42 protein-coding genes (1 of these 42 running past the window's edge) are annotated in these 57,671 nt (G+C 67.8%); 22 read left to right on the forward strand and 20 right to left on the reverse strand.

The genetic code is table 11. From position 1 onward, the window contains the following. Positions 1-640: 640 nt before the first annotated feature. The 4 genes from AC50X6_RS16645 to lipB all read right to left on the reverse strand — a co-directional run bounded on the left by AC50X6_RS16645 (position 641) and on the right by lipB (position 3,735). A complete protein-coding gene (locus AC50X6_RS16645; RefSeq protein ID WP_494967277.1) occupies positions 641-1,006 on the reverse strand; it encodes a DUF3817 domain-containing protein in 366 nt (121 codons plus the stop codon). Positions 1,007-1,155: 149 nt separating this feature from the next. After that, positions 1,156-1,917 carry a DUF4191 domain-containing protein gene (locus tag AC50X6_RS16650; protein WP_494967278.1) on the reverse strand — a complete coding sequence of 254 codons (762 nt, stop codon included), beginning with the start codon at positions 1,915-1,917 and terminating at the stop codon, positions 1,156-1,158. 88 nt (positions 1,918-2,005) lie between these two features. Next, a complete protein-coding gene (gene lipA / locus AC50X6_RS16655) occupies positions 2,006-3,013 on the reverse strand; it encodes a lipoyl synthase (RefSeq protein ID WP_494967279.1) in 1,008 nt (335 codons plus the stop codon). Beyond that, positions 3,010-3,735, reverse strand: coding sequence for a lipoyl(octanoyl) transferase LipB (gene lipB / locus AC50X6_RS16660; protein WP_494967280.1), 726 nt, complete (start codon positions 3,733-3,735; stop codon positions 3,010-3,012). The genes lipA and lipB overlap by 4 nt, the downstream gene beginning before the upstream one ends. 50 nt (positions 3,736-3,785) lie before the next feature. Here lipB and AC50X6_RS16665 point away from each other — a divergent pair, with 50 nt between their 5' ends. Then, positions 3,786-5,684, forward strand: a complete 1,899-nt coding sequence (locus AC50X6_RS16665) for a serine/threonine-protein kinase (protein ID WP_494967281.1) — start codon at positions 3,786-3,788, stop codon at positions 5,682-5,684. A 398-nt stretch (positions 5,685-6,082) separates the two neighbouring features. Here AC50X6_RS16665 and AC50X6_RS16670 read toward each other — a convergent pair whose 3' ends face one another. Beyond that, on the reverse strand, positions 6,083-6,976 hold the full coding sequence (locus AC50X6_RS16670; protein ID WP_494967282.1) for a TIGR01777 family oxidoreductase: 894 nt from the start codon (positions 6,974-6,976) through the stop codon (positions 6,083-6,085). Positions 6,977-7,050: 74 nt separating this feature from the next. On the opposite strand from AC50X6_RS16670, the gene AC50X6_RS16675 reads away from it, so the two are divergent. Further along, positions 7,051-10,722 (forward strand): S41 family peptidase, encoded by a 3,672-nt coding sequence (locus tag AC50X6_RS16675; protein WP_494967283.1) that lies wholly within the window; start codon positions 7,051-7,053, stop codon positions 10,720-10,722. Positions 10,723-10,810: 88 nt separating this feature from the next. Here the strand turns inward: AC50X6_RS16675 and AC50X6_RS16680 are convergent, their stop codons facing one another. The 5 genes from AC50X6_RS16680 to AC50X6_RS16700 all read right to left on the reverse strand — a co-directional run bounded on the left by AC50X6_RS16680 (position 10,811) and on the right by AC50X6_RS16700 (position 17,076). Continuing rightward, positions 10,811-11,239, reverse strand: coding sequence for an OsmC family protein (locus AC50X6_RS16680; protein ID WP_494967284.1), 429 nt, complete (start codon positions 11,237-11,239; stop codon positions 10,811-10,813). Between the two features lie 224 nt (positions 11,240-11,463). Beyond that, positions 11,464-11,832: a hypothetical protein gene (locus AC50X6_RS16685; RefSeq protein ID WP_494967285.1), complete on the reverse strand. Its 369-nt coding sequence runs from the start codon at positions 11,830-11,832 to the stop codon at positions 11,464-11,466. 169 nt (positions 11,833-12,001) lie between these two features. Continuing rightward, positions 12,002-13,792 (reverse strand): 2-oxoglutarate dehydrogenase, E2 component, dihydrolipoamide succinyltransferase, encoded by a 1,791-nt coding sequence (sucB, locus tag AC50X6_RS16690; RefSeq protein WP_494967286.1) that lies wholly within the window; start codon positions 13,790-13,792, stop codon positions 12,002-12,004. Between the two features lie 125 nt (positions 13,793-13,917). Then, on the reverse strand, positions 13,918-15,303 hold the full coding sequence (lpdA, locus tag AC50X6_RS16695; RefSeq protein ID WP_494967287.1) for a dihydrolipoyl dehydrogenase: 1,386 nt from the start codon (positions 15,301-15,303) through the stop codon (positions 13,918-13,920). A 246-nt stretch (positions 15,304-15,549) separates the two neighbouring features. Beyond that, positions 15,550-17,076: a leucyl aminopeptidase gene (locus tag AC50X6_RS16700; protein WP_494967288.1), complete on the reverse strand. Its 1,527-nt coding sequence runs from the start codon at positions 17,074-17,076 to the stop codon at positions 15,550-15,552. 369 nt (positions 17,077-17,445) lie between these two features. Between AC50X6_RS16700 and AC50X6_RS16705 the strand changes: the two genes are divergently transcribed. The 4 genes from AC50X6_RS16705 to AC50X6_RS16720 all read left to right on the forward strand — a co-directional run bounded on the left by AC50X6_RS16705 (position 17,446) and on the right by AC50X6_RS16720 (position 22,754). Then, on the forward strand, positions 17,446-18,384 hold the full coding sequence (locus AC50X6_RS16705) for a proteasome assembly chaperone family protein (RefSeq protein ID WP_494967289.1): 939 nt from the start codon (positions 17,446-17,448) through the stop codon (positions 18,382-18,384). A 35-nt stretch (positions 18,385-18,419) separates the two neighbouring features. Further along, positions 18,420-19,751, forward strand: coding sequence for an MFS transporter (locus AC50X6_RS16710; RefSeq protein ID WP_494967290.1), 1,332 nt, complete (start codon positions 18,420-18,422; stop codon positions 19,749-19,751). A 105-nt stretch (positions 19,752-19,856) separates the two neighbouring features. Further along, a complete protein-coding gene (locus tag AC50X6_RS16715) occupies positions 19,857-21,149 on the forward strand; it encodes a DUF4192 family protein (protein ID WP_494967291.1) in 1,293 nt (430 codons plus the stop codon). 282 nt (positions 21,150-21,431) lie between these two features. Further along, complete coding sequence (locus AC50X6_RS16720; protein WP_494967292.1) at positions 21,432-22,754, forward strand: RNA polymerase sigma factor; 1,323 nt, start codon at positions 21,432-21,434, stop codon at positions 22,752-22,754. A gap of 188 nt (positions 22,755-22,942) precedes the next feature. Here the strand turns inward: AC50X6_RS16720 and AC50X6_RS16725 are convergent, their stop codons facing one another. Next, a complete protein-coding gene (locus AC50X6_RS16725) occupies positions 22,943-23,164 on the reverse strand; it encodes a DUF7455 domain-containing protein (RefSeq protein WP_326966645.1) in 222 nt (73 codons plus the stop codon). Between the two features lie 237 nt (positions 23,165-23,401). On the opposite strand from AC50X6_RS16725, the gene AC50X6_RS16730 reads away from it, so the two are divergent. Next, positions 23,402-25,510, forward strand: a complete 2,109-nt coding sequence (locus AC50X6_RS16730) for a DNA gyrase/topoisomerase IV subunit B (protein WP_494967293.1) — start codon at positions 23,402-23,404, stop codon at positions 25,508-25,510. A 30-nt stretch (positions 25,511-25,540) separates the two neighbouring features. On the opposite strand, the gene AC50X6_RS16735 is transcribed toward AC50X6_RS16730, so the two are convergent. After that, a complete protein-coding gene (locus AC50X6_RS16735) occupies positions 25,541-26,530 on the reverse strand; it encodes a M56 family metallopeptidase (RefSeq protein WP_494967294.1) in 990 nt (329 codons plus the stop codon). 6 nt (positions 26,531-26,536) lie between these two features. Then, positions 26,537-26,923, reverse strand: a complete 387-nt coding sequence (locus AC50X6_RS16740) for a BlaI/MecI/CopY family transcriptional regulator (RefSeq protein ID WP_494967295.1) — start codon at positions 26,921-26,923, stop codon at positions 26,537-26,539. A 288-nt stretch (positions 26,924-27,211) separates the two neighbouring features. Between AC50X6_RS16740 and AC50X6_RS16745 the strand changes: the two genes are divergently transcribed. The 4 genes from AC50X6_RS16745 (at position 27,212) to AC50X6_RS16760 (ending at position 34,451) form a co-directional block, all read left to right on the forward strand. After that, positions 27,212-28,810, forward strand: coding sequence for a cytochrome ubiquinol oxidase subunit I (locus tag AC50X6_RS16745; protein WP_494967296.1), 1,599 nt, complete (start codon positions 27,212-27,214; stop codon positions 28,808-28,810). Positions 28,811-28,889: 79 nt separating this feature from the next. Continuing rightward, positions 28,890-29,939: a cytochrome d ubiquinol oxidase subunit II gene (gene cydB / locus AC50X6_RS16750; protein WP_494967297.1), complete on the forward strand. Its 1,050-nt coding sequence runs from the start codon at positions 28,890-28,892 to the stop codon at positions 29,937-29,939. 6 nt (positions 29,940-29,945) lie between these two features. Beyond that, the gene (gene cydD / locus AC50X6_RS16755; protein WP_494967298.1) at positions 29,946-33,431 is read left to right on the forward strand and encodes a thiol reductant ABC exporter subunit CydD; all 3,486 of its coding nucleotides are present in this window, start codon (positions 29,946-29,948) and stop codon (positions 33,429-33,431) included. Between the two features lie 9 nt (positions 33,432-33,440). Next, complete coding sequence (locus tag AC50X6_RS16760; protein ID WP_494967299.1) at positions 33,441-34,451, forward strand: GNAT family N-acetyltransferase; 1,011 nt, start codon at positions 33,441-33,443, stop codon at positions 34,449-34,451. A gap of 30 nt (positions 34,452-34,481) precedes the next feature. Here the strand turns inward: AC50X6_RS16760 and AC50X6_RS16765 are convergent, their stop codons facing one another. The 3 genes from AC50X6_RS16765 to AC50X6_RS16775 all read right to left on the reverse strand — a co-directional run bounded on the left by AC50X6_RS16765 (position 34,482) and on the right by AC50X6_RS16775 (position 39,018). Beyond that, entirely contained in the window at positions 34,482-35,000 is a 519-nt protein-coding gene (locus tag AC50X6_RS16765) for a DinB family protein (RefSeq protein ID WP_494967300.1), read from the reverse strand. A 239-nt stretch (positions 35,001-35,239) separates the two neighbouring features. Beyond that, positions 35,240-36,124 carry a hypothetical protein gene (locus tag AC50X6_RS16770; protein ID WP_494967301.1) on the reverse strand — a complete coding sequence of 295 codons (885 nt, stop codon included), beginning with the start codon at positions 36,122-36,124 and terminating at the stop codon, positions 35,240-35,242. A 359-nt stretch (positions 36,125-36,483) separates the two neighbouring features. Beyond that, positions 36,484-39,018, reverse strand: a complete 2,535-nt coding sequence (locus tag AC50X6_RS16775) for a DNA gyrase/topoisomerase IV subunit A (protein ID WP_494967302.1) — start codon at positions 39,016-39,018, stop codon at positions 36,484-36,486. A gap of 65 nt (positions 39,019-39,083) precedes the next feature. On the opposite strand from AC50X6_RS16775, the gene AC50X6_RS16780 reads away from it, so the two are divergent. From AC50X6_RS16780 to AC50X6_RS16790, 3 genes are all read left to right on the forward strand, one after another. Then, a complete protein-coding gene (locus AC50X6_RS16780; RefSeq protein WP_494967303.1) occupies positions 39,084-41,774 on the forward strand; it encodes a bifunctional acetate--CoA ligase family protein/GNAT family N-acetyltransferase in 2,691 nt (896 codons plus the stop codon). Positions 41,775-41,895: 121 nt separating this feature from the next. Next, a complete protein-coding gene (locus tag AC50X6_RS16785; protein WP_494967304.1) occupies positions 41,896-42,636 on the forward strand; it encodes a DUF5998 family protein in 741 nt (246 codons plus the stop codon). 16 nt (positions 42,637-42,652) lie between these two features. Next, positions 42,653-43,870, forward strand: a complete 1,218-nt coding sequence (locus AC50X6_RS16790; protein WP_494967305.1) for an alkaline phosphatase family protein — start codon at positions 42,653-42,655, stop codon at positions 43,868-43,870. Positions 43,871-43,981: 111 nt separating this feature from the next. On the opposite strand, the gene sepH is transcribed toward AC50X6_RS16790, so the two are convergent. Continuing rightward, positions 43,982-45,331 (reverse strand): septation protein SepH, encoded by a 1,350-nt coding sequence (sepH, locus tag AC50X6_RS16795; protein WP_494967306.1) that lies wholly within the window; start codon positions 45,329-45,331, stop codon positions 43,982-43,984. A gap of 359 nt (positions 45,332-45,690) precedes the next feature. Here sepH and AC50X6_RS16800 point away from each other — a divergent pair, with 359 nt between their 5' ends. Then, positions 45,691-45,990, forward strand: a complete 300-nt coding sequence (locus tag AC50X6_RS16800) for a DUF4193 domain-containing protein (RefSeq protein WP_494967307.1) — start codon at positions 45,691-45,693, stop codon at positions 45,988-45,990. 101 nt (positions 45,991-46,091) lie between these two features. Here the strand turns inward: AC50X6_RS16800 and AC50X6_RS16805 are convergent, their stop codons facing one another. Further along, positions 46,092-46,577: a DUF3093 domain-containing protein gene (locus AC50X6_RS16805; protein ID WP_494967308.1), complete on the reverse strand. Its 486-nt coding sequence runs from the start codon at positions 46,575-46,577 to the stop codon at positions 46,092-46,094. A gap of 511 nt (positions 46,578-47,088) precedes the next feature. Between AC50X6_RS16805 and dut the strand changes: the two genes are divergently transcribed. The 4 genes from dut to AC50X6_RS16825 all read left to right on the forward strand — a co-directional run bounded on the left by dut (position 47,089) and on the right by AC50X6_RS16825 (position 49,796). Then, positions 47,089-47,619, forward strand: a complete 531-nt coding sequence (gene dut, locus AC50X6_RS16810) for a dUTP diphosphatase (RefSeq protein ID WP_494967309.1) — start codon at positions 47,089-47,091, stop codon at positions 47,617-47,619. A 170-nt stretch (positions 47,620-47,789) separates the two neighbouring features. Continuing rightward, positions 47,790-48,539, forward strand: a complete 750-nt coding sequence (locus tag AC50X6_RS16815; RefSeq protein ID WP_494967310.1) for a DUF3710 domain-containing protein — start codon at positions 47,790-47,792, stop codon at positions 48,537-48,539. Next, positions 48,532-48,993, forward strand: a complete 462-nt coding sequence (locus AC50X6_RS16820) for a hypothetical protein (protein ID WP_494967311.1) — start codon at positions 48,532-48,534, stop codon at positions 48,991-48,993. Before AC50X6_RS16815 ends, AC50X6_RS16820 begins: the two co-directional genes overlap by 8 nt. Beyond that, positions 48,990-49,796 carry a DUF3159 domain-containing protein gene (locus AC50X6_RS16825; protein ID WP_494967312.1) on the forward strand — a complete coding sequence of 269 codons (807 nt, stop codon included), beginning with the start codon at positions 48,990-48,992 and terminating at the stop codon, positions 49,794-49,796. The genes AC50X6_RS16820 and AC50X6_RS16825 overlap by 4 nt, the downstream gene beginning before the upstream one ends. A gap of 111 nt (positions 49,797-49,907) precedes the next feature. Here AC50X6_RS16825 and AC50X6_RS16830 read toward each other — a convergent pair whose 3' ends face one another. Together AC50X6_RS16830 and AC50X6_RS16835 are read right to left on the reverse strand one after the other, a co-directional pair. Further along, positions 49,908-50,666 carry a potassium channel family protein gene (locus AC50X6_RS16830; RefSeq protein WP_494967313.1) on the reverse strand — a complete coding sequence of 253 codons (759 nt, stop codon included), beginning with the start codon at positions 50,664-50,666 and terminating at the stop codon, positions 49,908-49,910. Then, the gene (locus tag AC50X6_RS16835; RefSeq protein ID WP_326966624.1) at positions 50,667-51,338 is read right to left on the reverse strand and encodes a potassium channel family protein; all 672 of its coding nucleotides are present in this window, start codon (positions 51,336-51,338) and stop codon (positions 50,667-50,669) included. A 121-nt stretch (positions 51,339-51,459) separates the two neighbouring features. On the opposite strand from AC50X6_RS16835, the gene AC50X6_RS16840 reads away from it, so the two are divergent. The 3 genes from AC50X6_RS16840 to AC50X6_RS16850 all read left to right on the forward strand — a co-directional run. Then, complete coding sequence (locus AC50X6_RS16840; RefSeq protein ID WP_494967314.1) at positions 51,460-53,436, forward strand: APC family permease; 1,977 nt, start codon at positions 51,460-51,462, stop codon at positions 53,434-53,436. Continuing rightward, positions 53,433-54,779 carry a class I SAM-dependent RNA methyltransferase gene (locus tag AC50X6_RS16845; protein WP_494967315.1) on the forward strand — a complete coding sequence of 449 codons (1,347 nt, stop codon included), beginning with the start codon at positions 53,433-53,435 and terminating at the stop codon, positions 54,777-54,779. Before AC50X6_RS16840 ends, AC50X6_RS16845 begins: the two co-directional genes overlap by 4 nt. A gap of 155 nt (positions 54,780-54,934) precedes the next feature. Further along, positions 54,935-57,671: the 5' portion of an aconitate hydratase gene (locus AC50X6_RS16850; protein WP_494967316.1), read on the forward strand. It continues 104 nt past the right edge of the window; 2,737 of the gene's 2,841 nt are visible here — the first part of the coding sequence; it begins with the start codon at positions 54,935-54,937; the stop codon falls past the right edge of the window.

The raw sequence follows: 57,671 nt of genomic DNA on the forward strand, positions 1-57,671 counted from the left end.
CTACCATTGCACCCCCGACGAGCCGGCCAGGCCAAGGGAGCTGTCAATGGCAACCCACGGACCCTGTGAAACAGAAGGCCCCGGCCTCTTCCCGTTACCTGGCCACCCTCACTTCATATCGTCTAAACCCCCGCAGATAGCGGCCATTTGCGTCCGATGGAGGCGCCGCCCGCGCGAACGGCGACGGCGGGCCCGCCACGATGCACCGACCCACCGCCATTCGCCACACATGGCCGCTAAGCCACCGCAGATAGCGGCCATTCGCCACACATGGCCGCTAAGCCACCGCAGATNATTCGCCACACATGGCCGCTAAGCCACCGCAGATAGCGGCTATTTGCGTCCGATGGATGCGCCGTCCGCGTGGAGGGCGACGGTGGGCCGCCACGATGCACCGACCCACCGCCATTCGCCACATGTGGCCGCTAAGCCACCGCAGATAGCGGCCATTTGCGTCCGATGGAGGCGCCGCCCGCGCGAACGGCGACGGCGGGCCCGCCACGATGCACCGACCCACCGCCATTCGCCACACATGGCCGCTAAGCCACCGCAGATAGCGGCCATTCGCCACACATGGCCGCTAAGCCACCGCAGATGGCGGCCATTTGCGTCCAATGGAGGAGCCATCCGCGCGAACGGACTAGACGCCGGCCGCCTCACCGGCTGTCTCCCGTGCCGGCGTCGAAGCGCCCGGCGTGGAAACACCCTGTCCGGCCGTGGCCGTCAGGTGGCCGTGGCGGCTGGCCCAGCGTTCAAACCAGACGGTGGCGAACGGGATAACGGCGGACAGGCCGGCCATGAGCGCCACCCGGAACGGCCAGCGTTGCAGGCCCCACAGGCTCAGGGCGGCGATGCCGTAGCCGATGAAGAACGCCCCGTGGACGGGACCTGCAATCTCAACGCCCAGCTCGGTGGTCCGGGTGACCCATTTGAGAAACATGCCGATCAGCAAGGCGGCCCAGCTGAAGCCCTCGGCGATGGCCAGCAACCGAAAGATGCGGATCATGGCGGGTGCGGACGGCAGTTTCATATCGGAGTCTCCGCGTTCTGTCCCGGGGGACGTTCGATCCGGTCTTGGGCAAAAGGAGCGCCCCGGCGGCCGGCCTGAAAGGCGGTCTCGGGGCGTCCCTGTGGCTCTTGCTCTGGCGCTGGTCCCTAGCGTCCGCGGGCTGCTTTGCGGTCCGGACGGGCCTTGTAGGGATCGATGCCCTTGGGGATCGGCAGGCGGCTTCCCAGCGAGGAAATTCGCTTGGAAACGGTGTTGACCTCCAGCTTGGTCAGTTCGTTTTTCAATTTGGTCATCTTCTTAGCGACCTGGCTGATGGGAACCTGGCCCTCGCCGCGGCCGCTTTCAATCACGTGGATGGTGACGTTGGGAAGGATGCGGGCGAGCCGCTTGCGTTCGGCGTCGACCAGGGGCTTGACCCGGCTGGTGGGGCCCTCGCTGACGAGCACAACGCCGGGACGGCCAATTGCGCGGAAGACGGCGTCCTGCGTGCGGGGGTTGACCGCGACGGGCTGGTCCTCGGTGATCCAGCCGCGCTTGAGTGTGCCCAGCGCGGCGCCGGAGGCTCCGGGCTGGTTTTCGATCTGCGCGAAGGCGGCGCGCTCGGCCCGGCGGGACAGGATCAGGGTTGCCGCGAGGATGCCCAGCGGGATGCCGATGATCAGGCCGGTGATCCAGTTATCCAGCAGGTAGCCAACAACAAAGCTGACGGCCACGACGCCGAGGAATGCGAGCAGCATGAGCCACGGGACCATAGGATCGTGGCGGCGGGTCATCTGGAAGACCTCGCCGATCTGCTTCAGCCGGCTTGGCTTCTTGACCTTCGCTGCTTTGGGCTTGCGGGAAAAGAAGCCGCGCTTCGGAGCATCGGAAGCCGGAGTGGAGGTGCTGGAATCAGAGGAATTCGCCATAGTGCCTTAATTCTACGTGATTTATGGCCAGGGGCCGGACGCCGGAAGTGTCAGGCACCGGCCCGTGGAAACAATCTTTCAACCGTATTCAGGAGTGTGCTGCGATCAGCGAGCTGGCTTCCTGGCGGGTGCTTCCCGAGCTTTCGATGTGCGCCAGCTCGGCGGGGATCTCCCAGCCTTTCTTGCGCATTGCGGTGGCCCAGAGCCGGCCCGCGCGGTAGGAGGAACGCACCAGCGGCCCGCTCATAACGCCGAGGAAGCCGATCTGGTCCGCTTCCTGCTGCAGTTCCACGAATTCCTGCGGCTTGACCCAGCGGTCTACCGGCAGGTGACGCTCGCTGGGGCGCAGGTACTGGGTGATGGTGATGAGGTCGCAGCCCGCGTCGTGCAGGTCCTTCAGTGCCTCCGAGATTTCCTCGCGGGTCTCGCCCATGCCGAGGATCAGGTTGGACTTCGTCACCATGCCGAGTTTGCGGCCCTGCGTGATGACGTCCAGCGAACGGTCGTAGCGGAATGCGGGGCGGATGCGCTTGAAGATCCGGGGGACAGTCTCCACATTGTGGGCGAACACTTCGGGCTTGGAGTCGCAGATGGCCTCGATGTGCTCCGGCTTGCCGGAGAAGTCCGGAATGAGGAGTTCGACGCCGGTGCCCGGGTTCAGTTCATGGATCTTGCGGACCGTTTCGGCGTAGAGCCAGACGCCCTCGTCGGCGAGGTCATCGCGGGCCACCCCGGTCACGGTGGCGTAGCGGAGCTGCATCGTCAGGACGGAGCGGGCCACCTTGGTGGGCTCGAAGACATCCACGGGGGAAGGCTTGCCGGTATCGATCTGGCAGAAGTCGCAGCGCCGGGTGCATTCGGAGCCGCCGATCAGGAAGGTGGCCTCCTTGTCTTCCCAGCATTCGAAGATGTTGGGGCAGCCGGCCTCTTCACACACGGTGTGGAGGCCTTCTTTTTTGACGAGGTTCTTGAGCTGGACGTACTCGGGGCCCATATGGACCTTGGCTTTGATCCATTCGGGCTTACGTTCCACCGGGGTGGCCGCATTGCGCTGCTCAATACGCAGCATTTTCCGGCCTTCTGGTGCCAGTGTCACAGTAGAGCTCCTTCATGGTTTGCTACTAGCGCTTCTTCATTGTTGCGCAGTTCTTCGGTGATCCGCGACACGAGGTCGGCGGGGGTGACGTCCCTGCCCGTCTCCTGGGAGATGGTGGTGACGCCGGCGTCGGTAATGCCGCAGGCGATGATCTGGGCGTACGGGGCGAGGTCGTTGTTGCAGTTGATCGCAAAGCCGTGCATGGTGACGCCGTCGTGGACGCGGATCCCGATGGCGGCGATTTTGCGCGCCGGACCCAACGCGTCCTGCTCGAGCCAGACGCCGGCGCGTCCCTTGATCCGGACGGCCGCGATCCCGTAGTCGGCCAGGACGGCGATGATCACGGCTTCCAGACGCTCCACGTAGTCGCGGATCCCGGCCGGGTTCTTGAGTTTAAGGATGGGATAGCCCACCAACTGGCCGGGGCCGTGCCAGGTAAGTTTGCCGCCGCGGTCAACCGGGACGACGGGGGTCCCGTCAAAGGGGCGTTCGTGGTCCTCGGTGCGTTTACCCGCCGTGTAGACGGCGGAGTGTTCGAGCAGCAGGACCGTGCTGGGCGACGTGCCGGCGGCGACTTTCCCGTGCAGTTCGCGCTGGAGGTCCCAGCCGCGGGTGTAGTCGACGAATTCCGGGGCGAAACCAAGCCGGGAGAACTCAAGAGTCATGGCATCCAGCTTAGACCCGGACCGTCGTCGGGCCCGATTGTGTGTCCAAGCTCTCATGCCTGTGGATAACTTCTGCGGGATTCTGCAGGATCCGCTATTCCTAGGGTATGGAAGATGACGCGCGGACAGGCGGCAGGGCCCCCGAGGTTCCCGGATACGACGTCGGCCGCTGCCTGGGCCGTGGCGGCAGCGCGACGGTCTGGCTGGTGACCGAACAGTCGACGGGCCGCACGTACGCCCTCAAGTGTTTCCCGTGCCGGTCCGCTGCGGACGGCGAAGCGACGGAGGGCCGGGATCCGGAGGAGGGGGTGCGTCGTGAGGTCCGGATCCTCTCCGCCCTGGCCCACGACCATCTGGTCAAAGCCCGCGCGGTGGTGCGTATACGCTCCCCGCGCGGCGGCGCGCCCCTCATGGACGACGACAGTTGCGACGGCGACAGCGGCGACGGACTGGGGCTCGTACTGGACTACGCGCCCGGCGGATCGCTGGGCGGGCTGGTGGCCGGTAGGGGGAAGCTGGGCCCGGGGGAGACGGTGACTGTCCTGACCCCCCTCGCGCAGGCGCTGGCCTACCTGCACGGCAACGGCTTCACGCACGGCGACCTGTCTCCCGGAAACGTGCTCTTCACGGCGCACGGCAAGCCACTGCTTGCCGATCTGGGTGTCGCGAGGATGGTGGCCGATCCCGGCGACGTGTCCCAGGCCGGGACGGACGGTTTCCGCGACCCCGCGCCGGTGGATGCCGTCCGGGCTGGTCTGCAGCCGGAGCGGGACGTCTATTCGCTGGCCGCCCTCGGCTGGTTCTGCCTGACCGGCAGGGCTCCCGAGCCGGGGCCCCAGCGGCCGCCCCTGCCCTTGCTGGTGCCGGATGTTCCGGCGGCGCTGGCAGCGGCCCTGGAAGCCGGACTGCACGAGGACCGGCGGCAACGGCCCCCGGCCGCGGAGTTCGCGGCCGCCATCTACCGCAGCGCCGAGGCGGCGCCGGTGGACCTGTCCGTGTCAGTCCACGCCACAGTCATCCCGGAGTTGCTGACCCGGCGCGCCCTGCCCCGCAGCGCGCGGGAGCGGCGGGCTGAAAGCCGGCGGGGCTGGCTGCGCAGGAACTGGCCGCGCAGGAGGAGGTTGCCGAGGAGCAGATCACCGAGGAACTGGCTCCGCAGGAACAGGCTGCCGCGGAACGGGCCTCCCCCCGGGCCTGCCACGCAGACGGCGCCCGGGTCGGGGCCGGGGTCACTGCGCTCGGGCGCAACCCTGGCCGGAGCCCACCGCCGCCTGCCGGGGACCCATCAGGGAGCTCGGCCCCGCCGTGTCCGGGCAGCCGCCCGCCGCCGGGCGGCTGGCGCGCCGCTCGCTGTCGCCCTCCTCGCTGTCGCGCTGTTCGGCGTCGCGCTGCTGGGCGGGGCCTGGCTGCTGGCGGGCGGGCGGGTGACCCCGGCGCCCTTCCCTGAGCTCGTCCCGCCGCCCGTCGCGGCCACCGAAGTGGCGCCCGGCGCGGACACCGAAGCGGTAACGACGCCGGACCCGTCCGGGGCAGTGCCACCGGCAGGGCCACAGGCCGGAGCACCTGCTGAAGCTGAGGTGCGGGCGGACCTGGACGCCTTGCTGGCGTCGGTGGACCCTGAAGAGGCGGTGCGGGGACTGGCGCGGCTTCGCTCCCTGGCGTTCAGTTCCGGGAACTTCCGGCTGCTGGACCAGGTCAACGTTCCGGGGTCGGCCGCAGCCGGTGCGGACGGCCAGATTAGCGCCCTGCTGACGGAGTCAGGGCATGTGTTGGTCGGCTTCTCCACCGTCCTGACGCGGGTGGAAGGTGCCGCCGGCGGCACCGCGACCCGGGCCGTGGTCGCCGTCAGTGCGGCAACCACGCCCTACCGGGAGCAGGATCCCGCCGGTGAAGTCGTGGCGGACGCGGACGCCACAGCCGAACAGCGGCTGCAGCTGGTCCTCGTTCCTGTCGACGGCCGCTGGCGAATCCAGGAGATCCTGCCGGAGGAGTCCGCCGCAGGCTAGTGGTCATTTTCGTTAGTTCGTCGGGAGTCAGACGGAGCCTGGATCTTTTCGCGCCGGGGGACATGCCGATTCTTCGCACCCGGGGGACTGGGCATAGTGACACTATGTCCACCCGCTGCCCCCGGCGCGGGGCATGTCCCTTTGGGCCGGTGTCCAGTCCAGCGGGACATGCCCATTCTTCGCATCGGGGACTGGGCATGGTGACACTATGTCCATCCGCTGCCCCCGGCGCGGGGCATGTCCCTTTGGGCCGGTGTCCAGTCCAGCGGGACATGCCCATTCTTCGCATCGGGGACCGGGCATAATGACACTGTGTCCATCCGCTGGCCCAGGCGCGGGGCATGTCCCAGAGCCCCGCCACCGCGCCCGGACCGCCGACGAACTAACGGAAATGACGGCTAGCCGCGGCCCGCCACCCACGCGGCAGCCTGCGCCAGGGACGGATGCTGCCACTCAAACCCCGCCGCGCTGAGCACCGCCGGCTCCATCCGCTGGCTTGCGAGCAGCAGCTCCTCCGCGAGCCCGCGCATCACAAGACGCAGCACCGGCGCCGGGACGCGCAGCACCGCGGGGCGGTGGAGGGCGCCGGCCAGCCGGGCGATCAGCGAATTCACATCCGCGCTCTCGGGGGCACAGACATTGACCGGACCGGACACCGGAGCAGCGAGCAGGAAGGCGAAGGCGCCGGCCACATCCGGGAGCGTCACCCACGGCCAATACTGCCGCCCGTTGCCCAGCGGTCCGCCCACGCCGAGGCGCAGTAGCGGCATCAGCCGGCCCAGCGCGCCACCGGAGCGGCTCAGGACGACGCCCGTGCGCGGTGTCACCACCCGGACGCCGGCCGGAGCCTCGTGTGCGGCCGCTTCCCAGTCGGCGCAGATCCGGGCCAGGACGCCGCTGCCGGCAGGGGCATCCTCGCGGAGCACAGCCGGGCCTGCAGTGCCGTAATAGCCGGACGCCGACTGGCTCAGGAATACGGACGGCGGGGTTTCCAGCCGGGCCATCGCCGTCGTCAGGGTCCGGGTCGGATCCAGCCGCGAGCTGCGCAGCTCGCTGATCCGCCGCCGGGTCCACGGCCGGTCCCCGATGCCGGCGCCGGAAAGGTTGATGACGGCGTCGGCGCCCTTCAGTGCCGTGTCATCGATGTGCCCCGCCGCAGGGTCCCATTGGACCTCGTCGTGCGCCGTCGGCGGGCGCCGGACCAGCGTCCCGACGTCGTGCCCGGCGCTGCGCAGGGAGCTGGAAAGGGCGGTTCCGATCAGCCCGGAGGCTCCGGCAATAATGATTCGCATGTTCCATCTCACCATGTCCGGCACGGCAGGGAAACCTCCCGGGAGGGAGCGGTGGCGTTGACTATGATCTAACGATGACCTCTTCGAGTTACTTCCGTTTCCCGCATCTGCACGGCGATCTGGTCACTTTCGTGGCCGAGGATGACGTGTGGATTGCGCCCCTTGGCGGAGGCCGAGCCTGGCGTGTCTCCTCGCTGCAGTTGCCCGCCCGCAGCCCCCGGTTCACGCCGGACGGCAAGCGGCTCGTGTGGACAGTGATTCAGGGGACGGCACCGGAGGTGGTCACCGCGGACGTCGACGGCGGCGGCTACCGCCAGCTGAGCTACTTCGGCCACAGCTCCACCCGGGTCAAGGGCTTCACCCCCGGCGGGGACGTTGTGGTGACCAGTGCGTTCCGGCAATCCGACAGCCGGCACACCCACGCCTACAGCCTTCCCGTCGCCGGCGGCTGGGCCAGCGAACTCCCGTTCGGCCCCGTCGAGTCCGTAGCTTTTGGCCCCGAGGTCGGCGACGAACGCCCCGTCGTCCTGGCCAGCGTGCTCTCGCGTGAGCCCGCCTGGTGGAAACGCTACCGCGGCGGCACCGCCGGAAAACTGTGGATCGACGGCGACGGAAACGGTGAGTTCGAACGGCTCGCCGCCGAGCTCGACGGCAACCTGACCGACCCGATGTGGGTGAGGGGCCGGATTGCCTTCCTGTCCGACCACGAGGGCTACGGCAACCTCTACTCGGTGCTGCCGGACGGCACCGACCTCCGCCGCCACACGGATCACGAGGACTTCTACGTCCGGCACGCCGCCACCGACGGCCGGCGCGTCGTTTTCGAATCCGCCGGTGAGCTTTGGCTCCTGCCCGACCTCGGCTCGGACGCCGTAAAACTGGACATCACTCTCGGCTCCGCCTCCCAGGCCCGCCGCGCCGCACCGCTGAAGACGTCCCGGCACCTTGGCGATGTGGTCCCGGACCGTGCCGGCGGGTCCAGCGCCGTCGAAGCCCACGGCACCCTGCACTGGCTGCGGCACCAGGACGGCCCGTCCCGCGTCCTTGAAGCGACGCCCGGTGTCCGGGCCCGGCTGCCCCGCCCCTTCGGCGACGGACGGATCGCATACGTGGCCGACCACGACGGCGTCGAAGCACTGTATCTGAAGGCCATCGCAGCTCCTTTGGACGGCGGAACCCAGGACGGCGGAACCCCGGGCGGCGGAACCGAGACCGGCGTGCACCGGACCGTTCGCACCGCTGCCCCGGAACCTTCCGCCGCAGCCGAAGATGCCGACGCCGGAACGCCGCTGCCGCAGCCGGTTTCCGCCGCGACAATCACCCGCGCCGGCGCCGGCGCCGCCGTGTCCGCTCCGGCCGAGGCCGGAAGCAACCAGGCCGGAACCAGCCAGGCCGGAACCAGCCAGGCCGGAACCAGCCAGGCCGGAACCAGCCAGTCCGGAACCAGCCGCGACGGTGCAGACACCGCCGGCCCCGCGGGGGACGGCGACGCCTCCCTGCTGGACGGTCGGGGTTCGCGGCAACTGACCCGGATCGACTTTCCCAAGGCGACCCGGACCAGCGCCATCGAGGCCAGCCCGGACGGCAACTGGCTCGCCGTGGGCACCGCGTTCGGGGACATCTACCTGGCGGACACACGGACCGGCACCCTGGCGCTCGTGGGCAGTATCGGCGAAGGCAGCATCGACGGGTTCAGCTGGTCCCCGGACTCGGCGTGGCTGGGCTGGGCTGAGCCGGTCACGTCCTTCGGCTCCCGCAGCCGGCTGCGGATCACAAAGGTCGACGCCGCCGTGAAGTCCGGGGACCCGTTGCGTGCCATCATCGATGTTACCGACGGCCGCTTCCGCGACGAGTCGCCGTCGTTCACGCCGGATGGCAAATTCCTCGCCTTCCTTTCCAACCGCAGCTTCGACCCCGTCTATGACGGGCACTCTTTCGACCTGTCCTTCCCGAGCCCTATCAAGCCCTACCTTGTGGCCCTCGCCGCGGACACCCCCTCGCCGTTCGGACCCAGCGTCGACCTCCAGGACGAGGTCAAAGCCGGCAAGGTCAACGCCGCCAAGGTCAACGCCGGCGATGCCGGCTCTGAGCCCCGCGAAGGATCCGCGAAGGAAGAAGTTCCCGCCGTTTCCGTCGACGCGGAGGGCCTGGCCCACCGCGTCATCAGCGTTCCCGTGCCGCAGGGAAACTATTCCGGACTGACCGCCACGCCCGGGGCGCTGCTCTGGCTGGACAATGAGCTCTTCGGCGTCACCGGCGAAGGCCGCGCCAGCCTGGCGGACAAGAACGCGGCACCGAAACTGGTCCGCTTCGATCTCGCGAAGCGCCGCACCACCACCATCGTGGAGTCGCTGGACAGCTACCGCCTCTCCGGCGACGGCCAGAAGGTTATCTTCCTGCAGGACAAGCAGATCCGAGTTTCACCCGCCGGCGCCAAGGCCGACGAGGAGTCCGGCCAGCTGTTCAAGGTGGACCTGAACCGCATCCGCGTGCAGCTCGATCCGCTCAGCGTCTGGGGCCAGGCTTTCGATGAAGCCTGGCGGCTCCAGCGCGACTTCTTCTGGACCGAGGATATGGCCGGCCAGGACTGGGAATCGGTCCACGCCCGCTACCGTCCCATCGTGGACAGGCTTGGCTCGCACGACGACCTCGTGGACCTGCTCTGGGAACTCCACGGTGAACTTGGCACCTCGCACGCCTACGTCCGGCCCGCAGCAGTCACCGAGAACGGCAGCAACGGCCAGGGCCGCCTCGGCGCGGACCTGGCGTTCACCGGCGGGGGCTGGGAAATCACCCGGATACTGGCGGGGGAGTCCTCCGACCCGCTCGCCACCTCGCCGCTGACCCGCCCCGGCGCGGACGCGAAACCAGGCGACGTGCTGCTCGCGATCGACGGCGTCGAGCTCACCGAAGCGCGCACTCCTGCCATCCAGCTGGTCGGCGCCGCCGGCCGTGCCGTGGAACTCACGCTCCGCAACGGCCCCCGGCACGGTGACCAGGCCGGGAAACAGCGCCGGGTGGCGGTTGTTCCGGTCAAGGACGAGGAACGGCTGCGGTACCAGGAATGGGTTGCCGCCAACCGCCGCACCGTGCGCGAGGCGTCGCAGGGGACCTTCGGGTACCTCCATATCCCGGACATGATGGCCAACGGCTGGGCGCAGCTGCACCGCGACCTCGATACCGAAACGTCGCTCGACGGACTGATCGTGGACGTCCGCCGCAACCGCGGAGGCCACACTTCCCAGCTGGTGGCGGAACTCATCGGCCGCAAGGTCACCGGCTGGAGCATGCCCCGCGGCGAAAAGCCCGGGACCTACCCGCACCACGCGCCGCGCGGTCCGGTCATCATCCTGACCGACGAATTCGCCGGCTCCGACGGCGACATCATCACCCAGGTCGCCAAGCTGCGGGGGATCGGCCCGGTCATCGGCACCCGGACGTGGGGCGGCGTCGTAGGGATCGACAACCGGTTCGCCCTGGCCGACGGGACCGGCGTGACCCAGCCCCGGTACGCCACCTGGTTCTCCGGCGGCGTGGGCTGGGGTGTCGAGAACTTCGGTGTCGCCCCGGACATCGAAGTGACCTTCCCGCCGCACGCGTATGCCGCGGGCACCGATCCGCAGCTCGAATACGGCATCGGCGCCCTCAAGGAAATGATCCAGGAACTGCCCACCGACCGGCCGCCGCTGCGGGAAGGCTACCGCCAGGTGCGTCCAGCTCCGCTGCCCGCCCGCCCGAAAGCCTAGCCGGTCCGGGATGCCGCCGGCTTAAACGGCGAAGGCCCCCGTTCCCTGACCAGCAGGGAACGGGGGCCTTCGCCGTCGGCGTCAGGTGTTACGAGGCCAGGGTGGCGTCCAGGGTGATCTTGATGCCGGTGAGGGCGGCCGAGACGGGGCAGCCCACCTTGGCTTCCGCGGCGATCCGCTGGAATTCGCTTTCCGTGATTCCCGGGATCCGGGCGCTGACGGTCAGGTGGCTGTCCGTGATGCCGGTGCCGGGCACGAAGGTGACATCCGCCTTGGTGTTGACCTCCTCGGGGGCGTGGCCCGCCTGGGTGAGGGCGAGGCTGAAGGCCATCGAGAAACAGGCGGAGTGCGCCGCGGCGATGAGCTCCTCAGGGCTCGTCTTACCCTCGGAGGCCTCGGTACGGGCCCGCCAGGTGACATCGAAGTTACCGAGACCGGAGCTGTCCAGCGTCGTGTTGCCGGCGCCAGTCATCAGGTCGCCGTTCCATACAGTGTGTGCGGTGCGTGTTGCTGCCATGTCCACTCCTCAAGGTCGTTTGTCATCCCAGGGATCCCGCGATCCGCCGGATCGTGCCGTGTCCTATCCTAGGGACCCGGCGCCGCCTGCGCACCGGTGTCCGCTCCTGGAGAAGCGTGGCCACGTACAGTGCCGCCCACGGAGGGCAGGCGCAGCCCTACCTTAACGACGACGGCGACGCACCCGCGTGGGGTGCGTCGCCGTCGTTATCGCGTGAGTGGGATCTACTGCCAGAGGGTTGCGATGGCCACGTTCAGCAGGGCCAGGCCGCCGACGCCGTGCGCGAGGCCCTTGCCGGTGTCCTCGCCTTTCTTGTACTTGCGACGGCCAAGGAAAGCCAGCACGCCGACGGCCAGGGCAACGGCGAACTTGACGCCGAGCTTGACGTAGTCCGGATCGGCGAACCTCGGAATCGTCTGACCCAGGACCGGAATCAGTCCCATCAGGGCGATGCCGGTAAGCAGCTGCAGCATGGCGCCGTCGAACTGGCGGGGGTGGACGGTGGGCTTTTTCATCTGGCCGATCCAGATACCCACGATCATTGCTGCGCCGACGATGTGCAGGAAGACCACGATGTTATAGACGAGTTGCATGGGCCCAGTCTAGCCAGAAGGTTCTACGCACCGTAGCAGGACCCGCCACGGCTCCGACGCGGCCCGTCCCGGGCACAAAACGGCGACGGCGGCGCGGGTCACGGAGGGTTTCCCACCGTGCCCGCACCGCCGTCGCCGTCGGTGTTCGTGAAACCCGGCAAGCCGGAGGCTAGAGACCCAGGTCTGCCTCGAACGAGCCCTCTTCGAGGCGCGCCCGCAGGGTCTGCAGGAAGCGTCCAGCGTCGGCGCCGTCCACCAGCCGGTGATCGTATGTCAGGGAGAGGTACATCATCGAACGGATGGCCAGCGAGTCATCGCCGTTCTGATCGGTGACGACGACGGGCCGCTTGACGATCGCGCCGGTGCCCAGGATGGCGACATTCGGCTGGTTGATGACCGGGGTGTCGAAGAGCGCGCCCACGGAACCGATGTTGGTGATGGAGAACGTGCCGCCGGAGAGCTCGTCCGGACCGATCTTGCCCTGCCGGGTGCGCGAGGCCACGTCGGCGATTTTGCCGGCCAGGCCGGCGAGGTTCAGCTCGCCTGCGTCGGCGATCACCGGGACCAGCAGTCCCTTTTCGGTATCCACGGCAATCGCCAGGTGCTCGGCGTTGTGGTAGGTGATCTCCTGCGCTTCCTCGTTGTACTCAGCGTTGAGCTTCGGGTGCTGCTTCAGGGCCTCGGCCACGGCCTTGGCGATGAACGGCAGGAACGTCAGCTTGACGCCGTTGGTGGCGAGGAAGCCATCCTTGGCGGCGGTGCGCAGCTTGGCGATGCGCGTCATATCCACCTCGTGCACCTGGGTCAGCTGGGCGGAAACATCCAGCGACTCGCGCATGCGGCGGGCAATGACCTGGCGGATCCGCGGGGCCTTCTGCACGCTGCCACGCAGCGAGGACGGGTCAGCGGAGGGCCGGGCGGCCGGAGCAGCGGACGGACCCGGTGCGGCGGACGCAGCCGGTGCGGCTGCCGCGGGCGCCGGAGCTGCCTTGGCCTCTGCGGCCGCCAGCACGTCCTGCTTACGAATACGGCCGCCGACGCCGGTGCCGGCCAGCGTGCTGATGTCAATACCCTGCTGGTTGGCCAGCTTCCGGACCAGCGGAGTGACGTAGCCGGACTCGGCCGGGACCGATGCCTGGCTGGCCTGCGGCGCGGCCGGAGCAGTTGCCGGAGCAGCTGCCTTTGCCGGTGCAACAGGAGCTGCAGCTTCCTGCTGGGGTGCTTCCGCGGGGGCCGGAGCGGCGGCGGCTTCCTGCTTGGGTGCTTCCTGCTTGGGTGCTTCCTGCTTGGGTGCTTCGGGAGCGGGAGCTGCGGCAGGGGCCGCGGCACCGGCTCCGATCACGGCCAGTACGGCGCCGACCTCGGCCGTTTCATCCTCGCTGACACGGATTTCCTGCAGGGTGCCCGCAACGGGGGACGGGATCTCGGTGTCAACCTTGTCGGTGGACACCTCCAGCAGCGGCTCGTCCACCTCGACGGTATCGCCGATGCTCTTGAGCCAGCGCGTTACGGTACCTTCGGTGACGCTCTCGCCGAGGGCAGGGAGAGTGACTTCGTGGCTTTCGCCGGCCGGCGCTGCGGCGGCGGGTGCCTCGGCTTCGGCGGACGGCACGACGGCGGGTGCTTCGGCCGGCGCGGCAGCTTCGGGAGCCGCTGCGGCGGTGGCGGGTGCGGCAGCCGGTGCTTCCTCGGCGGCCGGGGCGGCGTCGCCCGCGGAACCGGAGCCATCGCCGATGCGGACCAGCGCGGCGCCGACCTCAGCGGTCTCGTCTTCGGCGACGAGGATTTCCTCGATCACACCGGCGATCGGAGAGGGGATCTCGGTGTCTACTTTGTCGGTGGAAACTTCGAGCAGCGGCTCGTCCACCTCCACCCGGTCACCTACCTGCTTGAGCCAGCGGGTAACGGTTCCTTCGGTGACACTCTCACCGAGGGCGGGCAAGTTAACGGTTTCAGACATGTCGTCCCCGTTCTCCTTATTGATCTTTAGTGCGGATGATTGCTGCTTTGGTCGAGCTTAGTGCACCCGGTTTTTGGGCCGGGTGCACTGAGCCCTGAAGTCTTGCGGCGGTGCGGGCGGAACTGCTAGCCGTGGAGGGGCTTGCCCGCGAACGCGAGATGGGCCTCGCCCAGGGCTTCGTTCTGGGTCGGGTGGGCGTGGACCAGCTGGGCCACGTCCTCCGGATAGGCTTCCCAGTTCACGATCAGCTGGGCTTCGCCGATCTGCTCGCCCATGCGGGAGCCGATCATGTGCACGCCGATCACGGGGCCGTCCTTCTGGCGGACCAGCTTGACCAGGCCGGACGTGCCCAGGATGGAGCTCTTGCCGTTGCCGGCCAGGTTGTATTCCTGGGTCAGGACCTGATCCTCGCCGAACTTGGCCCTGGCAGCCTTTTCCGTGTAGCCGACAGTGGCGATTTCAGGCTCGGAGTAGGTGACCTTGGGAATGTTGACGTCTTCGACGACGACGGGCTTCAGGCCGGCGATTTCCTCTGCTACGAAGATGCCCTGCTGGTAGCCGCGGTGCGCGAGCTGGACGCCCGGGACGATGTCGCCCAGCGCGTAAATGTTGCCGGCGCCGGTGTGCAGGCGTTCGTTCGTAATAACGAAGCCGCGGTCAAGCGTCACGCCCGCTTCCTCATAGCCCAGGTCGGCCGTGACGGGGCCGCGGCCGACGGCCACGAGCATCAGGTCAGCTTCGAAGGTCTTGCCGTCCACCAGGGTGACCTTGACGCCGTCGTCGTTCTGTTCGACGCCCTGGAAGAAGATGCCGGTGGAGAACTTGATGCCGCGCTTCTTGAAGGCGCGCTCAAAGGCCTTGACGATCGTCGCGTCCTCGTTCGGGACAAGCGACGGCAGGCCTTCGATGACGGTGACGTCCACGCCGAAGGACTTCCAGACGGAAGCGAACTCGACGCCGATCACGCCGCCGCCGAGGATGATCGCACTCTTGGGGATGTAGTCCATGGTGAGGGCTTCGTCGGAGGTGATGACCTTGCCGCCGATTTCCAGGCCCGGCAGCGTGCGGGAATAGGAGCCGGTCGCGAGGACAATGTTCTTGCCCTTGTAGGCGGTCCCGTTCACGACGACGGTGTCGGTGCCCTGGAGCTTGCCCTCGCCCTCGATGACCGTGATGGCCTTCTTGCTCTTGATGAGACCCAGCAGGCCCTTGAACTTGCCGGCAACGATGCCGTCCTTGTAGGCGTTGACGGCGGTGATGTCGATGCTGTCGAGGGTGACATTGACGCCGTACTTCGCCGAGTCACGGGCGTGGTCGGCCAGTTCTGCGGAGTGCAGCAATGCCTTGGTGGGGATACAGCCGTTGTGCAGGCAGGTGCCGCCGAGTTTGCCCTTTTCGATCACGCCGACGGTGAGGCCAAGCTGAACGGCACGCAGGGCAGTTGCGTAGCCGCCGCTGCCGCCGCCGAGTACCAGGATGTCGAATTCTTGCGCAGTTGCCTGATCGGCCACTAAAACGCTCCCTCGCGTGAACGATGACACGAGAGTACGCATCATCTGGTCTTGGAACTTCCTGCCGTGATTATGCCAGCCGGGAAGTTCCCTTTCATTTGTGACTACCAAAGTTCACCTTAGCGAACCACTAATACATGCTCCACCTTGCCGTGGCGATTGTGGAGCGCTTGTGTCCAGTCTCACGCGCCCTGGTGACCGGGGGATCGGAGCCCCCGGTCACCAGCCGCGCGGACGTTTCGACGATTAGACCTTCGTGGCCAGGATGTCCTCGACATAGGCCACGAGCGTGCGCACCGTGCAGCCGGTACCCTGCTTGTGGTTGTAGCCGTAAGGGCTGCCGGTGTTGAAGGACGGGCCGGCGATGTCGATGTGCGCCCAGGGGATCTGCTCGCCGTCCTTGCCCTTCCCGACGAATTCGCGCAGGAAGACAGCGGCGGTCATCATGCCGCCGTGGCGTTCGCCGATGTTGGCGAGATCGGCCACCTGGGAATCCAGGCTGGGGCGGAGCTCCTCGGGCAGGGGCATCGGCCAGACCAGCTCGCCGGCCCGGTCCGCGGCGGCCTTGAGCGGGGCGGTGACGGCGTCGGAGCCCATGATTCCGGCGGTGCGGTTGCCCAGGGCGATCAGCTGCGCGCCGGTCAGGGTGGCGACGTCGATGATGGCGTCCGGGAATTCCTGGCTCGCGGCGACGATCCCGTCGGCCATGACCAGGCGGCCCTCGGCGTCCGTGTTCAGGACCTCGACGGTCTTGCCGCCGAAGATCGTCAGGACGTCGGCGGGGCGCTGGGCGGCACCGGAGGGCATGTTCTCCGCGATGCAGAGCCAGGCGGTCGCCTTGACGGGAAGGCCCAGGCCGGCAATGGCCAGCACGGTGTTAAGGACGACGGCGGCGCCCGCCATGTCGGATTTCATGTCGCCCATGCCCAGGTGCGGCTTGAGCGAGATGCCGCCGGTGTCGAAGGTGATGCCCTTACCCACGAAGGCGATCTTGGCTGTGGCCCTGGCGGGGGAGTATTCCACCTTGACCAGGCGCGGCTGGCGGGTGGAGCCCTTGCCGACGCCGAGGATGCCGCCGAAGCCTTCCTTTTCCAGGCGCTTCTCGTCCCACACGGTCACCTTGACGGGCAGGCCCTTGGCGAGTTCCTTGGCGGCTTCGGCAAAGGATTCGGGGAAGAGATGGCTCGGCGGCTGGTTGACCAGCGAGCGGGTGGCGTTGACGGCCCTGCCGATCAGGGCGGCACGGTCCAGGACGGTCTTGAGGCCCTTGTCCGAGGCGAGATCGGAGACGATCACAACGTTCTTCACCGGGTCCTTCAGTCCCTCCTTGGAGGTACGGTACTCGGTGAACGCGTACGCGCCCATCGCGGCACCCTCGGCGACGGCGGCGACGTCGGCCAGGGTCGACGTCGGAAGCGCGAGCGTGACGGTGGTGACGCCGGCCAGCTGGCGGACGGCCGAGCCGGCGGCGCGGCGCAGGGCTTCCTCGGTGAGTGCCTGGTTGGCGGCAACCTTGCCGACCCCGGCGAGCACCAGGATGCCGGCTCCCACGTCGGCCAGCCCGGGCAAGCGGTGCGCCTGGTCGGCTGCCCCGGTGATGCCAAGAGCGCCCAGTGATTCCGCCAGTGCCTCGGCGGCCTTGGCCGTCAGGGGATTGCTCAGCAGGACCGGACCGTCCGTGCCCTGGCCCACGCCGATGACGAGGGCGCCGCTGGGGGACTTCTTCAAATCCCCGGCGATTGCACGAAGTGTGACTTCAGTATTCTTGACCACGAGGACAGTCCTCAATTCTCTGTGATTTTTCGGCAGGAACTGCATGGTTGGCGCCCTGCCATGGAACCTGCGCCGCTGTTGGTCTGGGACGTAGGCTAAGTGCTTCCAAGCCGTCATAGGGCCAGCTCCGATCGTAGTCTCTCCCCGGTGCGGGTGTTCAATTGGATGAGATCTGGAGCACACCACCGGCAGGAATGCCCCCGCGCCCCCGGACGTTGTAGCTGGTATCGGCGCAGCTGGCTGCGGCTCGTGTGCTCCGGTCGGCGGCACCTGACGGCACCTGCCGGCACCTGCCGGCACCACCCGCCGCGCGGGACTCCGCCTCCGCCAGCCGCCTCCGCCAACCGCCGACTACGAAAGGAACATGCCGTGATCGAACGGATTTCCGGCTCTCTGCTGGACCCCGAATCGCTTTACTTGCGTGATGACGCGCTGTTCCACAGCCCGGAGCTGCGCGGGCTGAACCTCGTTATGGGATTCACCGGCTTTGCCGACGCCGGCCACGTCGTCCGGCAGATCACCACCGAAATGCTGGATACTCTCGACGCCGAGATGATCGCCCAGTTCGACGCCGACCAGCTGATCGACTACCGGACCCGGCGCCCGCAGGTGAGCTTCGTCGAGGACCACCTGCAGGACTACCAGGCGCCCAGCCTGGCGCTGTACCGGCTGATTGACGGGCTCGGCAGCCCGTTTCTGCTCCTGTCCGGGTTCGAACCGGACCTGCAGTGGGAACGCTTCGCCCGCGCCGTCGTCGGGATTGTCCGGGAGCTGGACGTAAATCTGGTGACCTGGATCCATTCCATCCCGATGCCTGTTCCGCACACCCGCCCCGTGGGGGTGACCGTTCATGGCAACCGCCCGGACCTGATCGAGGGAATCTCGATGTGGAAGCCGACCGTCGAGGTGCCTGCCGCGGTGGGCCACATCCTTGAACTGCGGTTGGTGGAGGCTGGCCGCAACGTCGCCGGCTACGTTATGCATGTCCCGCACTACCTTGCCGAGGCCGAATACCCGACGGCGGCCGTCGCCGGGCTGGAATACCTGGGTGCCGCGGCTTCGCTGATGCTGCCCACGGACCGGCTCCGCGAGGCAGGCCGGGAGGTCGGCCGCCAGATTGCTGAACAGATCGCCGCGTCCGAGGACGTCCAGCAGGTGGTGTCCCGGCTCGAGACGCGCTACGACGAGAAGGCCGAGGGAACGGTGCGGCGTTCGCTGCTCGCCGACGAGAACGACCAGCTGCCCAACGCGGATGCCCTCGGTGCCGCCGTGGAGGCCTACCTTGCCCGAACAGAACCCGGGGAATAACTACGACTGTTCACACGCACGGGCATAATAGGGGCGTGACTTCACCCCGCGCCTGGCTGATCTGGATCATCGGGGTCTTCGCGTACCTCATCGCGGTCAGCCAGCGCACGTCTTTTGGTGTGGTGGGGCTGGAAGCCACCGAGCGCTTCCATGCCAGCGCGGCCGAAATCTCCTTCTTCACCGTGCTGCAACTCCTCGTCTACGCCGGGCTGCAGATCCCCGTCGGCGTGCTGGTGGACCGCTTCGGTTCCCGCGCGATGATTGCGGGCGGCGCCCTGCTGATGGGCCTCGGGCAGCTCCAGCTGGCCTTCGCGGAGAACATCCCGGGAGGCGTGCTGGGCCGGGTGCTGGTGGGCGCCGGCGACGCCATGACCTTTATCGCCGTGATCCGGCTGATCCCGCTCTGGTTTGCTCCGGTCAGGGTGCCGCAGCTCACCCAGCTCACCGGGATGTCCGGGCAGCTTGGCCAGCTCTTTTCCGTGGTGCCGTTTGCGTTGATCCTGCACTCCGCCGGCTGGACGCCGGCTTTCCTCACGCTCGCTGCGATGTCCGCCCTCGCCCTCGTTCTGGTGGTGGTCCTGCTGCAGGACCTTCCGCCGGGCCATCGGCCCCCGGCACCGTCCCGGGGGCTTCGCGCCACGGGCCTTTCGCTGGCCCTCGCGTGGCGGCAGCCCGGCACCCGGTTGGGCCTGTGGAGCCACTTCACCGTCCAATTCAGCGGCACCGTGTTCGCGATGACCTGGGGCTACCCCTTCCTGATCTCCGCCCAGGGCCTGGACAGGGCCGTGGTTTCGGCGCTGATGACGCTCTACGTCGCTTCCGCCATCGCCGCCGGCCCGCTGATGGGCAGGTTTGTGGCCAGGCATCCGCTGCGGCGGTCCACCATGGTGCTGCTGATTTCGGCGGCCACCGCCGCGGCCTGGGCTGCCGTGCTCCTCATTCCCGGCCGGTCCCCGCTGTGGCTGCTGGCCGCCCTCGTGGTGGTGCTGGCCGTCGGCGGGCCGGGCTCCATGATCGGCTTCGACTTCGCCCGGACCTTCAACCCGGCCCACCGGATCGGCACCGCCACGGGGATCGTCAACGTGGGCGGTTTCATCGCAGCCCTCGTGGCCATTTTCCTGATCGGCGTGGTTCTCGACGTTCTGCACGCCACCGGCTTCTCCCAGGGTGAGCTGTACGGTATCGATCCGTTCCGGATCGCCCTGAGCGTCCAGTTCCTGCTGCTGGCGGCCGGAGCCGGCGCCATCATCGTTATCCGGCGGAAAGTGCGCCGCCAGATGGCGGCGCAGGGCGTGGTGGTGCCCCCGCTGCGCGCGGCCCTGGCCCGGCAGCGCAGGCGCAGCACGGAACGCGGCCGCACCACCTGACCGCACCACCTGACCGGGGGGTGGCCCGGACTTTGCCTCGAGGCGTTCTCCACATAGGGCAAGTCGAGCTATCGGCAGGGCATGGCCGTCGACGAAGCTGGCGTTATGACAGCTCCCGAACACCTGAAAATCACCGGCCCCGAGGACATCCTTGGCTTCATCCCGCATTCCCTGGGCTACTGGCCCGCCCGCAGTCTCGTGGCCATGACGCTGCAAGGCAAACGCCTCGGCGCCATCCTGCGGGTAGACCTGCCCTATGACGGCGCAGGCGGCCAGGGCGGTCCGCCCGCAGGGGTCCGCTTCGCCCGCAGCGTGGCGTCCTATCTGGAGGCCGACGAGGAAGCGGACGGCTCGCTGTTGGCCTTCTTCACCGGAATGGACGGGGACGGAAGTACGTTCGCGGTGCTCTTGCAGGGGCTGGAGCACGCACTGGCGGAAGCCGGCATGCCGGTGCGGGATGCCTGGCTCATCGGTGCCGACTACTGGCGCAACGCCTACTGCAATGACCCTTCGTGTTGCGCCATGCCCGGCCGGCCGGTCGACGAGATTCGGAACAGCCGGCTCAACGCCGAGATGGTCTTCCGCGGCAGCACCGTCGGTTCTGCGCCCGGCGACCCTGCGCCGGCGCCGTCGCCGCGCCGCGTTGACCCGGCGGTCCTGGCGGCCGAGGACGACTGGGCGCTGCTGTTCGCCGGACGACGGCGGGAGCGTCCACAGTTCGCCGAGGCGCTGGAAGTCTGGACGCGGGTGCTGCGGGCCCCGCCCGGGCGGGAGCTCCCTGCCGGCCTGGCCGGCTATCTGCGCGCCACCCTCTGCGTCCCGGCCTGGCGGGACGCCGTGCTGGTGATGGCGGCCGCCGGGCCGGAGGCGGCCGGTCGCGGTGCGGAAGACTTCGGCGTGTTCGACGACGGTTCCGCGCCGCGTCGTGGGCGGCCGGATCCGCTGCCGCCCCTGCCGCTGCCCCCGCTCGAGGGCTTTCCGCCGCAGGCGCTTCCGGGCGACGTTGGTGGTGCCGAAGGCGGCGCGGCCGGCGGCAACGGCGGCGGCAGCAGCACAGGGAACGAGCCGGTGGAGGTGCCCGCGTACGGGGAAGTGCTGCTGGGCCTCGCCCCGCCGGTGCCGGACTGGCCGCTGATGCGGCGGCTGGAACGGATCCTCATCCAACTGGCGGAAGCCGGCGGCGAAGCCGGGGCTGCAGCCGTGACCGGCCGCGGCTGGATTGAGTGGTGCCGCGGCAAGGGATCCTACGCGGACGCCCTGTTCATTCTCGCCCAGGCGGAATACCCGGGATACCGGCTGGCGGAACTGCTGGCGGAACTCGTCCGGCGCGGGACGCTGTGCGGCTGGGCGGGCCGGAAAGACTCCGCCTGGCAGAAGTTCGAGGCCGACGCGGCCTGACGGCGGGCGCCTTCATGGAAAGTTAAATTATTGCCCACGCTTCGCTGCGGGGCGGCAACGATTCCAAAAATCATGAGACAATGGTTGCCGAGACCCGGTTGGGTCCGTGTATTAAGTGCTCGTAGTGAACCCCGGAAATCGGGAACATTACGGTCCTCCCGGCAGTTCTACTGAGTGGCTCTGCTGGCCGTGACTGCACCTGATGTGAAACACGGACTTGACAGGGTCATAGTGGTGTTGCCCGTATGGCGATTCCACAGACCGCTGCTAGAAAGGTTTTCTGTGACCCCGTCTTCCGCGAAGAAGGAACCCGCCGACCAGGCCGAATTGTCCGCCGAGGAAAAGAAGGCGGCGACCAACGCAAAGCGCGCCGCCACGCGTGCAGCCAACAAGGCCGTCAAAGACGCAGCCTTGGGTGAAGGTGACAACGCCGACTCGGCAGCCGCCAGGCCGGAACCCAAGAAACGCGGGCCAAAGCCCGGCGCCAAGGCTGCGGCGCAGGCCGCCGGCAAAGCCGCCCGCGACGCCGATGACGACTCCGAAGTGGACCTTGACGAGGCAGCCGCCGTCGAGATCGGCGAAGACGGCGAAGAGATCCCGGCCAAGGCCGCCGCAGCCCCCACCGGGTCCGGCTTTGTCTACTCCGATGCCGACGACGACGACGCCCCCGTGCAGCAGGTCATGTCCGCCGGCGCCACCGCGGACCCCGTCAAGGACTACCTGAAGCAGATCGGCAAGGTCGCCCTGCTGAACGCCGAGCAGGAAGTTGATCTCGCCCTGCGCATCGAGGCGGGCCTGTTCGCCGAAGAGAAGATCAATGCCGACGACGGAAGCATGGATCCGAAGCTTAAACGCGAGCTCGAGTTCGTCATCCACGACGGCAAGCGCGCCAAGAATCACCTGCTCGAGGCCAACCTCCGCCTCGTGGTGTCGCTGGCCAAGCGCTACACCGGCCGCGGCATGCTGTTCCTGGACCTGATCCAGGAAGGCAACCTGGGCCTGATCCGTGCGGTCGAGAAGTTCGACTACACCAAGGGCTTCAAGTTCTCCACCTACGCCACCTGGTGGATCCGCCAGGCGATCACCCGGGCCATGGCCGACCAGGCACGCACCATCCGTATCCCGGTGCACATGGTTGAAGTCATCAACAAGCTGGCCCGCGTGCAGCGCCAGATGCTGCAGGACCTTGGCCGCGAACCGACCCCCGAAGAGCTGGCCCTCGAGCTGGACATGACGCCGGAGAAGGTCGTCGAGGTCCAGAAGTACGGCCGCGAGCCGATCTCCTTGCACACACCGCTGGGCGAGGACGGCGACTCCGAATTCGGGGACCTCATCGAGGACTCCGAAGCAGTGGTCCCGGCCGATGCCGTCAGCTTTACGCTCCTGCAGGAACAGCTGCACTCGGTGCTGGACACGCTCTCCGAGCGCGAAGCGGGTGTTGTGGCGATGCGCTTCGGCCTGACCGACGGACAGCCGAAGACTTTAGACGAAATCGGCAAGGTCTACGGCGTGACGCGTGAGCGGATCCGCCAGATCGAATCCAAGACCATGTCCAAGCTGCGGCACCCGTCGCGCTCACAGGTCCTGCGCGACTACCTGGACTAAGCCGGGACTAATCGCCCGGATTAACCCAACGCGGGGTCACATCCCGCCCATGATCTTCGGACTCATGGGCGCGAAGTGACCCCGCGTTGTTGGTGTCAGGGGCGCCGGGTTAAAAAACCAGGGCCCCTCCGGAAGGGAGGAGCCCTGGACTGCTTGGTTTCAGGTCAGCTGAGCTGAACGCGAATGGTCTAGTCGACCGGAACCGGTGTCTTTTCCTGAAGTCGGCTGGTCTCGTCGTGCCAGTCTGAGCTGAGCGGCCTCAGCGTCGGTTCCACGGCGCGGGCGTGGTGGCCGCAGAAGAGAAGCTCACCCCCGGAAGCGCCGAGAACAACCCGGACATATGCCTGTGCTCCGCAACGATCGCACCGGTCAACGGTGGTGAGTGTGCGGTCCGCAACTGCTGTTGTCATGTTCGGCCTCCTTGGTAGATCGGTATACCTATATAACCAGCATTCGGAGCCAAACCATCGCAAGTTTGCCCGACTTTCGCTGTACGCGTATCACGTCTGCATAACGGGTTTCGTGGCCTCCGGGGGCAGGGGAGTGGCAACCCCGAAGGGCACCGCGCGGCGACTACCCTAGGAGGGGCGCCAAAACGCCCTGCGCGTTCATCCTGACCGTCCCGTTCCTGAAGGAGTTGCCGACCTGTGGCACCAAGTTCTGACTACACCGCCCGGCATCTCTCTGTGCTGGAAGGCCTCGAGGCCGTCCGCAAGCGCCCGGGCATGTACATCGGCTCCACAGACTCACGCGGGCTCATGCACTGCCTGTGGGAGATTATCGACAACTCGGTGGATGAGGCCCTGGCCGGTTTCGGCCACGACATCAGGATCATCCTGCACTCGGATAACTCCGTGGAGATCCACGACGACGGCCGCGGCGTCCCGGTGGACATCGAACCGAAAACCGGGCTGAGCGGCGTCGAAGTTGTCTTTACCAAGCTGCACGCCGGCGGCAAGTTCGGCGGCGGCTCCTACACTGCCTCGGGCGGCCTGCACGGCGTCGGCGCGTCGGTGGTCAACGCGTTGTCCGCGCGCCTGGACGTGGAAGTGGACCGCGGCGGCAAGACCTACAAGATGTCCTTCCGCCGGGGCGAGCCGGGCCGTTTCAAGGACACCGGCACCAAGCCGGACCCGGCCTCCGTGTTCGAGCCCTTCGTCGACGGCTCCGTGCTTGACGTCATCGGCAAGGCCAAGCGCGGCGTCACGGGCACCCGGATCCGCTACTGGGCGGACCGGCAGATCTTCACCCCGGACGCCAAATTCTCCTACGACGAACTGGCCGCCCGCGCGCGGCAGACCTCCTTCCTGGTGCCCGGACTCAGGCTGACAGTCCGGGACGACCGCCGGGTTGCCGGCACACCGGGCGAGGCCGGTCCGCACGAAGAGGTGTTCCACCACGACGGCGGCATCTCCGAGTTCGTCGAGTTCCTCGCCGCCGATCCGGGCGTCACGGATATCTGGCGGCTGCATGGGGCCGGCAAGTTCAAGGAAACCGTCCCGGTCATCGACGATAAAGGCCACAGCCAGTTGGCGGAGGTGGAGCGTGACTGCGAGGTCGACGTCGCCCTGCGCTGGGGCATCGGTTACGACAGCACGGTGCGCAGCTTCGTGAACATCATTTCAACCCCCAAGGGCGGCACCCACCAGTCCGGTTTCGAACAGGCGCTGCTCAAGACGTTCCGTAAGGCGGTCGAGGCGAACGCCCGCAAACTCAAGGCCGGCAGCGACAAGATCGAAAAGGACGACATCTTCGCCGGGCTCACCGCGGTCCTCACGGTCCGCCTGGCCGAGCCTCAGTTCGAGGGCCAGACCAAGGAAATCCTGGGCACCTCGGCCGTCCGCGCGATCGTGGCCAAGGTGGTGGAGCAGGAAATCAACGCCAAACTGACCTCCGCGAACCGCAACGACAAGGCCCAGTCGGCTCTGCTGCTGGAAAAGGTCGTCAGCGAGATGAAGTCCCGCATTTCGGCCCGGGTGCACAAGGAAACCCAGCGCCGCAAGAATGCCCTGGAGACCTCGTCGATGCCCACCAAGCTTGCGGACTGCCGCACGGACGACGTCGCGCGGTCCGAGCTGTTCATCGTCGAAGGTGACTCCGCGCTGGGCACCGCCAAGCTTGCGCGGTCCTCCGACTTCCAGGCGCTGCTGCCTATCCGCGGCAAGATCCTCAACGTCCAAAAGGCCTCGGTGGGCGACATGCTCTCCAACGCCGAATGTGCCGCCCTCATCCAGGTGGTGGGCGCGGGTTCCGGGCGGAGCTTCGACATCGGGGCCGCCCGCTACGGCAAAGTCATCCTCATGACCGACGCCGACGTCGACGGCGCCCACATCCGGACGCTGCTCCTGACGCTGTTCTTCCGCTACATGCGCCCGATGATCGACGGGGGCCGCGTCTTTGCCGCCGTTCCGCCGCTGCACCGGGTGGAGGTCATCAACGCCGGACAGAAGGCCAACGAGATGATTTACACCTACTCCGAGGCGGAGCTTCATATGCTGCTGGCCAGGCTCGCCAAAGAAGGCAAGCGCTACAAGGAACCGATCCAGCGGTACAAGGGCCTGGGCGAGATGGACGCGGAGCAGTTGGCCGAGACCACGATGGACCCGCGGCACCGAACGCTGCGCAAGGTCCGGATTGAAAACGCCAAGCAGGCCGAGGACACCTTCGACCTGCTGATGGGCTCCGACGTCGCGCCGCGCAAGGACTTCATCATTGCCGGCGCCGCGGGCCTGGACCGGGAGCGGATCGACGCCTGACGGGGCTGGTTCATTTCTGGCCGGGTTTGTTCAGCCGAGCAGCCCGGGAACGATCAACAGCGCCGTCGGCACGGCCAGGAGCAGCAGGCAGGTCGCCAGTACGGCCAGCCGCAGCGGCTCCGGCAGGGGAGGCTGCGGGGAGAGCAGGCGGCTGACCCGTGAGGCTGTAGTGCGCGCCGAGCCGGACCCGCCGGTGGCACCTGGCTGGCCGGGATCGTCACCGGACGGCTCGTCCTCGCCGAACGCCATCCGTCCGGCCAGGGCACCGGAGGAGCCGCTGGCCACGATCGCGATGGCCCTGATCAGAGTGGACTTGCTCTCCGTCTTCAGCGCGACGTCGTCCGCGAGCATTTCGATCAGCGAGTTGACAGCATCCTGCGCCAGCCGGGTGGTTGGCAGCCACGGCAGCGCCTGGCGCCAGGCCGCGAAGGCCCAGAGCAGGAGATGGTGGCGCTGGCTCAGGTGTGCGTTCTCGTGGATCAGCACTGCCCGGAGCTCGGCGGGTTCCAGTGCGGCCAGGAGCCCGTCGGAGAGGACTGTAACGGAGCGCGCGCCGCCCGGCAGACAGTATGCCACTGGAGATTCGAGGTTGAGCACCATGGTCCGGGGGCCGTCTGCGGACGGGGAGGCGAGCAATTCCAGCAGTTCCCGGTGCCGCCGCCGCTGCCGCTGGATCTTGTAATAGGTCAACAGCAGGGTGAACACGAGGTGCGCCGTCAGGAGTGCCGCGGCAGAAAGTGCAAAGACGTGCCAGAAACCGAGCGCTGTGGTGGGAGCATTCCGCAACACCATGCCGGCGAGGGCTCCGAGCCCGGCGAGCAGGTTGCCGCCGATGGGTTCCAGGCCGTAGACCAGCATGGCGCCGATCATCGACAGCCCTCCCGCCAGGGCGATGGCCTGCCAGAGCAGCATCGCCGTAAAAGGGGAACGGGACGGCCAGCGGGCTCGGGACAGAAGAACAGGGACCGGCCACGCCAGCGCTATCGCCAGGACCGCCAGAAACCATGAGGTCCAGAACATCGGGCGCTAGCTGAGGCCCAGCAGTTTGCGCAGCGTTTCGGCTTCGGTGTCGGTGACGGAACCAATGAACCGTGCCAGTACGGCCTCGCGGTCCGGGGCGGATCCGAGCACCTCGTGCATCAGTTCCGCGGTGTGCTCCTCGCGGCTGGAGATGGACTGGTAACGGTGCGGCCGGGTGCCGCGTTCGCGCTCCACCAGCCCCTTGCGCTCCAGGCGGGACAGCACGGTAAGCACCGTGGTGACTGCGAGTTCCTTGCCCTCATGGCCGGCGGTGCCGTCCGCGGGGCGGGTAGTCCGGGCCAGCAGGTCCCGCAGGGTGTTGGCCGTTGCAGCCTCCTGGCCCGCCCAGAGCAGATCCATCACTGCCCGTTCCAGTTCACCGAGACTAGCCATTCCATACGTCCTTCTTGAGGGCCGCCCGGCCCACCTGCTGTGCCGGATGGTGTGTGAATACTTCAACTCCAAATTTACCGCGTTTTGCACATATTTTCTACATGAGGTAGAACAAGCCTGCTGCGGCGCGTTGCGGCGCCTCGATTTCGGGCCGTGTGCAGCCGTGTACCGCTGTGCGGTGCTGGGTGCGGGGAGCCGTCGATTTGTTCTACAATCTGTAGAAGTAGCGTTCTACGTAGCGTAGAAATTGCTTGCCCAGCCAACAGCCAGCCAACAGTAGGGACTGCCTTGGACGCCTTGGAGATCGCACGGTGGCAATTCGGAATCACCACCGTCTATCACTTCATGATGGTGCCGCTCACAATCGGCCTTGGCCTGGTGGTGGCCGTGATCCAGTCGCTATGGCACCGCACCGGCAAGCCGGAGTACCTCCGGATGACCAAGTTCTGGGGCAAGCTGTTCCTGATTAACTTCATCATGGGCGTCGCCACCGGGATCGTCCAGGAGTTCCAGTTCGGCATGGCCTGGAGCGAATACAGCCGCTTCGTCGGTGACGTGTTCGGGGCGCCGCTGGCCATGGAGGCCCTCCTCGCCTTTTTCGTGGAATCCACCTTCCTGGGCCTCTGGATCTTCGGCTGGAAACAGCTCAAGCCCGGCGTCCATTTGGCCTGCCTCTGGATCGCCGTTATCGGCTCTGTGTTCTCCGCCTACTTCATCATCGTGGCCAACAGCTGGATGCAGCACCCCGTCGGCGTCGAGATGGTAGATGGCCGGCCGGTCATGACCGATGCCTGGGCCGTCTTCACCAACAACACCGCCCTCGTCGCCGTCCCGCACACCCTCTTCGGCGCCCTCGCCGTCGCCGGGTCCTTCCTGCTGGGAATCGCCTGGTACCACCTCTGGCGCCGCCGCCACGACGGCATCGACACCGTCGGCCCCGACGGTAAGGTCATCCCCGGCCAGGCAGCTACTCCGGGCCGGGACCGGACCGACCACGCCGTCTGGATCCGCTCGCTGCGGATCGGCGCCGTCGTCGCGATGATCTCATTCGCCGGCACCGCCGTCACCGGCGACCTGCAGGGCAAGCTCATGTTCGAACAGCAGCCGATGAAGATGGCCGCTGCCGAGGCAGCCTGCCACGACGGCACCGGTTTCTCCATCCTCAGCATCGGCAACATCGGATCCAGGAACTGCGACGACGTAGTGGCCGTGATCGAGGTACCCGGCATCCTGTCTTTCCTGGCCAAAGGCGACTTCACCACCGAGGTCAAAGGCGTGAACAGCCTGCTGGACCAGTACAAGGCAGATTACGGAACACACTTGCCGGACAACCCGATCTACGGTGACCGGGCAGGCCAGGAAATCCAGTACGTCCCCGTTATGGAAGTTACCTATTGGGGATTCCGGATGATGATCGGCTTCGGCGGAATCGCGGCGTTCGCCTCGCTCGTGGCGCTGTGGCTCACCCGCAAGGGAACAGTCCCGGCCTCCCGCGGACTCATGCGGCTGGCCGTGGTCGGCATCATGGCGCCGTTCGGGGCCAACGCAGCCGGCTGGATCTTCACCGAAATGGGCCGGCAGCCGTTCGTCGTCGCGCCGAACCCGGATCCCAGCGGAATCGACCAGGTCTTTATGTTCACCGCAGCGGCCGTCTCCCCGGGCGTCTCGGCCGGCGAACTGCTCACCTCCCTGGTGGTGCTGACCGCCGTGTACGCCGTGCTCCTGGTGGTCGAGGTCAAGCTGCTGGTCACCTACATCAGGGGAGGCGTCGTCTCGGCTATGCCGGAACTCGTGCACGCCCCCGCCGGCGAAAACAGGGACGGCACGCCCGGGGACGGTGGCCCCGGCAAGCCCGGGACCGACGACGTCCTGGCCTTCGCCTACTAACGCCTACCAGCGCACCCCAGCAAGCCGTCGCCAGCAAGCGCACCCAGGAAACGTACCCAGGAGACAGAGGATATTCAGCATGGAACTGCTACCGACCATCTGGTTCATCGCCATCGCGCTGCTCTGGACGGGCTATCTCTTTCTCGAGGGCTTTGACCTGGGCGTCGGCATGCTCATGAAGGGATTCGCCCGGAACAACAAGGAGCGCCGCGTCCTGCTCAACACGATCGGCCCGGTCTGGGACGGCAACGAAGTCTGGCTCCTGACCGCCGGCGGCGCCACCTTTGCGGCCTTCCCGATCTGGTACGCCTCCCTGTTCTCCGCCCTGTACCTGCCGCTGCTGCTGGTCATCGTGGCCCTCATCTTCCGCGCCGTCGCCTTTGAATACCGCGGCAAGGTGGACAATCCGCAGTGGCGGGCCCGCTGGGACTGGGCTATCTCCCTTGGCTCCCTCGTCGCGGCCTTCGGCATCGGGGCCGCCCTGGCGCTCACCACGACGGGACTGCCGCTGAACGCCAACGGTGACCGCGAAGGCGGACCGTTCGCATGGTTCAGCGCCTACGCGGTGCTCGGCGGACTCGCCGTCGTCGGCTTCTCGCTCCTGCACGGCCTCGCCTTCCTGGCCCTGAAGACCGACGGCGATATCCGGCACCGGGCGCGCCGGTGGTTCGTCCGGCTCCTGCCCGTGCTGCTGCTGCCGATCGCAGGCTGGGCGGTGAGCATGCAGCTGCTCAGCGGCGAGACGTGGACCGTGGTGGCCGTCGTAGCCGCCGTCGCAGCCGCGGTCCTGGCCTGGAACTTTGCCCGCACGGGTGCCGAAGGCCGCGCGTTCCTGTCCCTGGGCACTTTCCTGCTGCTCGGCAGCGCCTCGATCTTCGGCGCCGCGTTCCCGGTGGTGCTGCCGTCCACACTGAACCCGGACTTCAACCTGACCATCTCCAATGCCTCCTCCTCGGACTACACCCTGGGGCTGATGAGTATCGTCACCTGCATCGGGCTGCCGCTGGTCCTCGCCTACCAGGGGTGGACCTACTGGGTGTTCCGGCGCCGGGTGAGCGATGCGCACATCCCCGAGGCCCACAGCTTCCTCCCCGCGATCGCCGCCAAAGCCCTGGCGCCCAAGGACTAGCAGCCGATGAGACCGCAGTTCCCCACGGGCCCCGCCAACCGCGCCGCCCTCTACCTGCTGGGCCTCCTCGCGGCACTGAAAGCCCTGTCCCTGGTGCTGATGGGGCAGGCCGTCGCGTCCATGCTTGCGGGACTCATGGCCGGTGACCCTGCCTGGGACGGGCAGCTGTACTGGGGAGCTGCGGGGGTGGCCCTGCGGTCCCTGACGGTCTGGGCACAGGCCGTGGCGTCGCGCCGGGCCGCTCTGGGAGTCAAAGAGGAACTGCGCTCACGGCTGCTCGAGCGTGCGCTGCGCAACGGCACCCGCTCCGCCGGCCCCTCCGACGGCGGCCTCGCCATCCTGGCGACCCGGGGACTCGACGCCTTGGACAACTACTACACCCAGTTCCTGCCCGCCGTGGTGAACTGTGCGGCGATGCCGTTGCTCCTGGGCGCGCGGATCCTGTTCGCGGACTGGATCAGCGCCGTCGTAATTGTGCTGACCGTGCCGCTGGTGCCGCTCTTTATGATCCTGATCGGGCGCTACACCGATGACCGGGTCAGGGAAGCCCAATCGGCGCTGTCCCGGTTGTCCGGCCACATGCTGGAGCTCGCCAAGGGACTGCCTGTCCTGGTGGGCCTGGGCCGCGCCACCGCGCAGCGCAAAGCCCTTGAGGAAATTTCGGAGGAATACCGCACCCGGACCATGGGCACGCTGCGCACCGCGTTCCTCTCCGCCCTTGCCCTGGAGCTCATCGCCACCATTTCCGTCGCCGTTGTCGCGGTGCTCATCGGCGTCCGGCTGGTCCACGGCGACATGGCGCTGGAAGCGGGGCTGCTGGCGCTGATTCTGGCCCCCGACTGCTACCTCCCGCTCCGGGAACTGGGCACCGCACACCACGCCAGCGACGAAGGCCGTGCCGCGCTCGACGAAACCACCGCCATCCTTGAGGCCCCCGAGACCGCCCCGCTGCTTCCTGTGGCTGCCGCCGCCACGGGGCCGGCCACGGTGATGGCCGGGCCGCCAGCCGTTACAGTGGCCGGCCTGACCGTCCTCTACGCCGGCCGGGCCGGGACGGGCGTGGGGCCGCTGAGCTTCACCGCCGCCCCGGGACGCATCACGGCGCTGGCCGGGCCCAGCGGCGCCGGCAAGAGCACCGTCCTCGGCGTGCTGGCCGGCACCATCGGGACGGGGAACGGGACAGTCACCGCCGGACGCCTTGAAGGGTTCACGACGGCGGACCTCGCCTGGGTGCCGCAGCACCCCGTGATGGTCGCCCCGACAGTGCTCGACGAGCTCCGGCTGTATCTGGGTGCATCGCACACCGGTGCTGCGGGCGACGAATCAGCCCTGCGCTGCCTGGCAGCCTGCGACGCGGAGCACCTCGCCGCGAAGCATCCGGCCGAACTCAGCCCCGGGGAGCTGCGCCGGGTGGCGCTGGCCAGGGGCCTGGCCCGGATCGAGGACGGAGCCACCGTGCTGCTGCTCGACGAACCCACCGCCCACCTGGACCGCGACTCAGCCACCGTTGTCAGCCGCGCCATCGCCGCACTGCGCGGAAAGGTCACGGTATTGCTCGTGGCACACGACCGGCAGACCCGCGGACTCGCGGACGAACTGGTAGCGATGCCCGTGGGCGCCACAGCACCCCCGGACACCGGACACACGGCCGCGGCGACCTTCGCGGCGTCCTATTCGGAGTCCTCCACGGCAGCCGGCCTGACGCCACCCGCCGTGGCAGCCGGCACCCGGGAGCCGCAGCCATCTACCGCCGCGGCCCGCGGTTCAACGGCAGCCCGGCTCCGCCGGCTGCTGGCCCCCGTCGCAGGCAGGTTCGCCGCTGCCGGCGCCGTCGGCGCGCTGGCGGCCCTCTTCGCCGTCGCCCTGGCCGGGCTCTCCGGCTGGCTCATCATCCGCGCCAGCGAGCAGCCGCCCATCCTCTACCTGCTCACTGCGATCGTGGGTGTGCGCTTCTTCGGCGTCGGACGGGCCGCCCTGCGCTACCTCGAACGGCTTCTGCTCCACGATGCCGTGTTCGCCGCCCTGACCAGGCTCCGCGGCCGGCTCTGGGAATCGCTGAGCCGTCGCGCGCTCTCGCTGCGCCGGCTCCTGCAGGGCGGCAACGTCCTGGGCACCGTGGTGGACGACGTCGACACCGTGCGGGAACTGCTGCCCCGCGTGGTCCTGCCGCCGCTGACCGCCGTGGCCGTCGCGGCCGCCGCCATCACAGGCATCGGCCTGCTGCTGCCGGCCGCGCTGCCGGCCGTGATCGCCGCCGCGCTGCTGAGCCTCGTGGCCGCCCCGGGCCTGGCACTGGCGGCGGACCGGATGTCCGCCGGCACCGAGCAGCGGCTGCGCTCCGGTGTCCTCCGCGAGGTCGCGGCCGCGCTGGACGCCCGCGCCGAACTCCACGCCAACGGCGTCGCTGCCCCGGTGCTCGCGGCGATCACCCGGGCCGACCGTTCCGCGACGGCTGCCTCCCAGCGGTCCGCGTGGGCCGAGGGACTTGGCCAGGGGCTGACCGTGCTGGCCTGCGGCGCCGCTGCCCTGGCCAGCGCTGTGCTGGCCGCACCCCTGGCCCTGGACGGAGCCGTGGAGCCGGCGACCGTCGCCGTCGTTGTGCTGCTGCAGCTCGCGCTCGTGGAGCCCTTCGCGGCGATGACGACGGCGGTCCGGCAGTACCCGGCGCTGCGCGCAGTGCTGCGGCGGGTCGGCGAAGCCGGTGTTCTGGCCGGAACCGACGCCGGGGATACCGGCGGTCTTGTCCCGGTGGCAGGGAGGCCAGACGGCAAACCCGGGATCGAACTCCAGGACCTCGCGGCCGCCTGGCCCGGCGGTCCGCCGGTCTTTGCCGGGCTGTCCGCCGCCGCCGAACCCGGGCGCTGGCTCGCGGTCACCGGAGCCTCCGGGTCCGGCAAATCAACCCTGCTCGCCGTGATCCTGGGCTTCCTCCCCGCCGCACGCGGCCACATGCTGCTCAGCGGGCGGGCGGCGTGGTGCCCGCAGGAGGCGCACCTCTTCGACTCGACCATCCGCGGCAACTTGCTGCTGGGTCGTCCGGAAGGCCAACGCGGGGCAGAACACAGGACAGACCACGGGGGAGAAGCGGAGCAGCCATTGCAGGATGCCCTGGCCGCGGTGGGCCTCGGGCCGCTGATCGGGCGGCTGGAGCACGGGCTGGACACCCGGATCGGCCCGGGCGGGGCATTCCTCAGCGGCGGCGAACGGCAGCGCCTTGCCGTTGCCCGCACGCTGCTGACCGGCGCGGACGTGATCCTGCTGGACGAACCCACGGCCCACCTGGACGCGGAGTCCGGCCGCGCAATGCTGGCCGAGCTGCGGCACGGCCTGCGGAACCGCACCGTGGTCCTCGTGACCCACAACCCGGCGGACATCGCGGCGGCGGACAGCCGGCTGGACCTGGACCGCGCGGCAGCCGGGTGGACGGCACCGGCACCGGAGCCAACGCGGGAGGCACCGCGGATGCTGGTTTGGGGGTCGGCCGGACGCTAGCCTGTTGCCATGAACGGACAGTCCGACGCCGAAGCCTTGACCAGTCTCGATCCCCGCCTGAGCTGGCGGCCGGCAGGAACCGACGAGATTGATGCGTGGGCCGCCCTGATCGCCCGGACCGCTGCCGTCGAACGGCCCGTCTGGTTCGAGCGCCGCGCCGACCTGGAACAGATCCTCGCGTCAAAAATGAACCCGGCAGCCGCGAACATTATCCTTGGCTTCGACCCGGAGGGCGCGGCCCGGGCCTACGGCCGGATCACCAAGAACCCGGAGGGGGAGAAAGCGATCGGATACGGCTGCGTCGACCCACAGTGGCAGGGCACCGGGATCGGCACCCGGGTGCTGGGCTGGATGGAGGCCCGGACCCGGCAACGATTCGCCGCGGACGCAGCGGCCGACGTAGGGTCAGGAGCCACGCCGAAGTTGAGACTCTATATGGAACAGCAGCACACGCACCAGGCTGCGCTGTTCAGGGACTCCGGCTACCGGATCGTCCGCTACTTCAACGAGATGCACCGTCCCCTGACGGATAGCATCCCGGACGTCGTGCTGGACGAGGGGCTGGAGCTGGTGACCTTCGGCCCCGAGCTGCACGAGCCGGTGCGGCTGGCGCACAACGAGGCCTTCCGGGACCACTGGGGCAGCGAACCCCGCGACGAGGAGGGCTGGGCTTTCGTGGTGAACGATCCGCTGGCCCGGCCGGACCTGAGCGCCGTCGTCGTGGAACTGGCCAGCGGGCGGGTGGCCGGCTACCAGCTCGCCAGCCACGACGCGGGGAGCGCTGAATCGCGCGGATATGCGGAGGGCTACACGGACCTGCTGGGCGTGCGGCGCGAGTTCCGCGGCCGCGGGGTGGCGCAGGCGCTCCTTGCCGACGCGATGCGCCGCTTCGCCGCGGCAGGGATGGACAAGGCATCGCTCGACGTCGACTCGGAGAACCCCACCGGCGCCCTCGCCCTCTACGCCAAAATGGGCTACGTGGCCGTCAACACCAGCACGGCCTGGGACAAGGACCTGTAGCTGGCCGTCCACGCGCTATCCGTCCACGCGCTATCCGTCCACATCGTGGAGGTGATGGACGACGTCGTGCACGAAGTATTGCGCGAAGGTCAGCACGGTGAACTCCGAACCGTTGCTGCGGGTACCTTTGCGGCCCCAGTCCTCCGCGGGAACGCCGGCGAAGGCGGCGGCGATTTGCTCTCCCTCTGCGGTCAGTTCGGTGCTGACCTGGGCCGGATCGGCGTTGGCGTAGTCCTTCTCCACCGCCGTGAGGTCCTGGTCCCAGTCTTTGAAGCGTGCGTCGTCCACCGTGATCATCAGGGAAAGCCGGTGGTCGAACAGGGTGCAGACGTCGCGGACGTGGCTGGCGTATTCAAGCACCGACCAGGTGTCCTCATCGGGGCGCTCCGCCACGTCCGGACGCCGCAGCGCCGCCCGCCAGCGGGGGAGCAGGCTTTCGACGATCCCCGGCACCGTGGCGGGGGTGGCCGCCGAGGCATCGAAACCGCACTCCGGGCAGGGCCGCTGCAGGACCCAGGTCCAGTCTTTGAGATCCGGGATGATAGGCATGCGAGCAGTCTAGGCGCATTCTCCCGGTGCAGCCGAGGATGACGGGGGATGCGGTCCACACCGAATCCATTGCTTCGCTAAATCCCGCACCTGCACGCGAGCCGAAGCCGGCCATTTGCCACGGATGGCCGCAATGGCGGGTCCCATGGCGGCCATCTGTGGCGATTGGGTGCGCTGTGTGTGAGGGCGCCGCAACCTGCCGCCCGCTACTTCAGGCAGAAGGGCATCGCAGCAGCAATTCACGGACTCGCCGAATCAATGAATCGCATAAGGAACACGGATGCCGTGAGGCATTCGGCACCCATCTCTTCGTCAACCGTGTTCGTGCCCTTCGAAGGGTGAACAGCACGGTTCCTACTTCGGTTAAGTCCTCGAAGCGCTTCCAGGAGCAATACCGGGGGCGCCGATAGACCTGCGGCTGCGCGGGTGAGGGCGAGCACGGCCACTTTTTCCAGGAATCCAAGCCGGGGTTCGTCATATGGTGTGAGAGGGTTCAGCGACCGCGAGATGAATAACTGTAAGGCTATGTCGGCGGCGGTGTGAGCATCGATAATTCCACGCCGATAGTCGTGGTCTCCGTGTGCGAATGCGCCGTCCGAAAGAAGTTTCAGGTGTGGCTCTTCCTGCGCGGGCAAGTATTGAACAAGAACCGAAAAATAGGACTTTGAGGGAGGCATGGGCCCTTGTGGGACGCCGTAGAAGTAAAGCCGGTGAGGCAAGTGGGACGGAAGTTTAGGCTGGTTGCCGAACATGAGCGCGGGAACAATTAGGCCGTCTGTTCCGGCATCGGTGCCGGTCAGGTTAACCCCTCTCACAATGTCATTGGGGGTGATTCCGAAGGCCCCGAGATCAAGTGTCATGGTCTGCCCAGCAATGATCTCAACGCTCGCAATTGTGGTGCGGCCGCCCAGCGGTGCCAGCAGGCTGAATGTAGATCCCGCGCCGACGAAACAACTCTTCACAGACGACCAAAGATCAAAGCTAGCTCGGCACTCCGGAACCGGGCACTCCTGTTCCACGGCTGGATCGAAGTACTCCGCAAACAACTCTGGGGTGAGGCCGACAACGTGACCACATTGACCAAGTAGTCCTTGAAAATCCATGTGCATTGGAAGTCTTTCCATTTACGGGCCGTGTCAAGCATGCATCGCACTTGCCCCAGAGCAATAAAGCGGGGCCGATATCTGGACTTGTTCACAAGTAGTGCAGCGGCCCACGGTGGTGCGACTGGCAGGCCGGTGCCCTCGTCCAGACTGACGAGCCGGGGCGCCTTTGCGTCGGCCATTTGCCACGGATGGCCGCAATGGCGGGTCCCATGGCGGCCATCTGTGGTGAATGGGTGACCCGGGACCTTTGACGTGCGGCCCGGAGGCCGTGAGCCGACACCCTGGCACGATTGCAGGGGCTCCGGAGTCCGGGGACGGCTACGAGAGCCCGGGCGCACCGGTTACGTGGCGCCGGCCGCCGTAGCCCCAGCGAAACCTTAGTCTTCCGTCTCCATAGCCGGCTGCCACGCCATACTTGGCCCGATCGCGTCGATGGCCTGGGAGAGGGGAATCCCGGACCCGTCGCGGCGGCCGTGTTCGCCGGGCAGGGAACGGGCCACCCCGGCCAGCGAGGACGCCTTCGCCGGACCGTGGCCGGCCCACGCGAGCAGCAACGTGTCCTCGCCCTTCAGGAAGCGGTGCGCCCGGACCCCTGCCGTGCCGCGGCCCTTCGCCGGATACTCGGAAAAAGCGGTGACCTTGGCGGCCCCGGGAGCGGTGCCGGGAAGCGCCCCCTCGGTGCCAGCGATGGTCACGACGACGGCGGCCGCGTCGGCAACACCGGCGGTGCCGAAAAACACCACCGTGTCCCCGGCGCCCAGCTTGATGCCGGCCATGCCCCCGGCGGTCCGGCCCTGCGGCCTTACGCCGGCGGAGCCGAATCGCAGCAACTGCGCCTGCTGCGTCACGAACACGAGGTCGACGTCGTCGGACCCTGCCGGGGAAACACCGATCACGGTGTCCTTGTCCTTGAGTGCGATGACCTCCCAGTCCTCACGGTTCAACGGGTAGTCCGGCTGGACGCGCTTGACCACGCCCTGCGCCGTGCCGATGGCCAGCACCTCGTCCAGCGGTGCGAAGGCGACAAGCGATTCACCCTTGAGCAGGGTGATGAAGTCCCTGGCCGGCACCCCGCCCGCCAGGTTCGGGGTGCCGGAGGTCGGCGGCAGCACGGGCATGTCCATCACCTGCAGGCGCAGCATGCGGCCCTGGGACGTGACGGCGGCGATTTCACCGCGCGCGGACGTTTTGATCACGGAGCGGAACACATCGTGCCTGTTCCGCGGGCCGGACTCTGCGAGGCTGTCCTGGTTGGCGGTGCGGGCGATCATCCCGGACGCGGTGAGGACGGCCCAGCAGGGGTCATCGGCGATCTCGAGCGCCAGCGGGGCGCCCTTGCCCCTGGCGCCCGGCGCAGCGGCCAGGGCTGCGGCGACGGTGGGGGAGACGGCCTCGGACTCGAGCAGCACAGTCCGGCGCGGGGTGCCGTATTTCTCCGCAATTTCGGCCAGTTCGGCGGACACCAGGGCGCGGAGCCGCTCGCTGGAGCCGAGGATGGCTTCGAGTTCGGCGATTTCCCGGCGCAGTTCGTCCTGCTCTTTTTCGAGTTCGATCCGGGAATACTTGGTCAGCTGCCGGAGCCGGAGCTCCAGAATGTAGTTGGCCTGGATTTCGGTGAGGTCGTAGATGGACATCAGCCGGGTCCTGGCCGCGGCCACCTCGTCCGAGGAACGGATGATCTGAATGACCTCGTCGATGTCCACGATGGCGATCAGGAGACCCTCGACCAGGTGCAGCCGGTCCTTCTTCTTGCCGAGCCGGAAGGCGGTGCGGCGCCTGACCACGGTGATGCGGTGCTCCACGTAGACGGTGAGCAGCTGCAGCAGCCCAAGGGTCTGCGGCTGGCCGTCCACGAGGGTGACGTTGTTGATGCCGAAGGAGTCTTCCATCGGCGAGTAGCGGTACAGCTGCTGGAGCACTGCGGTGGGGTTAAAACCGTTTTTGAGCTCGATGACCAGGCGCAGCCCGTGCTTGCGGTCCGTGAGGTCCACGATGTCGCTGATGCCGGTGAGCTTCTTGCCGTTGACGGCATCCTTGATCTTCTCGATCACCTTTTCCGGGCCCACCATGTACGGCAGTTCCGTGACCACCAGCCCGGTGCGGCGCGCCGAGAGCTGCTCGATCTCAACCTTCGCGCGGGTCTTGAAGGAACCGCGCCCGGTCGCGTAGGCGTCCCGGATGCGGTCCAGTCCCACGATCCGGCCGCCTGTGGGCAGGTCCGGGCCGGGGACGAACTTCATGATGTCCTCGAGCGTGGCGTCCGGGTGATCGATCAGGTGCCTGGCGGCGGCGATCACTTCCACCAGGTTGTGCGGGGCCATGTTGGTGGCCATGCCGACGGCGATGCCGGTGGCGCCGTTGACCAGGAGGTTCGGGAACGCGGCCGGCAGCACATCGGGCTGGGTGAGCTGGTTGTCGTAGTTGGGGACGAAATCGACCACGTCCTCGTCGAGGTGGTCCGTCAGGGTCAGGGCGGCCGCCGCCAGGCGGGCCTCGGTGTACCGCGGTGCCGCCGGGCCGTCGTCGAGCGAGCCGAAGTTGCCGTGGCCGTCGATCAGCGGCAGCCGCAGCGAAAAGTCCTGCGCCATGCGCACCATGGCGTCGTAAATCGCGGTGTCACCGTGCGGGTGCAGCTTGCCCATGACCTCGCCCACCACTCGGGCGCTCTTGACATGGCCGCGGTCCGGGCGCAGGCCCATTTCGCTCATCATGTACAGGATGCGCCGCTGCACGGGCTTCAGGCCGTCGCGGGCGTCCGGAAGGGCCCTGGAGTAGATCACCGAATAGGCGTACTCGAGGAACGATCCTTCCATCTCGGACGTGACGTCGATGTCGACGATGTTCTCTGTGAATATTCCTGCGGAATCGTGGTTGGCTTCCCCTGCCGGGGGCGTGGTTGGGCGGCGTGCCATGAGGCTGGTGGGTCCTTCTGCGGGTGCTGAGCGGTGTTGCGTGGGTTTATGACTAGGCTAAGCCTATGGTGGATCAGCCCGCGGACGGCGTATATCCGGAATATTGGGAAGCCGATGTTGTCCTGCGCGACGGCGGGACGGCGCATCTGCGCCCGATCCACCCGTCCGACGCGGACGCCGTGCAGGCCTTCCACGTGGGCCAGTCGCAGAAGTCCATCTACATGCGCTTCTTTGCGTTCAAGTCCAGGCTCTCCGCCAAGGAACTCAAGCGTTTCACCGAGGTGGACTACCAGGACCGGGTGGCCCTGGTGATCACCATCGGCGGGGAGATCATGGGGATCGGCCGCTACGACCGGCTCGACGATCCCAGGGAAGCCGAAGTCGCGTTCAACATCGCGGACGCCCACCAGGGCCGCGGTATCGGCTCCATCCTGCTCGAGCACCTCGCCGCCGCCGCCCGCGAACACGGCATCCGGACGTTCAGCGCCGAGGTCCTGCCGGAGAACCGCAAGATGCTGATGGTGTTCTCCGACGCCGGTTACGACGTCAAACGCCACTTCGACGACGGCATTGTCAGCCTCGAGTTCAACATCGACCCCACCGACAAATCCCGCGCCGTGATGGAGTCCCGCGAACACCGCGCCGAGGCCCGCAGCATCCAGGAACTGCTCGCCCCGTCCTCCGTGGCCGTGATCGGCGCCAGCCGCAAATGGGGCACCATCGGCTACCAGCTGCTTGAGCACATCATCGAAGGCGGTTTCACCGGCCCGGTCTACGCGATCAACCCGGAGGCCCTCGAGCTCGCCGGGATGCTCTCCTTCGCCCGGCTCTCCGAGGTCCCGGGCCCGGTCAAGCTCGCGATCATCGCCGTACCGTACGCCGAGGTCCCCAAGGTGGTCGAGGAATGCGGCGCCGCCGGGGTCAAGGGGATCGTCGTGGCCACTGCAGGGTACGACGACGACGGCGAACGCGGGCTCGCCCGGCAGCGGGAGCTGGTCCGGCAGGCCCGCGCCAACGGCATGCGCGTGATCGGCCCGGCCTCCCTCGGCATCATGAACTCCAACCCGGGCGTGTCCCTCAACGCTTCGATGGCACCCTCGCTGGCGCGCCGCGGCGGCCTGGGTCTGTTCAGCCAGTCGGCGGCGATCGGCGTCTCCCTCTATGCTTCCTCCAGCCGCCGCCGCGTGGGTATCTCCACCTTCCTCTCCGCCGGCAACCGCGCCGACGTCTCCGGCAACGACATGATGCAGTTCTGGGAGGACGACGCCGACACAACCGCCGTCGGCCTCTACCTCGAATCGATCGGCAATCCGCGCAAGTTCTCCCGGCTGGCACGCCGGCTGGCCCGGACCAAACCTGTCATTGTGGCCAAGTCCGACGCCATGGGACTGGGGCTGCCGCCCGGCCACGCCGTGCGTACCACCCAGGCGCCGCCGGAGGCCCTCGACGCCATGATGCGCCAGGCCGGCGTGATCCGGGTCGAGACGATCGAGCAGCTGATGGACGTCGCCCAGATCGTCTCCAGCCAGCCGCTTCCCCACGGGCCGGGGCTCGCCGTCTTCAGCAACTCCCGGGCGCTCGGGAAGGTCGTCGCGGACAGCGCCGCCAAGCAGGGGCTCGGTGTGGAGCGGATCGTCACCGACGTCGACCTCGATGCCGGTATGTCGGTGGCACTGCCGGCCCTGCGGCGCAGCCTCCAGGAAACGCTGGCCACCGATACCGTGCACGCAGTGGTGGTGGCGCTTCTGCCAGCGCACGGCCTCACGGTGGAAAAGATCGCCGCGGTCCTCGCCGAGTGCTCCGTAGCCGCCGGAAAACCCGTGGTTGCGGCCTTCAGCGGGCTCCTGGACCCCTCCATCTATGTGGAAGGCATGGTCGGCAGCGAAGCGGGCCCGACGGCCGTGCCCTGCTACTCCAACCCGGGCGCCGCCGTGGCCGCGCTCGGCGCCGTCGTCCGGTACGCCCAGTGGCTGAACCGGGACCAGGGCCTCTTCGTGGAACCCGTTGGCTGCGACCCCGACGGCACCCACACCGACCTCGAAAGCCTGCTGGAGCATGTGGGCGGCGAGCACCTGGTCCGGCTGGACCAGGCGGCGGCCTCGAGGCTGCTGGCCCGTTACGGCATCCGGGTGATCCCCTCCGAAGGCTTCGAGACCGTCGAGGAAGCGGTTGCAGCCGCAGGCCGGCTCGGCTGGCCGGTGGCGTTGAAAACCACCGACCCCGCGCTGCGGCACCGTCTGGACCTCGGCGGGGTGCGGCTGGACATCCAGGACGCGGATGCGCTGCGCCGGAATGTGCTCGAAATGCGCAAGTCGCTTGAACGCTACGGCTCGCCGTCGCTGGAAGTGCAGACCATGATGCCGGTGGGGCAGGCGTGCACTTTCCGCGCCGTCGAGGACCCCCTGCTGGGCCCGGTGGTCTCTTTTGGCCTGGCCGGGGACGCGGTCAACCTGCTGGACGACTGGGCCCACCGGGTTCCGCCGCTATCCGGTTCCGATGTCCACGACCTCATCCGCGCGCCCCGGGCGTCGCGGAAGCTCTTCGGCTACCAGGGGCTGCCGGCCGTGGACGCCGCCGCCCTGGAGGACCTTGCCGCCCGGCTGACCAGGCTCAAGGACAACCACCCGGAGATCGCCCTGGTGGAGTTCAACCCCGTCCTCGCCGGACCCGACGGCGTGTCAATCCTCGCGGCCGACGTCCGGATCGCCAACGCCGCCCAGCGCACCGACAGTGCCCGCCGCGCGATGCGGAGCTAGCGGAACGCCCACCAGGGACCGCCGTCGGGGACCGGGCCGGTTCCCCCTCGGGGACCCGCCGTCGGCCGTCACCGTCCGCCGGCGTTAGCATGTCCCCGGCCGATCTGTGAAAATGGAGACCATGAGCCTTCCGTCTCCGACACCCAAGCCCCAGGCGCCCGTCACCGCCCCGGGCATGCACCACCACGGCCTGCACGATCACAGTGCGCACGGTCACAGCCTGGAAGGGGCCCTCCAGCAGGCCGGTTTCTACCCCCGCCTCGTAGCCGACGTCGTCGCCGACGCCCTGGACGGCCGCGACTGCGTGGCCCACCTCGTTCATCTCGAGACGCACTTCGACCGCGCCGAGGTCCGCCGCCACATCACCGTGCTGGTGCTGACCGAGGACATGCTGGTCATCACCCATGTGGATGACCAGCAGCTCGACGAGGCAGGGGAGCAGACCGTCGCGCAGGTGTCCACGGAATCCGTCCCCGTGACGCAGATCCGCTCCGTGGTGCTCAGCTACGTTTACGCCCAGCCGCAGGACTACAAGGCCTCGGACCCGGTCCGTGAACTGACGCTGTCCATCGCCTGGTCCGGCGGCCAGCGCCTGGACATGGGCCCGGTCAGCTGCGGCGATCCGCAGTGCGAGGCCGACCACGGCTACAGCGGTACCATCGCGCAGGAGGACATTGTGCTCCGGATCAGCGCCGAAGCGGACGGGCTGCAGGCCGTCCAGGACGCCAAGCTCTTCGCCCGCGCCCTCCGGGCCGTGAACACCGGATCCTCCGCCCCCGTGCCGCACACGGGCCCGGGGCTGCCGCCCCGCGCCCGGATGGGTGTCTTCGGGAACCGCCTCAGCCGCGGCCACCAGCGCTGAGATGGCGCCGGTCCGTATGCCCGAACCGCTCGCTGCCCCAGCCGCCCCCACCATGTTGCTGCCCGCCGCCCCGGCCTTCGGCAGCCGTTCCATCGCCGAGGTGCTCACGAGCGCCGCGGCCAGCCTGGGCGTCCCTGGCTTCGAGAACCGGCTGAAGCTGCCCGCGGCCAAACGTGTCTGCGTGGTGCTCGCCGACGGGCTGGGCCGGAACCTGCTGAAGCAGAAATCGGCGCACACCCCCTTCCTGCGCTCCGTAATGCAGGCAGGCCAGGGCCAGGTGCCGGTGTTCCTTGATTCGGCGTTTCCCTCGACAACCGCCGCCTCCCTCGCCAGCTTCGGTACCGGCCTCCCCGCCGGGCAACACGGCATGGTGGGCTACGACGTCCTGGACCCGGACCAGGACCGGGTGGTCAACATGCTCGGTGGCTGGGACGCCGGCGTGGATCCCCAGCGCTGGCAGCCGTTCCCCACTGTGTTCGAGCGCGCCGCCGGGCATGTCGATGTCAGCACCGTCAGCCTGCCCCAATTCAGCAATTCGGCCATGACCCAGGCCGCGCTGCGGGGCGGCCGCTTCGTCACCGCGACCACCTCGCATGCAAGGACCGCGGCGGCCGCCGACGCTATGGCCGGTGCAACAAAGTCGCTGATGTACTTCTACGTCAACGAACTCGACAAGGCCGGGCACCGCCACGGCTGCCAGTCACCGCAATGGGAGCACCAGCTCGAAGAACTCGACGCCACCGTGAAGCGGCTGAGTGCCACCCTGCCGGCCGGCACCACGGTGCTGCTCACGGGGGACCACGGCATGCTCGATGTGCCCGAATCCCAGAGGATCGACTACTCGGCCGAACCGGCCCTCGTGGCCGGAGTCCGGCACACCGCGGGGGAACCGCGGATGGTCCACCTCTACCTCGAAGCGGGACGGGACGACGCCGGACGCGCGCAGCTGATCGATGCCTGGCGGTCCCGCTTCGGTGACCGGATCTGGGCTTTCACCCGGGAACAGGCAATTGCCGCCGGGCTGTTCGGTGAGGTCCGCGCGGAAGTTGTGCCGCGGATCGGTGACGTCATGATTGCCGCCCGGGATGCCCTGGCCTTCTATGACACCCGCCGGGTGCGTCCGACGGCCATGGAGGTGGTGGGCCAGCACGGGTCCCTGACCAACGCCGAGCGCGAAGTCCCGCTGCTGTGCTTCCGTGCCGACGGCAGGAAAGCACCCAGGGCCACGGCCTAGGCGACGGAGGAGAGTCCGGTGCCGCTGGCCCCGGCGGGGGCCAGTCCCTGGGCCAGGCCTTCCCACACACCTTTGGACCGGGACCGCCGGGGGGCCGGCGAAAAAAGGCTCCTAGTCCCCGCGGGCTCCAAAGACAATCTCGTCCCAGCTGGGTACGCTGGAGCGCTTGGGCTTGGCCGGCTGGCGCTCGGGTTCCGCCGACTCGCGCTCGGGGCGGGCAACCGCCGGCGTGTCGCGGTGCTGGCGCCGGGACGTCCCGCCGCCGAGGAGCTCGTCCAATCCGGGGCTCGCGGTGGGTCCCTGCTGCCCGACGGGCCGCAGCTGCGAGGCCACGATGGTAATCTCCCGGGTATCGGTGCTGACGCCGTCATGCAGCTTAAGCGCGTCGTCATCCTGATGCCGGGGGGCGAGGGTGAGCCGGGACAGCATGGAAGGCCGGCCGTCACGGCGCCGCTCCCAGGGGTCGGTGTCCGGGCGTGGCGCAGTGTCCTGCGCAGCGTCCTCGGCCTGCTTCGCCTCGACGGCGCCCGGAGCGTCCTCCGGAGCTGACTCGTCCGGTTCGGCAACCACTTCGGACGGCCGCGGGTGGGCCGCCGGTACGCCGTTGGTCATCAGCAGGGCGAGGGCATCGTCGGCGTCTTCGTCCACACCAAGGCGCTGGCCGCGGCGGGAGCGCAGCATGTCGAGCAGCCCGTCCGACTCCTTGTCCTTCTTCAGCTGGAGCTGCTGGACCTGCAGCTGGGCGGTCGCGGTCCGGGCGGCAACGTCGGCGTCGGTTTCAAAATCAAAGGGCCGGTCCGAGACCGCCGAGAGCCGGCGCGCCGGGACTGGGCCGTCGAGGGGTTCTAGTTCACTGAGCTGCTGGGCCCAGCGGTTGGCGTTCTGCAGGGACTTCCGGGTGGGGCTGAAGGTCCACATGGCCGGCGGCTCTTCGCCGATACCGGACGTTCCGCCGGACTTCGTTTCGAAACGGGCCACCACGTTCCAGTTGCCGTCCTGGCGCCGCCAGGAGTCCCACTCAACGGTGGAGGCTTCAATGCCGTGCGCGCTCAGCCGGTGAGCCACCATTTCGCCGAGGGAGGCAGGGCTGTCCCCGAAAACTGAGCGGTAGACGTCGTGGCCGGGAGCGGGGGAAGCTACTTCTACCTTGCGGGCCTGCTGGGCGACATGTTCGCGCTCGGCTAGCACGGGACCCTCATAGCGTTCCACCTTCGCGAGCGGAATGCCCGAAAGTTCCGCCACCTCAGCCGCCGTCGCTCCGCTGCGGATCCGGGACTGGATATCGCGCGGCGACATGGCAATAGGAGCAGCGCCCGCACTGGGAGCCGCCTTCGCGGACGTCCGGTTGGCTGCGACTCGAAGTGCTTCATCGATTGGCAGCCGGAACATCTCGCCGCCGGTGCCGCTCAACAGGAGATGCTCCCCGACGTCGTGGACGCCTACAAGCCGTAGATCCTGCATACAAATCCTCCACCCTGGCATTACTAACAATCGAAACTCTGCCACCGATCGCGGGAAAATCCGGTGAGGACGGAGGGCGCGCCGTCGTATTCCGCGAATTTCCGCTACATTTCAGGCGTTGCCACGCAGATTTCCCGCCGATTCACGGGCTGTCCCCGGCAGCCGGCGTCGTAAGCGGCCCGCGGCCTCTGGCTTTCAGCTGCCGCTTAAGCAAAGATGACGCGACGTCGGGCACAAAAACCGCGTGGCCGGCGTTGGCATCGGTGAGCCGGTCCCGGGAACTGACGGGCCACCAGCCCGGCAGGACCACACCGGAGCAGCGAGCCAACCGAACGAATGCGGAGTGTGAGCAACTAACAATGGCGACAGACTACGATGCGCCGCGCAAAACCGAAGAAGACCTCAACGATGACTCCGTTGAGGCCCTGAAGGCGCGGCGTTCGGACAAGCCAACGGCTGTGGTCGATGACGACGAAGCAGACCTCGCGGAGGGCTACGAACTCCCCGGGGCAGACTTGTCCGGGGAAGAACTGCTGGTCCGGGTCATGCCGGCCCAGGCAGATGAGTTCACCTGTGCCTCCTGTTTCCTGGTCCGCCACCGTTCGCAGATCGCACGCGAAAAAGACGGCCTCACGTACTGCCGGGACTGCGAGGGCTAGCTCGCGGCGGTCCCGGCCGGCAGGACCAGGTCTGGAGCGCGGGGTTAGGACTGGAGCGCGGCGTTAGGACTGGAGCGCGACGTTAGGACTGGAGCGCGACGTTAGGACTGGAGCGCGACGACCAGCCGGTCCGGGTGCCGGCTGGACGTCAGCCAGTACGGCGTGCGGTCGGACGGATCGGTGATTTCGATGCGGACCACCGGATCGATCCAGCCCCGGATGCACATGAACGCGAGGCCATGAAGCCGGGTGCCGCGCTCCGCCGTCGCCTCCTTGCCGCGGAAGGCGGCCGCGGTGCCGACGAAGCGGCGCTCGATCGTGGCCCGGCCCACGCGCAGCGTTGAAGCAGTCACGGTGATGGCAGGTGTCGAAAGAATCAGCAATACGGCGATGATCACGAACAGCACAGCGGCGGCGGTGAACGCGGCGGCCATGCTGATCGGGGCGAAAACCAGGATTCCTGCGCCGGAGAATCCCGCGGACACCAGCCAGATCCAGAAGTTCGGCCAGAGCTTCTCGTTGTAGAGGACGGCTTCGTTACTGGGGGAGCTACTGGCGGCAGGCACGGCTGCACTGGATTCGGGCATGTGCCCAGCTTTCCACTTTTCCCGGGCTATTTCATCTTGGCCGCCGGCAGGCTGCCTCAGCCCCGGTCGCGGCAAGTCGGCATTTTCGTTAGTTCGTCGGGGGTCCGGGCGCGGTGGCCGGGCTCCGGGACATGCCCCGCGCCGGGGGCAGCGGGTGGACATAGTGTCATTGTGCCCAGTCCCGGGTGCGAAAAATGAGCATGTCCCGCTGGACTGGACACCGGCCCAAAGGGACATGCCCCGCGCCGGGGGCAGCGGGTGGACATAGTGTCATTATGCCCGGTCCCGGGTGCGAAGAATGGGCATGTCCCGCTGGACTGGACACCGGCCCAAAGGGACATGCCCCGCGCCGGGGGCAGCGGGTGGACATAGTGTCATCATGCCCAGTCCCGGGTGCGAAGAATGGGCATGTCCCGCGGCGCGAAAAGGTCCAGGCTCCGTCTAGCCCCCGACGAACTAGCGAAAATGACCGCTAGGCCGATCTTCGGTGCTGGCGTTAGAGTGTGGAACTGTGACTGAAGAAAAAACCGCCGTGACCGGCCGCCCGGACCAGCCAGCGGAAAGTGGCGCAGGGCAGTACGGTACCCCCACTCTGACCGTGCAGCTGAAGATGCTCGACGACGGGCTGGAGCCGCCGTCGTACGCGCACCCCGGCGACGCGGGGGCGGACCTGCGCGCCCGCGAAGATGTGGTGCTGGAACCGGGGGAGCGGCGGCTGGTGCCCACCGGGGTGTCCATCGCGCTCCCGGACGGGTTCGTGGCCCTCATCCATCCGCGCTCCGGCCTCGCCACCAGGCACGGACTGACGGTGGTAAATGCTCCGGGCACCGTCGACGCGGGCTACCGCGGAGAAATTGCGGTGACACTGCTCAATACTGACCGCCACGAGGTGATTGAACTCAGGCGCGGCGATAGAATTGCACAAATGGTTATCCAGCGCGTGGAGTACGCCCGGTTCGTGCCGGTCCAGGAGCTGGACGGCTCGGTCCGCGGTGCCGGGGGCTTCGGCTCCACCGGCGGCTTCGGGGCACCGCAGGCCTGAGGCCGGGACGGATGGCCCCAGCCAGGTGGAGTATGGGACCCGTTTTTCTGATCAGGATTTCGAGCTAATAGGCCGGCGGCTGCCCCACCGGGGCGGCGGACGCCATACGGACGAACTGCCGCGGCGGTGCCGTACGGCGGGCACAGGATCACAACAAAGGAGACAAACCCATGGTTTTTGGGCGTGGCAGGAAAGCCAAGCAGGAACAGCTGACGGAGCCCGGCGAAGCCCCGGAGGCAGCCGCCGATGTGCCCGCCGAGGGCGCTGACGTGCGCGCCGATGGTTCCGCCGAGGCCGCCGGCCCCTCCCTCCGTGGGTCCACGGGTCCCTTTGATGTCTCGGAAATCGAGGACCAGGACGGCTACGTCGATCTCGGAGCGCTCCTGATCGCGCCTGCCGAAGGCCTGCAGCTCCGGCTCGAGGTCGAGGAGGCCACGCAGCGTGTCGTCGCCGTCACCCTGGATCTGGAAGGTTCCAGCCTCCAGCTGCAGGCGTTCGCAGCGCCGCGCTCGGAAGGCCTGTGGGATGAAATCCGCGAGCAGATCGGCCAGTCGGTGGGAAGCCAGGGCGGCCAGATCGAGGAGATCCAGGGCAGCTTCGGCACAGAGCTCCTCGCCAAGCTGCCGGCCGGCGGCGGGGACGCAAGCCACGGCTACCGCGTGGCCCGCTTCATCGGCTGCGACGGCCCGCGCTGGTTCCTTCGTGGTGTCCTGGGCGGCGAGGCCGCAGTGGACCGCGACGCTGCCGCCGGACTTGAAGGGCTGTTCCGCCGGATCGTCGTGGTCCGGGGCGAGAACCCCATGCCGCCCCGCGACCTGCTGCAGCTCCGCCTGCCCAAGGAAAACGCCATACCGGCGCCCCAGTCCGCCCCTGACCTGGACCAGCCCGAACGAGGACCGGAGACTACCCAGATTGGCTGATACCCCCCGCAGGGATCCAGCGACCTCCGTGTCCGTCCGAGGCTTGCCGGACCGCGGCCGTGTGCTGTGCCACGGCTTCATCGAGGCCGTCACCTTTGCGCCGGCCAGCCAGGTGGCCGCTTTCACCGCCATCGTGGTCGACCACGACCAGCCGCTGGCCACGGCACGCTGGGCCGGGGCCGTGACGGCAGCCGCCGGCCTGTCACCGCCCGCCGGCGCGTCACCGCCCGCCGGCGCGACACAACCCGCCGGCGCTGCAGTTGCCGCCGCCCGGCGCCGCCGCGGCACCGTCCCCAAGGACAGGCTCCGTGTCGTCTGGCTGGGACGCCGCCGCATTCCCGGGGTGGACGCCGGCTCGGAGCTCCGGCTCGAGGGCATGGTCACTGTGCGTGACGGCCTGCCCACCATGTTCAACCCCCGCTACGAAATACTCTCCCGCCAGGAGGAGCAATGACCGTGCCAGAGAAGCCAGAGAAACCCGGGAAGCCCGGGCTAGGACATGACCAGCAGGTGGCTGTCCAGCCCGCAGAAGTCCAGCCCGCAGAAGTCCAGCCCGCAGAAGTCCAGCCCGCAGAAGTCCAGCCGACGGTGGCGCAGCTCGCCGAAGGGTACGCGGCGAAGGCCGGGCTGCACCGTTCCGGCAACGGCAACATCGATGTCCTTAAGAGCGCCGGCGGGATCCAGGGCATCGCCGAGAGTATCCTGCCGGGACTGGTTTTCCTTATTGCCTTCACCATCACGCGCGGGCTTCCCCTGGCGCTGATCTCCTCGCTGGCCGTCGCCGCGGCGTTTACCGCCGCCAGGCTGGTGCAGCGCAAGCCGCTGACACAGGCCCTGGCGGGCGTCGTCGGCGTCGGTCTCTCCGCATGGCTCGCCAATTCCACCGGGAAGGCAGAAGACTTCTACGTCCTCGGCTTCTTCACCAACACCGCGTACATCCTGGCGATGTCCGTCTCGATTGCCGTCCGGTGGCCCTTCGCCGGACTGCTCTTCGGATTCATCCGGAACGAAGGCCTGGAATGGCGCAAGCACCCGGCCCGGGTGAAGGCGTACCGGATCGGCACCTGGGTGATTGTCTCCGTGCTGGCCCTGCGGCTTCTGGTCCAGGTGCCGCTCTACTTCATGGGGGAGGCCGGCCTCGCAGGACTGGCCACGATGCGGCTCCTGATGGGGGCCCCGCTGTACATTCTCGGCATCTGGGTCGCGTGGCTGCTGACCCGCCCGGCTCCGGCCCCCGTTGAAGCGGAAACACACTAGGGCTACGGCTCCGTTGAGCTATCAGTTAGGGGTGCTCCCAGCCGTCACAACGACTCAATCTGATAGCTCAACGACTGCAGGCAGCTCAACGACTGCTGGCAGCTCGCAGCCTTAGCCGTCGAAGCCGTCGCTCTCGGACGGTCCGTTCCCGTGGCCGTGCCGGTCCGAGGTGACCGGGTGCTGCCCTTCGCCGTCCGGTTCGTCGATCTGGGACTCGGGGGCAAGGAGCGCGCGCAGCTCGTCCTCGGCCACGATGGTGGTGACGAAGAACAGCTCGTCGCCGCCGTCGATCACGTCATCCCGGCTCGGAGTGATCGGTGCCTGGTCCCGCAGGATGGCAACCAGGGTGGAGTCCTCCGGCCACATGATGTCGCCGACAGTCAGCCCGATCACGTGCGAATCGTGGGGGACCGTGAACTCGACCAGCGATGACACCCCCGTCTGCAGGGTCAGCAGCCGGACCAGGTCACCGATCTCCACGGCTTCCTCGACGAGCGCCGTCATGAGCTGAGGAGTGTTGACCGCGACGTCGACGCCCCAGGAATCATCGAACATCCAGTCGTTCTTGGGGTTGTTAACCCGGCCCACCGTCCGCCCGACGCCGAACTCGGTTTTCGCCAGCAGCGAGACGACGAGGTTGACTTTGTCGTCGCCGCTGGCGGAGACCACGACGTCGGCATCTTCCAGTTTCGCCTCTTTAAGCGTGCTGAGTTCGCAGGCATCCCCGACGAGCCAGCGGGCGCCGCGCAGGCCGCTGCGACCGATCACCTCCGGCTTGAGGTCGATCAGCAGGATTTCGTGTTTGTGGGCCAGCAGCTCACGGGCGATCGAGGAACCGACGCTTCCCGCCCCGACGATGACGACTTTCACTTAGGACTCCTTGGCAGGGGACTTGGCGAGAATGTGGGCAACTTCGGTGCCGCGGTCCACGCTCATCATGGCGTGGACGGTGTCGCCGTCCTGGTACAGGGTGCCGGCCACGGGCAGCATGCCCTCACCGAAGCGGGTCAGGTAGGCGACACGGATGCCTGCGGCCTTTTCAACCGAGGTCACCGGGTGGCCGATCCAGTCCGGATCCAGGTCCACCTCGGCCAGTACCAGCCGGCCGGAGGGATCACGGAAATCGCCGGCGATGTGCTGCTCCGGCAGGATCCGGCGGAGGACCTGGTCCGCGCTCCAGCGCACGGCCGCAACCGTGGGGATGCCGAGCCGCTGGTAGATTTCGGCGCGGCCCGGATCGTAGATCCTGGCGACGACGTGGGGGACATGGAAGGTTTCCCGGGCAACCCGGGTGGCAAGGATGTTGGAGTTGTCGCCGCTGGAGACGGCGGCGAAGGCATAGGCTTCCGCGACGCCGGCCTGCTTGAGAGTCTCCCGGTCGAAGCCGACGCCGGTGACCTTGCGGCCGGTGAAACCCGTGCGGAGCCGCCGGAAAGCGCGGTCGTCCTGGTCGATGATCGCCACCGAATGCCCGGCGTCCTCCAGCGTGTGTGCCAGGGTGGCCCCCACGCGGCCACAACCCATGATCACGAAGTGCGCCACACGTGCCTCCTTAAAGCCTTGGTGTCTGTTGCTGCGTAAAACTCTACCGGCCGCGGCGGCCTGCGCGTCCGGGGATTGGCGCCGTCATGACATCGCGACTGAATCAGACTAGTTTTGGGTGGTGCCAACAATATTCAATGCCGTGAAGCGGGTCCTGGTAGGTAAACCCTTCCGGAATGACAACCTGGCCCACACGCTGCTTCCGAAGCGGATCGCGCTTCCCATCTTCGCCTCTGACGCGCTGTCCTCCGTGGCGTATGCGCCGGATGAAATCCTGCTGACCCTGGCTCTCGCCGGCGTCAGTGCCGTGGCGTTCTCACCCTGGGTGGGGCTGGCCGTCATGGTGGTGCTGCTCACCGTCGTCGCGTCCTACCGGCAAAACGTCCATGCGTACCCCTCCGGCGGCGGCGACTACGAGATCGCCAACGTGAACCTCGGCAAGTACGCCGGACTTACGGTGGCCGCCGCGCTGCTCGTGGACTACGTCCTGACCGTCGCGGTGTCGATGTCCTCGGCCGCCACCTACCTCACCACTGCCGTCCCCGCGCTGCACGGCCAGCAGGCCGCCATCGCCACGATCGGCGTCGTCCTCCTGGCCCTGGTGAACCTGCGCGGGATCAAGGAGGCCGGCAGCGTCTTCGCGGTACCGACGTACATTTTTATGGCCTCCATCCTCGGCATGACGGCCGTCGGCGTGTTCCAGGCGGTCACCGGCCAGCTGGCCGAGGCGCCGTCCGCGGCGTTCGAAATTGTCCCCGCGGAAGGCTTCGATGAAGGCCTGATTGGTCTCGCGGGGGCGTTCCTGCTGCTCCGTGCCTTCTCGTCGGGCGCCGCAGCGTTGACCGGTATCGAGGCCATCAGCAACGGGGTGCCGAACTTCAAGAAACCCAAGAGCAAAAACGCCGCCACCACGCTGCTCCTGCTCGGCGTGATCGCCGCTTCCATGCTGGCCGGCATCATCTACCTCGCCAACGCCACCAAGGTGCATATCGTGCTGGATCCGGCGACGGAATTCCTGCTGGACGGCAAGCCGCTGCCGGAGGACTACATCCAGAGCCCGGCCATCAGCCAGATCGCGCAGACCATTTTCGGCCAGGGTTCCATCTTTTTCTTCCTCGTGGTTGCCGCTACCGGGGTGATCCTGGTGTTCGCCTCCAACACGGCCTTCAACGGCTTCCCGGTGCTCGGCTCGATCCTGGCCCAGGACGGCTACCTGCCGCGGCAGCTGCGCACCCGCGGAGACCGGCTCGCCTTCAGCAATGGTGTCCTGGCGCTGGCCGCCGGGGCCATCGTGCTGATCATCGCCTTCAACGGGGACGTCACCAAGCTCATCCAGCTCTACATTGTGGGCGTGTTCATCTCGTTCACCGTGAGCCAGTTCGGTATGATCCGGCACTGGGGGCGGGAACTGAAGCTTGCCAAGGACCCGGCACTGAAGGCAAAAATGGCCAAGTCGCGCCTCATCAACACCATCGGTTTCTGCATGACGGCGCTTGTCCTGGTGATCGTGCTGGTCACCAAGTTTCTGCAGGGCGCCTGGATCGCGCTGCTGGCCATGTTTGTGCTGTTCCTGATCATGTGGAGCATCCGGGCGCACTATGACAACGTGGCGAAGGAACTGGCCGTGGATGAGGACTCCTCGCCGCGGGCCCTGCCCACCCGTGTGCACGCCGTGCTGCTGGTCTCCCACGTCCGCAAGCCCGTGCTGCGCGCGCTGGCCTACGCCCGCGCCTCGCGCCCTTCCCGGCTGGACGCCATCACGGTGGACATCAGCTCCGAGGAAACTGAACAGACCATCGCGGACTGGGAGAAGCTCGAAATTCCGGTACCACTGACGGTGCTGGCCAGCCCGTTCCGCGAAACCGTGACACCCATCATGGAGTACATCAAGAACATGCGCCGAGACTCGCCGCGCGACCTGATCGTGGTCTACATCCCCGAGTACGTGGTGGGCAAGTGGTGGGAGCAGCTGGTGCACAACCAGACCGCGCTGCGGATCAAGACGCGGCTGCATTTTGAGCCCGGCGTCATGGTGGCGAGCGTGCCGTGGCAACTCAAATCGTCCGAGGAAGCAAAGAGACTGCAGGATACCCAATGAGCCCCGACACCCAGACCCACGCCCCCACCGACCTTGTGGTCGACGTCGGCCCGGTGGCGCACGGCGGGCACTGCGTTGCCCGGCACGAGGGGCGTGTGGTGTTTGTCCGGCACGGCATCCCCGGCGAAAGGGTCCGCGTCCGCCTCACCGAGTCGGGCCCGGAGGCCAAGTTTTGGCGGGCCGACGTGGTGGAGGTCCTGGAAGCCTCCCCGGACCGGGTGGAGCATTTCTGGGACCTCGCAGATTCGCAGCGCTCCTGGTCCCACCGCCACCCGCCCGTTGGCGGGGCCGAACTGGGCCACATGTCACTTGGACGCCAGCGCAGCCTCAAGGGCGAGGTGCTGGCCGAACAGCTGCGTCGCCTGGCCGGCGTCGAACGCACCATCACCGTGGAAGCCGTGGGGGAGCCGGGAACGCCGGCGACGGCGGGCCTCGCCTGGCGGACCCGTGCCGGTTTCGGCGTGACCCCGGCCGGGAAGCTTGGCATGCACGCCCACCGCTCGGAGCTGGTCCTCCCGGTGGGCGGGATGCCGCTGGCCGTGGATGCCATCAACGCCCTCCGGCTCTGGGACATCGACCTGCAGGGCATCGACCGCGTGGAGGTGGCGGCCCCGGCCAACGGCTCCCGCCCGCTGGTGCTCCTGGTGCCCGGCGCCGGAACCCGGGCCAAGCGGCTCAGTGCTGTCCTGGCGCAGCTGCCCGAGGACGTTTCCGTGGCGAGTTTTGACCCGGTCAAGGGCGAGGTGCTGCGGCTGCGCGGCCGCACCTATGTCCAGGAGACCGCGGCCGGCCACGACTACCGCGTCACCGGAGACGGTTTCTGGCAGATCCACCGGGATGCCCCCGACACGCTGGTGGGGGCCGTGACGGCTTTCCTGCACGACGGCGGTTTCCTCGCGCCGGGCGCCGTGGCGGCGGACCTCTACGCCGGGGCGGGCCTCTTCACCGCGCCGCTGGCAGACGCCGTCGGCGTGACCGGCTCGGTACTCTCGGTGGAGGGATCGCCCGGCAGCAGCCGGGACGCCCGGAAAAACCTTCATGACGCGTCCCAGGTCGAGATTGTCCAGGGCCGGGTGGAACGGGTGCTGCGCGATAAATCACGCCGCTTCGATGCCATTCTGCTGGACCCGCCCCGGGCCGGTGCAGGCAGGGCCGTTGTGAACCAGGTCATCGGGGCCGGACCCCGGGCCGTGGCCTATGTGTCCTGCGATCCGGCGTCGTTCGCCCGCGATGTTGACTACTTCCAGGCGGGCGGCTGGGAGCTGTCAGGGCTGCGCGCCTTCGACCTCTATCCGCATACCCACCACATGGAGACTGTGGCGCTGCTGACGCCCCGGGGCTGATGCCACTACGATGGGCGGAGTAGTCCGACGTCGCGCTCCGTAATCACGGCTGACCCCATGCACCCTGCGCTAGCACTGGTACCAGTTAGGTTCGCCTAACTAGTAAGGGGTCTGCGGCGCGACAAAGATGAAACTGTTGCGAGAGGAGTCCTGCGATGAGCATTGTGGACAGCTTCGGTTCAAAAGGCAAACTTAATGTAGCCGGTACCGAATATGAAATTTTCCGGTTGAACTCCGTTGAAGGTGCAAAAAACCTTCCGTTCAGCCTCAAGGTATTGCTTGAAAACCTGTTGAGGACCGAGGACGGCGCCAACATTACGGCCGGCCACGTCCGCGCACTGGCCGGCTGGGATCCCAGCGCCGAGCCCGACACTGAAATCCAGTTCACGCCGGCGCGCGTGATCATGCAGGACTTCACTGGCGTGCCCTGCGTTGTGGACCTTGCCACCATGCGTGAAGCAGTCAAGGAACTCGGCGGCGACCCCAAGCGGGTCAACCCGCTGGCACCGGCCGAGATGGTGATTGACCACTCGGTGCAGATCGACGCCTTCGGCAACTCCGGCGCACTGGAGCGCAACATGGAGATCGAGTACCAGCGCAATGGTGAGCGTTACCAGTTCCTGCGGTGGGGCCAGACGGCGTTCGATGACTTCAAGGTGGTCCCGCCGGGAACCGGCATCGTGCACCAGGTCAACATCGAGTACCTTGCGCGCACCGTCATGACCCGCGAGGTGGACACCGAGACCGGCACCGTCCTCCGGGCCTACCCGGACACCTGCGTCGGCACCGACTCGCACACCACCATGGTCAACGGCCTGGGCGTGCTGGGCTGGGGCGTCGGCGGCATCGAAGCCGAGGCTGCCATGCTCGGCCAGCCCGTCTCCATGCTGATCCCGCGCGTCGTGGGCTTCAAGCTGACCGGGTCCATCCCGGCCGGCGCCACCGCCACCGACGTCGTCCTGACCATCACCGAACAGCTGCGCAAGCACGGTGTGGTGGGCAAGTTCGTGGAGTTCTACGGCGAAGGTGTCGCGGCTGTGCCGCTGGCCAACCGCGCCACGATCGGCAACATGAGCCCGGAGTTCGGCTCGACTGCCGCCATGTTCCCGATCGACGACGTCACCCTCGACTACCTGCGCCTCACCGGCCGGTCCGAGCAGAACGTCGCCCTCGTCGAGGCATACGCGAAGGAACAGGGCCTCTGGCACGACCCTTCCAAGGTGATCGAGTTCTCCGAGTACCTCGAGCTGGACCTGTCCACGGTTGTTCCGTCGATCTCCGGCCCGAAGCGCCCGCAGGACCGCATCATCCTCACCGAGTCGAAGGCCCAGTTCCGCCAGGACCTGCGCAACTATGTGAAGGAAGAGCTGGCCGGCGGAAGCCTGGACGAAGCGATCGACGAGAGCTTCCCCGCCTCGGACGCACCGTCCTTCACCGCCTCCGGAACGCACCTGACGGACGACGCCCCGCACGCGCACGGCCCGACGTCCAACGGCCGCCCGTCCAACAAGGTCAACGTCAAGACCGCCGACGGCCGCGAGTTCGAGCTGGACCACGGTGCAGTCTCGATCGCGTCGATCACGTCCTGCACCAACACGTCCAACCCGTCCGTGATGCTGGCTGCTGCACTGCTGGCCCGCAACGCCGTCGAGAAGGGCCTGGCCTCGAAGCCGTGGGTCAAGACCTCCGTGGCTCCCGGTTCCAAGGTCGTCACGGACTACTACAACAAGTCGGGCTTGACGCCGTACCTGGAGAAGCTCGGCTTCTACATCGTCGGCTACGGCTGCGCGACCTGCATCGGCAACTCCGGCCCGCTCGACGCCGAAATCTCCGAGGCCATCGCGGCCAACGATCTTTCCGTCGCCGCGGTGCTCTCCGGTAACCGCAACTTCGAAGGCCGGATCAACCCGGACGTGAAGATGAACTACCTGGCCTCCCCGCCGCTGGTCATCGCCTATGCCCTCGCCGGAACCATGGACTTCGACTTCGAAGCCGACGCGCTGGGCCAGGACCAGGCCGGCAACGACGTCTTCCTGAAGGACATCTGGCCGAACCCGGTCGAGGTCCAGCAGGTCATTGACTCCTCGATCGACAAGGACATGTTCGCCCGCGGCTATGAGGGCGTCTTCGACGGCGACGACCGATGGAAGGCCCTTTCCACCCCGGCCGGCGACACCTTCGCCTGGGATCCCAAGTCCACCTACGTCCGGAAGCCCCCGTACTTCGACGGCATCAAGGCGACGCCGGAGCCCGTCAAGGACATCACCGGCGCCCGCGTGCTGCTGACGCTTGGCGACTCGGTCACAACGGACCACATCTCACCGGCAGGTTCTTTCAAGTCGGATACCCCGGCCGGGCAGTACCTGCTGGCCAACGGCGTGGAGCGCAAGGACTTCAACTCCTACGGCTCACGCCGCGGCAACCACGAGGTCATGATCCGCGGCACCTTCGCGAACATCCGGATCAAGAACCAGATCCTGGCTGATTTCAACGACGGAGCGGGCGTTGAGGGCGGATTCACCCGCGACTTCACGCAGGCGGACGGCCCGCAGGCCTACGTCTACGATGCCGCCCAGAACTACCAGGCCGCCGGCATCCCGCTGGTGGTCCTGGCCGGCAAGGAGTACGGCTCCGGTTCGTCCCGTGACTGGGCCGCCAAGGGCACCGCGCTGCTGGGTGTCAAGGCCGTTGTGGCCGAAAGCTACGAGCGCATCCATCGCTCGAACCTGATCGGCATGGGCGTCCTGCCCCTGCAGTACCCGGCCGGCCAGAACGCTGCCAGCCTCGGGCTGACCGGGACGGAATCCTTCGCGGTTGAGGGCGTCACCGCCCTCAACGACGGCACCACGCCGAAGACGCTGAAGGTCACGGCAACGGCGGAAGACGGCGCCA

Source organism: Pseudarthrobacter sp. HLT1-7 (assembly GCF_059383435.1).

What these genes read in the sequence shown, in the direction of transcription:
- AC50X6_RS16645 (WP_494967277.1), bottom strand. Translation starts at nt 1,006, where the DNA reads ATGATCCGCATCTTTCGGTTGCTGGCCATCGCCGAGGGCTTCAGCTGG.
- AC50X6_RS16650 (WP_494967278.1), bottom strand. Translation starts at nt 1,917, where the DNA reads ATGGCGAATTCCTCTGATTCCAGCACCTCCACTCCGGCTTCCGATGCT.
- lipB (WP_494967280.1), bottom strand. Translation starts at nt 3,735, where the DNA reads ATGAGAGCTTGGACACACAATCGGGCCCGACGACGGTCCGGGTCTAAG.
- AC50X6_RS16665 (WP_494967281.1), top strand. Translation starts at nt 3,786, where the DNA reads ATGGAAGATGACGCGCGGACAGGCGGCAGGGCCCCCGAGGTTCCCGGA.
- AC50X6_RS16670 (WP_494967282.1), bottom strand. Translation starts at nt 6,976, where the DNA reads ATGCGAATCATTATTGCCGGAGCCTCCGGGCTGATCGGAACCGCCCTT.
- AC50X6_RS16675 (WP_494967283.1), top strand. Translation starts at nt 7,051, where the DNA reads ATGACCTCTTCGAGTTACTTCCGTTTCCCGCATCTGCACGGCGATCTG.
- AC50X6_RS16680 (WP_494967284.1), bottom strand. Translation starts at nt 11,239, where the DNA reads ATGGCAGCAACACGCACCGCACACACTGTATGGAACGGCGACCTGATG.
- AC50X6_RS16685 (WP_494967285.1), bottom strand. Translation starts at nt 11,832, where the DNA reads ATGCAACTCGTCTATAACATCGTGGTCTTCCTGCACATCGTCGGCGCA.
- sucB (WP_494967286.1), bottom strand. Translation starts at nt 13,792, where the DNA reads ATGTCTGAAACCGTTAACTTGCCCGCCCTCGGTGAGAGTGTCACCGAA.
- AC50X6_RS16715 (WP_494967291.1), top strand. Translation starts at nt 19,857, where the DNA reads ATGACAGCTCCCGAACACCTGAAAATCACCGGCCCCGAGGACATCCTT.
- AC50X6_RS16725 (WP_326966645.1), bottom strand. Translation starts at nt 23,164, where the DNA reads ATGACAACAGCAGTTGCGGACCGCACACTCACCACCGTTGACCGGTGC.
- AC50X6_RS16735 (WP_494967294.1), bottom strand. Translation starts at nt 26,530, where the DNA reads ATGTTCTGGACCTCATGGTTTCTGGCGGTCCTGGCGATAGCGCTGGCG.
- AC50X6_RS16740 (WP_494967295.1), bottom strand. Translation starts at nt 26,923, where the DNA reads ATGGCTAGTCTCGGTGAACTGGAACGGGCAGTGATGGATCTGCTCTGG.
- cydB (WP_494967297.1), top strand. Translation starts at nt 28,890, where the DNA reads ATGGAACTGCTACCGACCATCTGGTTCATCGCCATCGCGCTGCTCTGG.
- cydD (WP_494967298.1), top strand. Translation starts at nt 29,946, where the DNA reads ATGAGACCGCAGTTCCCCACGGGCCCCGCCAACCGCGCCGCCCTCTAC.
- AC50X6_RS16760 (WP_494967299.1), top strand. Translation starts at nt 33,441, where the DNA reads ATGAACGGACAGTCCGACGCCGAAGCCTTGACCAGTCTCGATCCCCGC.
- AC50X6_RS16765 (WP_494967300.1), bottom strand. Translation starts at nt 35,000, where the DNA reads ATGCCTATCATCCCGGATCTCAAAGACTGGACCTGGGTCCTGCAGCGG.
- AC50X6_RS16770 (WP_494967301.1), bottom strand. Translation starts at nt 36,124, where the DNA reads ATGGAAAGACTTCCAATGCACATGGATTTTCAAGGACTACTTGGTCAA.
- AC50X6_RS16775 (WP_494967302.1), bottom strand. Translation starts at nt 39,018, where the DNA reads ATGGCACGCCGCCCAACCACGCCCCCGGCAGGGGAAGCCAACCACGAT.
- AC50X6_RS16780 (WP_494967303.1), top strand. Translation starts at nt 39,084, where the DNA reads ATGGTGGATCAGCCCGCGGACGGCGTATATCCGGAATATTGGGAAGCC.
- AC50X6_RS16785 (WP_494967304.1), top strand. Translation starts at nt 41,896, where the DNA reads ATGAGCCTTCCGTCTCCGACACCCAAGCCCCAGGCGCCCGTCACCGCC.
- AC50X6_RS16790 (WP_494967305.1), top strand. Translation starts at nt 42,653, where the DNA reads ATGCCCGAACCGCTCGCTGCCCCAGCCGCCCCCACCATGTTGCTGCCC.
- sepH (WP_494967306.1), bottom strand. Translation starts at nt 45,331, where the DNA reads ATGCAGGATCTACGGCTTGTAGGCGTCCACGACGTCGGGGAGCATCTC.
- AC50X6_RS16800 (WP_494967307.1), top strand. Translation starts at nt 45,691, where the DNA reads ATGGCGACAGACTACGATGCGCCGCGCAAAACCGAAGAAGACCTCAAC.
- AC50X6_RS16805 (WP_494967308.1), bottom strand. Translation starts at nt 46,577, where the DNA reads ATGCCCGAATCCAGTGCAGCCGTGCCTGCCGCCAGTAGCTCCCCCAGT.
- AC50X6_RS16815 (WP_494967310.1), top strand. Translation starts at nt 47,790, where the DNA reads ATGGTTTTTGGGCGTGGCAGGAAAGCCAAGCAGGAACAGCTGACGGAG.
- AC50X6_RS16825 (WP_494967312.1), top strand. Translation starts at nt 48,990, where the DNA reads ATGACCGTGCCAGAGAAGCCAGAGAAACCCGGGAAGCCCGGGCTAGGA.
- AC50X6_RS16845 (WP_494967315.1), top strand. Translation starts at nt 53,433, where the DNA reads ATGAGCCCCGACACCCAGACCCACGCCCCCACCGACCTTGTGGTCGAC.